The organism is Citrobacter sp. Ct235 (assembly GCF_030332305.1).
GTDB lineage: Bacteria > Pseudomonadota > Gammaproteobacteria > Enterobacterales > Enterobacteriaceae > Citrobacter_A > Citrobacter_A telavivensis.
On the sequence record NZ_JAOWIC010000028.1, the window covers coordinates 115197 to 172867 of the forward strand.

Consider the following 57671-nt stretch of genomic DNA (forward strand, 5'->3'; position numbering starts at 1 on the left):
GCTTTCTTCGTGACCGGCCAGCATACCGCCGAGCATCACGAAATCTGCGCCGCCGCCGAACGCTTTCGCCACATCGCCAGGCATGGTGCAACCACCATCGCTGACAATCATGCCGCCCAGACCATGCGCCGCATCAGCACATTCGATCACCGCAGACAGTTGCGGATAACCGACACCGGTTTTCACACGGGTGGTGCAGACAGAACCCGGACCAATCCCGACTTTAACGATATCCGCGCCAGACAGAACCAGTTCTTCACACATTTCGCCCGTCACCACATTACCGGCGCAAATGGTTTTGGTCGGCCAGGCTTCACGCGCTTTCGATACGAACTGGACAAAGTGTTCAGAATAGCCGTTTGCAACATCGATGCAGACGAAGTTCAGTGCCGGATTCAGCGCCAGGATCTGTTGGGTCTTTTCGAAGTCCGCATCAGACGTACCGGTAGAGACCATAACGTGCTTGAGCACATTGGCCGACGCCGCGCCAACAAAGGCCGCCCAGTCTTCAACGGTGTAATGCTTATGAACGGCGGTCAGAACGTCGAAAGAGGCGAGGGCCGTTGCCATCGCGAATGTACCGACGGTATCCATGTTTGCCGCAATAATAGGAACGCCGGACCAGGTCTGACCTGAGTGTTTAAAGGTGAATTGACGTTCCAGCTCAACATCGGAACGACTTTTAAGGGTAGAACGCTTAGGGCGGATAAGAACGTCTTTAAAACCTAACTTCAGATCTTCTTCAATACGCATGTGCGGATTCCTGGGGTTAAGGGCTATTAGTATGAGAGCGCAACTCCAGTGACGCTATCATACGCACTAATCAATGCCGCGCAAGACTGCGAAATTCTCTTTTTTTACGCTACAATCCCATAAATTTACCTGGCGAACGGCAGTCGATCTCTGAGTCATCGTCGCCAGTGTACGTTCAACTTTTAACCAATTGATTATCATAGCGAATTCCCGGGAAGCGAGCTTATGAGGTATACAGTAGCCTTAACTGGCGGCATTGGCAGTGGTAAAAGCACTGTTGCGAATGCCTTTGCTGACCTCGGAATTCAGATAATTGATGCAGATATTATTGCCCGTCAGGTCGTCGAACCGGGCAAGCCTGCGCTGGATGCGATTGCAGAACATTTTGGCCCAGAGCTGATTTCCGCAGACGGCACGCTGCATCGTCGTCTGCTTCGCGAGCGGATTTTTGCCCATCCGCAAGAGAAAGCCTGGCTCAATGCCCTGCTTCATCCGCTCATCCAGCAGGAGACCCGACGTCAGTTTCAACAGGCGACGTCTGCGTATGTGCTGTGGGTGGTGCCATTACTGGTTGAAAACGGCCTTTATCGCCAGGCAAATCGCGTGCTCGTGGTAGATGTCTCCCCCGAGACGCAGCTTTCCCGGACGATGCAGCGCGACGACGTTACGCGCGCGCACGTTGAACAGATTCTCGCTGCCCAGGCGTCGCGTGAAGCGCGCCTTGCCGTGGCAGACGATGTTATTGATAATAATGGCGCACCAGATTCCATCATGTCGGATGTCGCCCGCCTGCACGCACGTTATCTCCAGCTTGCGTCGCAGTTTGTCTCACAGGAAAAACCGTAATGCACACCCAGGTCCTTTTTGAACACCCACTCAATGAGAAGATGCGCACATGGTTGCGCATCGAGTTTTTGATTCAACAACTCTCCTCTCGCTTACCGATCGCAGATCATTCCGATGCCCTGCACTTCTTTCGTAATGCCGGAGATTTGTTGGACGTATTCGAACGTGGTGAAGTGCGTACAGAATTACTGAAAGAGCTTGAGCGCCAACAGCGTAAACTTCAGGCATGGATTGAAGTGCCGGGCGTCGACCAGAGCCGTATTGATGCACTGCGCCAGCAGTTAAAAACGGCCGGCAGCATTTTGATTTCCGCGCCACGCATGGGGCAATTTTTGCGTGAGGACCGGCTGATTGCCTTGGTGCGCCAGCGTCTGAGCATTCCTGGTGGCTGCTGTAGCTTTGATTTACCGACGCTGCATATCTGGCTGCATATGCCACAGGCGCAGCGCGATGCTCAGGTCGATAGCTGGCTTGCCAGTCTGAACCCGCTGAATCAGGCGTTGACCCTGATCCTTGATCTCATTCGCAACTCGGCACCGTTTCGTAAACAAACCAGTCTGAACGGATTTTATCAGGACAACGGGGAGGACGCGGATTTACTGCGCCTGCAGTTGCCGCTGGGTTTACAGCTTTATCCGCAGATTTCAGGCCACAAAAGCCGTTTTGCGATCCGTTTTATGCCGCTCGATAGCGACAATGGCGTGGTACCTGAACGCCTCGATTTCGAACTGGCCTGCTGTTAAGGAGTTAAAATGTCAGAGACGATCACCGTAAACTGCCCTACCTGCGGCAAAACGGTTGTATGGGGTGAAGTCAGTCCATTCCGCCCATTTTGTTCCAAGCGTTGCCAGTTGATCGATTTAGGTGAGTGGGCCGCTGAAGAGAAACGCATCGCCAGCAGTGGCGATCTGTCCGATAGCGACGACTGGAGTGAAACGAAAGAGTAAGCACAGACGGTATGGGGGACACTACGCCCCCGCCGTGATTTGCCGGAGTCCGGCATCGCCTTATCAGGCCTGTGCGGTTTGAACTAACTTCATGATGACCGGTTCATTCGCCGGAGGGAAATCCTCCGCCTGCAACGTCCCGGCGGCAATCCATTTTCCGGGCTGCCCCTCTTTTCCCCACGGCTCGCCTTTCCAGCTTTCGACCAGCCAGAACCACAGCGTGATATGCCTGTCCGGAAACTGATACTCCAGTTTCTCAAAAAGCGTGGCGCCTACCGGCGTAATTCCCACCTCTTCCTGTAGCTCGCGGCTCAGCGCCTGTTCCGGTGTCTCTCCGGCTTCAATCTTGCCGCCAGGAAATTCCAGTTTGTTCGCCATGTGCGCATCGGCCGCACGCTGGGTGATAAAGATTTCATTATACGGATTACGGATAATCCCGACGGCGATGTTCAGTTTTTTCATATTGTCGTATCCATAAAAAAGGCGCAGTTTCCTGCGCCTCATCGTTACTATTCAGATCTTAGCTCAGACGGCCGTGGCACTGTTTGTATTTTTTACCGGAACCACACGGACATGGATCGTTACGACCCACTTTACGTTCGCCCGTTTGCGCCGCCAGATCGGCCGCTGCGGCACTGTCGTCATCCTGATGGCTCAGTTGCTGCATCTGCGCCAAGCGTTCCGCTTCTTCACGACGCTGCTGTTCCATCGCTTCGACTTCTTCCGGCATGCGTACCTGAACTTTGCTCAGCGTACTGATCACTTCGTACTTCAGTGTTTCCAGCATGGAGGCAAACATCGAGAAAGATTCGCGCTTATATTCCTGCTTCGGATCTTTCTGCGCATAGCCACGCAGGTGGATACCCTGACGCAGGTAATCCATCGCCGCCAGGTGTTCTTTCCACAGGGAATCAAGCGTTTGCAGCATGACGCCTTTTTCGAAATGACGCATCATTTCTGCGCCAACCACCTCTTCTTTGCGCTGATACACTTCGATGGCCTGCGCCAGGATACGCTCACGCAACGTCTCTTCATGCAGTTCCGGTTCTTTGTCCAGCCATTCAGCGATCGGCATCTCCAGATCGAAGTCATTTTTCAGGCGTTCCTGTAGACCCGGGATATCCCACATTTCTTCCAGAGACTGCGGCGGAATGTAAGCATCAATGGTGGCTTTGAACACGTCTTCACGAATGCTGTTGATCGTTTCGCTAACGTCGCTCACGTCCAGCAGTTCGTTACGCTGGGAATAGATAGCACGACGCTGGTCGTTAGCAACATCATCATATTCCAGCAGCTGCTTACGAATATCGAAGTTGCGGCTTTCCACTTTACGCTGTGCGTTGGCAATCGCTTTGGTGACCCACGGGTGCTCAATAGCTTCGCCCTGTTTCATTCCCAGTTTACGCATCATGCCGGACACGCGGTCAGAGGCAAAAATACGCATCAACGCATCTTCCATCGACAGGTAGAAACGCGAAGAACCCGCATCCCCCTGACGACCGGAACGACCGCGCAGCTGGTTATCGATACGACGAGATTCATGACGCTCAGTACCGATGATGTGCAGACCACCGGACGCCAGAACGGCTTCATGACGAACCTGCCAGTCAGCTTTAATCTGTGCAATCTGCTCAGGCGTTGGGTTTTCCAGCGCGGCCACTTCTGCCTGCCAGCTACCGCCCAGCACGATATCCGTACCACGACCGGCCATGTTAGTGGCGATGGTCACGGCTGCCGGATAGCCCGCTTGCGCGACGATAGCCGCTTCGTTGGCGTGGAATTTGGCGTTCAGAACGTTGTGTTTGATACCGGCTTTAGTCAGTTCGTTAGAAACCACTTCGGATTTCTCGATGGAGATAGTCCCCACCAGCACCGGCTGACCATTGGCGGAACGTTCTTTAATATCTTCAATGATGGCCTGAATTTTTTCCGCTTCGGTCATGTAGACCAGATCCGGCATGTCCTTACGGATCATCGGACGGTTGGTCGGCACCACCACGGTATCCAGTTTGTAGATTGAGCTGAACTCAAACGCTTCAGTATCTGCGGTACCGGTCATACCAGCCAGTTTTTCATACAGACGGAAGTAGTTCTGGAAGGTGATCGAGGCCAGCGTCTGGTTCTCGTTCTGGATTTCCACGCCCTCTTTCGCTTCAACAGCCTGGTGCAGACCATCAGACCAGCGACGGCCCTGCATGGTACGACCGGTATGTTCGTCAACGATGATGACTTCGCCGTCTTTCACGATATAGTCAACGTCGCGAGTGAACAGCGCGTGTGCGCGCAGTGCAGCGGTCACGTGGTGCATCAGCATGATGTTACCCGGCGAGTATAGAGACTCACCCTCATCCATAATGCCTTCTTTCACCAGCAGTTCTTCAATCAGCACCAGACCGCGTTCGGTCAGGTTGACCTGACGCGCTTTTTCATCCACAGAGAAGTGGCCTTCCCCCTGGAAGCTGTCGGAGTCTTCTTTCTCCTGGCGAATCAGATACGGGATGATTTTGTTCACTTTCTTGTACATTTCCGAGCTGTCTTCAGCCGGGCCGGAAATGATCAGCGGAGTACGCGCTTCATCGATCAGGATGGAGTCGACTTCATCCACCAGCGCATAGTGCAGTTTACGCTGTACGCGCTCTTCAGGGCTGAACGCCATGTTGTCACGCAGGTAGTCAAAGCCATATTCGTTGTTGGTGCCGTAAGTGATGTCTGCGGCGTAAGCTTCGCGCTTGGCTGGCGCAGGCATGCCCGGCAGGTTGATGCCAACGGTCATACCGAGGAATTCGAACAGCGGACGGTTGTTTTCGGCGTCACGCTGCGCCAGATAGTCGTTCACGGTAACCACGTGAACGCCTTTGCCGCTCAGTGCGTTCAGGTAAGCGGGCAGGGTTGCGGTCAGGGTTTTACCTTCACCGGTACGCATTTCCGCGATGCAGCGCTCGTTAAGTACCATCCCCCCGAGCAACTGAACGTCGAAGTGACGCATACCAAAGACGCGCTTACTGGCTTCACGTACGACGGCAAACGCTTCCGGGATCAGGCTCTCCACGCTTTCGCCTTTTTCCAGACGCGCGCGGAATTCACTGGTTTTTGCCTTCAGTTCGTCATCGGAGAGTTTTTCCATCTCCGGTTCCATGGCATTGATCGCTGCAACCGCTTTACGCATACGACGCAACGTACGATCGTTACGGCTACCGAATACTTTCGTTAATAATTTGATTAGCATATTGAAATCTCAAACGCCCCGCGATGTGGGGTCATAATAATTAGTTGAAGTTTATTGGTTTTTTTAGCTGAGGCGTTGAGGGCCGGCGCGAATCCCCTGCGCCTGACTGATCCAGGCGGGAACGGTGAATACGGCCTGAGGCGTAAAATGGGCATACGTTACGCGCGGCGCACTTGCCGAAGGCGTACCTTCCTGAGTCAGCATCGCGCTGAGCGTATTCAGTAAGGCTAAATGATGCGCCTGAAGCGGTAACGGCTCTTCCGCAACGGGCAGCGCCTGCGGGGCCATTGCGAAGGAAAGATGACGGATGACCGTGCGAATAGCATGCTGATGCCAGTAGTCGACGGTAAAATTGGGGCGGCGGGTGCTCGTTTCCAGCAGCGCCAGCTGGCTGAAATTGACTTTAACGCGTTGCTCGTGGCTGCTTGCTGCCGCCTTTGCAGGCGTAGTCGGCTCAACGGTGCTTCCGAGCGCAGGCAGGCCAAAACTTGCCGCGACCATCCCTAATAAGAGATGCGGCCAGAAGTAGCGTCTACCTAACTGTCGCCAGCGCGTCAGTATTCCACTCACGTTATTGCCATCCCAATCGTATTATTCAAAACGTTTTTTTGCGCACAAATCTTATCATTAATGCGCAGGCACTACAGCAGTATTGATGAGAAGTTGCAGGTAAAAGTGCTTAAGAAAGCAGCGTTCGCACGGCATCGCGATTCAGCACGCTAAAGAACAATACCGAATGGCGACTTTGACGACAGACAGGGCAAAAAGATGCCAAAAAAAACGACTGGCTCACCTGGCCGGAGAGAGTGCCAGATTAACCAGTCGAATTTATGCGACAACCTGTGTCGTTATGCCAGTACGGTCGAAGGCGCTTTGAAAGCCAGCGGCAGTTCTGCATCGTCCTGGAAGGTCACAAATTCCCAGGCTTCCTGTTTTGCCAGGACAGCCTGCAGCAATTTGTTATTCAGTGCATGACCGGATTTATACGCGGTAAATGCACCGATAATGTTGTGACCACACATGAACAGGTCGCCAATGGCGTCGAGCATTTTGTGACGAACGAATTCATCTTCAAAACGCAGGCCGTCTTCGTTCAGTACGCGATAATCGTCAACAACGATGGCACAATCGAAGCTGCCGCCCAGGCACAGGCCACGGGACTGCAGATATTCGATATCACGCATGAAACCGAAAGTACGCGCGCGGCTAATCTGGCGCATGAACGCGTCAGCAGAGAAGTTCATCGCATAGCGCTGAGTGCTGGAGTCGATCGCCGGATGGTTAAAGTCGATGGTGAAATCCAACGTAAAACCATTGTACGGTCTGAACTCGGCCCACTTGTCACCATCTTCGACCCGAACGGTCTCTTTGATGCGAACAAATTTCTTGGCGCTGTTCAGTTCTTCAATACCGGCGTCAAGCAGCAGGTAGACGAACGGAGCAGCACTGCCATCCATGATCGGGATTTCCGGAGCATCAACTTCGATAACGATGTTATCGATACCCAGACCCGCCAGAGCAGCATTAAGGTGCTCTACGGTTGAAATCCGTACATCATGCTCGTTAACCAGACACGTACAGAGCATGGTATCACGCACAGATTTGGCATCGGCCGGGAAATCTACCGGTGGATTCAAGTCGGTGCGACGATAGATGACCCCGGTGTTGGCCGGCGCAGGGCGTAATGTCAGGGTGACTTTCTTGCCGGTATGCAAACCGACGCCAGTCGCCTGAACGATACGTTTAAGTGTCCTTTGTTTGATCATCGTATAATCTCGCCAAATTACCTATCCAACCGAAGTGTACTATACATTCGGTGGGCCAGTTTAGCACAAAGAGCCTCGAATCCCAAATTCCAGCCTATTCTTAATCGGCTTGCTTACGCAGGAACGCAGGGATATCCAGATAATCCGGCTCTTTCGCGGTTTGCGGCGTATTGTCGTTCACCACTTTTGCGACCGGTTTCTGCTCTTGCGTCAACGGCGCCATGCCGTGCTGCTGGTAACGATCCATCACCGGCTGCTGCACCTGTTTGTTGGTGACCAGAGTGATTTCAGGACGCTTGTCCATACCAATACCGGTTGCTACCACGGTGACACGCAGTTCGTCGTTCATATCCGGGTCCAGGGAAGTACCGATCACCACGGTCGCGTTATCCGATGCAAAAGCACGGATGGTGTTACCCACGGTTTCGAACTCATCCAGACGCAGGTCGAAGCCCGCCGTGATGTTGACCAGCACGCCACGCGCCCCAGACAGATCGATATCTTCCAGCAACGGAGAGGAGATCGCCATTTCAGCGGCTTCTTCCGCGCGGTCTTCACCGCTCGCTACGCCGGAACCCATCATCGCGTAGCCCATTTCGGACATCACGGTGCGCACGTCTGCAAAGTCGACGTTCATCAGACCCGGACGGGTAATCAGTTCGGCGATACCCTGCACCGCGCCTTTCAGCACGTCGTTCGCCGCACCAAACGCGTCAAGCAGTGAGATACCGCGACCCAGCACTTTCAGCAGTTTGTCGTTCGGGATGGTGATCAGCGAGTCCACATGCTTGGACAGCTCAGTGATCCCCTGTTCCGCGAAAGCCATACGCTTTTTGCCTTCAAAATTGAAAGGCTTGGTCACAACCGCAACGGTCAGGATCCCTAAATCTTTAGCCACTTCAGCAACCACTGGCGCTGCACCGGTGCCGGTACCGCCGCCCATGCCTGCTGCGATAAACACCATGTCTGCACCGTCAAGCGCTGCACGCAGAGCTTCACGATCTTCGTCTGCTGCATTGCGACCGACTTCCGGGTTTGCACCCGCCCCCAGACCTTTGGTAATCCCGCTACCGATCTGGATAGTCTGGCCAACCGCCGTCTTTCGCAACGCCTGAGCGTCGGTATTTACCGCGAAGAATTCAACACCCTCAATGCGCTCGCGCACCATGTGTTCAACGGCATTACCGCCGCCGCCACCGACGCCGATGACTTTAATCACCGCGTCGTTGGTCAGTTCCATAGGTTCAAACATAGTTTCTCTCTCCGTTGTGCCTGTCGCCTGAGGCCGTAATTTTCGCCGGCCTCATAAAAAATTAAAACTCTTTTCGCAGCCAGCTGTTAAGACGTTTAATCCAAGAGCCAACTGAAGCCGTAACACGTTTCTCTACTTCAGCTTCGCCACTTAAATGGGACTCTTTCCCGTAGTGAAGCAGCCCCACCGCCGTTGAGTAATACGGCTCCTGAGCGTAATCCGTCAAACCGGTAATATTCAGCGGCGCACCGATACGCACTTGCGTATGGAACACGCGCTGGGCACAGGCGGCAAGACCTTCAATTTGCGCCGCGCCACCGGTCAGTACAATCCCCGCCGCCAGATGATGTTTCACACCCTGCTGGCGAAGTTGTTCCTGTAATTGCAATATCTCTTCGTTGACCAGGTTGAGCAGTTCGGTATAACGCGGCTCAATCACCTCTGCCAACGTCTGTCGTTGCAGACTGCGCGGCGGACGTCCCCCCACGCTTGGCACTTCAACGCTTTCATCTTTCCCGACGATGGATCCCAGCGCGCAGCCATGGCGAACTTTAATCGCTTCGGCATCACTCGGCGGCGTACCGAAGGCATACGCAATGTCGCTGGTGACCACATTCCCTGCATAAGGGATCACTTTGGTGTGGCGCAAAGCCCCGCCAGTATAAACGGCGATGTCCATTGTACCACCACCAATATCGACGACGCAGACGCCCAGTTCACGTTCATCTTCCGTCAATACGGAATAACTGGCCGCCAGTCCGGCAAATATCAGTTGGTCAACTTTCAGGCCACAACGTTCCACGGCTTTAACAATGTTTTTCGCCATATCGTTGTGGCAGGTGATCAAATGCACTTTTGCCTGCATACGAACACCGGAAAGACCGACAGGATTTTTGATGCCTTCCTGGTAGTCAATCGCATATTCCTGCGGGATCACGTGCAGTACACGGTGCTCATCGCGAACGCGCACTGACTTCGCGGTATGCACGACGTTTTCCACGTCTTCCTGCGTCACTTCTTCTTCCGAAATTGGCACCATGCCGATTTCATTCTGACAGCTAATATGTTTGCCCGAAAGCGCCAGATAGACCGAGGAGATTTGGCAATCCGCCATCAGTTCTGCCTGATCAATGGCGCGCTGCACACATTTCACCACGGATTCGAGGTCATTAACCCCGCCTTTATCCATCCCGCGTGACGGGCAACTGCCCACGCCAATGATATTGACCATACCGTCGGGCAGAACTTCCCCTACTAAAGCGGCAACCTTCGCGGTGCCAATCTCCAGTCCAACTACCAGTTTTCTGTCCGTCGCCTTGATCATTGTTGTTCTGCCTGTACCTGATTCTGTTGCTGATTAGATTCCTCAGGAGGTAAGGGAACCCACCCTACTGCCGCTCCTGAGTCATAACGCAAATCAACGTAGCTAATCCGTTTGCCATCGGTTTGCGCCTGCTGCTGTAAAACCGGGTAAAGTTCTACAAAGCGAGCCAAACGTTTCATCGTGTCACCCCGGCCAAGGTTGAGCTTAATATCGTTATTGAGCGTCAACTGCCAGGAGCGACGTGCGGTCATTGCCGCTTCCTTCAGGGTAAACCGGTCCTTCGCCAGCACCTGTGACATGTCACGATACCCCTGCAACACTTCACTCGCGCTGCCTTCCGGGCCAGATAACATGGGTAAAACCTGCTTGCTGGTGCGATCGGCCGGCACGCTGAAGGCATTTCCTTCGGCGTCTACCATATGCTGATCATTCCAACGCGCAATCGGCACATATTCAACCAGATGAATCTTCAATTCATCAGGCCATTGCTTTCTGACGCTGGCCTGCTTAATCCACGGCAAGCGTTCGATCTGACTCTGGATGATATTCACATCCTGAGTCATAAAAGTACCCGGTGCGCCCAACGCCAGAATCGACTGGCGAATATCATCATTCTTCGTGTAATGGCGTTCACCGGTTAACACCAGTTTTGACAACGGCAAACGCTGCGCATCTTCCATCCAGCCCAACACGACCCAGCCGCTGACCAGCACGGTACACAGCACCGTCAGCAGGAAGAAAATACCTGCAAGACGCATTCCATTATTGCGACGTGAGGAAGAAACCTCTTCTTCACTGTTTCGCGTGTTCAGCGCTGCCTGCGACATATCAGTCCGCCAACTCCAGAATTCGTACCACCAACTGCGAGAAATTCATCCCCGCCTGACGCGCCGCCATCGGCACCAGGCTGTGGCTGGTCATACCCGGAGAGGTATTTGCTTCCAGCAGATAAAACTGGCCATCGCTATCCTGCATGACGTCAATACGCCCCCAACCTTTGCAGCCCAGGGTTGTCCACGCTTTCAGCACTAATGCCTGCAAAATGGCTTCTTGTTTACGTTCCAGACCTGCCGGGCAGAAATACTGTGTTTCATCAGACAGATACTTCGCCTCATAATCATAGAAGGTTCCAGCGGGTTGGATACGAATTGCGGGTAAAATTTCTTCACCCAGTATCGCTACCGTAAATTCCGGACCGCTGAGCCATTTCTCGATCAGAACGTCTTCATCATGCTGAAAAGCCAGCGTTAATGCATCCTGTAAAGCGTCATATTCTGACACTTTCGACATTCCCACGCTGGAGCCTTCACAGCTGGGCTTCACAATCAGCGGTAAACCCAGCGCAGAAATTTGTGTAACCTGTTCTTCGTTAAGACCTTTTTCAAACTGAGCACGCTCTAGCGCGACCCACGGCGCAACGGGTAAGCCCGCGCCCTGCCACAGGAACTTGCTGCGCAGTTTATCCATGGAGATCGCCGATGCCATCACGCCGCTGCCGGTATAAGGCAAGCCAACCAGTTCCAGCAACCCCTGTAAGGTTCCATCTTCCCCGCCACGACCATGCAGGGCGATAAAGACTTTCTGAAAGCCCATCGACTTCAACAGCGTAACGTCGACCTCTTTCGGATCGACCGGATGCGCATCCACGCCACCTTCACGTAATCCGGCCAGCACCGCCGTACCGGAATTCAGCGACACGTCACGTTCAGCGGAGGTACCGCCCAGCAGGACCGCGATTTTATCAGCCATGTTGTTCGTCCTCCTGAATTTGCGGCTTCAATTTGATTTCAGCTAAGGAACGCGCGATTTTGCCGATATTTCCCGCGCCCTGCACCAGAATCAAATCGTTGCCGGTCAATACCGGTGCCAGCATTTGCGCAACCTGCGCCGGATCGGAAACCAGAATCGGGTCGATTTTCCCGCGACCGCGAATGGTGCGGCACAGCGAGCGGCTGTCCGCCCCCGGAATCGGCGCTTCGCCCGCCGCGTACACATCCAGCATCAGCAACGCATCAACCTGGGTTAGCACGTTGGCAAAGTCGTCATACAGGTCACGCGTACGCGTGAAACGGTGCGGCTGAAACAGCATCACCAGATTTTTGTCCGGCCAGCCCGCACGTGCAGCTTTAATTGTCGCGTCCACTTCCGTCGGGTGGTGACCGTAATCATCCACCAGCATTGCCGTACCGGCTTTGCCGTTAACCGGCTCAAGCGGGTATTCACCGAGGAAGTCGAAACGACGACCGGTACCCTGGAAGCTTTCCAGCGCGCGCAGGATCGCGTCGTCTGCAATACCTTCTTCTGTTGCCACCGCCACGGCAGCCGCCGCGTTCAGGGCATTATGGCGACCTGGCGCATTCAGCGTTACGCGCAGGTCAGGCATCCCCTGGCGCAGCAGGATGAAGTGCCCCTGCGGGCCCACCTGCTGATAATCTTCGACGCGAACATCAGCATCATCGCTAAAGCCGTACGTCGTGGTCTGACGGCCCACGCGCGGCAGTAGCTCGCGGATCACCGGGTCGTCAACGCACATCACCGCACGACCATAAAACGGCAGGTTATGCAGGAAATTAATAAACGTCTGCTTAAGATTTTCGAAGTCGCCATGGTAGGTATCCATGTGATCGGCTTCGATGTTGGTGACAATCGCCACCATCGGTTGCAGATGCAGGAACGACGCGTCGCTCTCATCCGCTTCCGCAATTAAGTAACGGCTATGCCCCAGACGCGCGTGAACACCTGCCGCTTTCACCAGACCGCCGTTAACGAAGGTCGGATCCAGCCCCGCTTCCGCGTAAATACTGGAGACCATCGCTGTTGTGGTCGTCTTACCGTGCGTCCCGGCAATCGCGATGCCGTGGCGAAAACGCATCAACTCCGCCAGCATCTCCGCACGACGGATCACCGGAATACGCGCTTCGTGCGCCGCCATAATTTCCGGGTTATCGGCAGAGATGGCGCTGGAGACCACAACCACGCTCGCATCACGCACGTTTTCCGGGCGATGGTTGAAATAAATCGTTGCCCCCAGGTTCATCAACTGCTGCGTCACCGGGTTTGGCGCTAAATCGGAACCACTAATCTGATACCCTTCATTGGCCAGAACTTCGGCAATACCGCCCATACCGGCACCACCGATGCCGACAAAGTGAATGTGCCGAACGCGACGCATTTCGGGCACGATGGAACGCAGTTTTGCCAATTGTTGTGTATTCATTCTTTACGCCATTAACTTCAATAAATTCTGCGATGCAAAAGGCACCGCCACAATTACGCCCGGGCAGCCCGGCTCACTTCAGTTGCAACACGCTCGGTGGCATCCGGAATGGATGCAGCGCGGGCACGTTCTGCCATGGTTAACAAGCTTTCTCGCGACCACCCGGACAGGGTGCTGGCGACGGCATCCACAGTAAACTGCGGCTGCTCGAGAATTTTGGCTGCGCCCGCTTTCTCCAGCGGCAACGCATTCCAGTACTGCTGTCGGTCTTTATGTTGAAATGGCACAAACAGCGCAGGTAAACCGGCAGCGGCAATTTCACTCACCGTTAATGCGCCAGAACGGCAAACCACCACGTCGGCCCACGCATAGGCGGCCGCCATGTCATCAATAAATTCCGTCACCTTATGCTGCGGTTGTCCCGCGTCGGCATAGGCTTGTTCTACGGTCTGCTGTGCGCCTTTTCCGCTCTGATGCCAGATAGTCACCGCATCGCCCAGTCTGGCGGCAACCTGCGGCAGGGTCTGATTCAGCACGCGAGCGCCCTGCGATCCCCCAACCACCAACACGCGAATCGGACCTTCACGTCCGACCAGACGCGCCTGCGGCAGCGGCAACGCCAGCACGTCGGTGCGCACCGGGTTCCCGACCACTTCCGCATTCGGGAACGCGCCAGGGAACGCCTGCATGACCTTAGTGGCAATTTTCGCCAGCCATTTGTTGGTTAACCCGGCGATACCGTTTTGCTCATGCAGCACGACCGGAATCCCCAGAGACCACGCGGCCAGACCGCCGGGACCGGAAACATAACCGCCCATCCCCAGCACAACGTCGGGTTTAAAACTTTTCATGATTGCGCGCGCCTGACGCCATGCGTTGAAAATACGCAAAGGGGCAGCCAACAGCGCTTTCACGCCTTTGCCGCGCAGTCCTGAGATGCGGATGAAGTCAATGTCGATGCCATGCTTAGGGACTAAATCCGCTTCCATACGGTCAGCGGTGCCGAGCCAGCGAACTTCCCAGCCCTGGTCCATTAAATGGTGCGCGACCGCCAGCCCCGGGAACACATGTCCACCGGTACCGCCCGCCATCACCATTAACCGCTTCGCTTGACCACTCATCGTGAACCTCGTGTAAACGCCTGTGCTTTTTCCAGACGCGTTTCATAATCAATTCGCAACAAAAACATGATGGCTGTCGACATAATCAGCAAACTCGAGCCACCATAACTGATGAGCGGCAGCGTCAGACCTTTAGTTGGCAGCATGCCTGCCGCCGCGCCGACGTTCACCAGTGCCTGAAAACTAAACCAAATACCGATGGAACAGGCCAAAAATCCGGAAAAACGGTGGTCGATCTCCAGCGCTTTGCGGCCAATCGACATCGCGCGAAAAGCGACGAAGAATACCATTAAAAGCGCCAATACCACACCGATATAACCCAGTTCTTCCCCAATGATGGCGAAGATGAAGTCGGTATGTGCTTCCGGCAGATACTCCAGTTTCTGTACCGAGTTGCCCAGTCCTTGTCCCCACATTTCACCGCGCCCGAACGCCATCAGTGACTGGGTGAGCTGGTATCCGCTACCAAACGGATCCTCCCACGGGTTCCAGAACGAGGTCACGCGGCGAATACGATAAGGCTCGGCGAGGATCAGCAGCACGACCGCTGAAATTCCCATGCCGATAATGGCAATGAACTGCCACAACTTCGCCCCGGCCAAAAACAGCATCGCCAGCGTGGTCACGAATAGCACCACCACCGTACCGAGATCGGGCTGTGCCAGCAGCAGGATCGCCAGCACCAGAATCACGCCCATCGGCTTAAGGAAGCCACGCAGGTTATTACGAACTTCGTCAACCTTGCGCACCAGATAGTTCGCGAGATAGCAGAACAGCGACAGCTTGGTAAATTCCGCAGGCTGAATACGCAGAGGACCTAATGCGATCCAACGCGATGCCCCATTCACCGAACTCCCCACCACCAGGACGATCAACAGCATGATTATCGAGGCGATCAACATCGTGGTGCTGTACTTCTGCCAGAACTCCATGGGCAGACGCAGCGTGATCATCGCCAGACAAAATGCCAGAAAAATATAGAGCGCATCGCGCTTGGCAAACAGGAACGGATCGCCCGCCAGACGTTGTCCTACCGGCATGGATGCCGACGTCACCATGACAAAACCGATCGCCGCGAGGCCTAACGTCAGCCACAGCAGCACACGATCGTACATGATCAGACTGTCGGAATCTTTGTCTCGCGAGCCCATCACCCAGCCCTTAAGCGCCGCAAAGATCCATCCCAGGATGCCAAATCCCGGCAGGCGCGGCAGTCTCAGGCGAGGGAGAGATAAACGCATCAACCCAACTCCTTCGCCAGACGGGTAAAGACATCGCCCCGTTGCTCAAAATTCTTAAACTGGTCGAGGCTGGCACAGGCCGGTGACAACAGCACCATATCGCCTGGTTTCACACGCGGCGCCAACAGACGCATCGCCTCTTCCATGGTCTCAGTTTGCTCTGCTATCTCCGGACGCAGCGCAGCCAGCTGCGCACCATCGCGGCCAAAGCAGTACAAACGCACGCGATCGCCTTCCAGATAGCGACTCAGCGAAGAGAAGTCCGCTGATTTACCATCGCCGCCCAGCAGCAGATGCAGCGTACCGTCAACGTGCAGGCCGTTCAGCGCAGCTTCAGTGCTGCCGACGTTGGTCGCTTTTGAGTCGTTAATCCAGCGCACGCCGTTATGCTCCAGCGCTAACTGAAAACGATGCGCCAGACCGGTGAACGTCGTCAGCGCTTTCAGGCTGCTGGCGCGCGGTAAACCTACCGCATCCGCCAGCGCCAGCGCTGCCAGGGCGTTGGTGTAGTTATGCTGACCGGAAAGCTTCATCTCTTTCACATTCAGCACTTTCTCACCCTTCACCCGCAGCCAGGTTTCACCCTGTTGACGGTTAAGGTGATAATCACCCATGTTGACGCCAAAACTCACGCAGCGCTCATCGGCACCACGGATCGGCATCGTTAACGCATCATCGGCATTGACCACGCAGACTTTCGCATTCTCGTAAACACGCAGTTTTGCCGCGCGATACTGTTGTAAACCAAACGGATACCTGTCCATATGATCTTCGGTGACGTTCAGAATAGTGGCAGCTGCCGCCTGCAGGCTGAACGTGGTCTCTAGCTGGAAGCTGGAGAGCTCAAGGACATACAGTTCGCGTTCCGCATCCAGCAGCATCAGCGCGGGCAGCCCAATGTTGCCGCCAACGCCGACGTTCACACCTGCCGCTTTCGCCATTTCACCCACCAGCGTGGTGACGGTGCTTTTCCCGTTCGAACCGGTGATCGCGACAATCGGTGCCTGCGCTTCACGGCAGAACAGTTCGATATCACCAACGATCTCAACGCCCGCATCAGCCGCAGCGCTCAGAGACGGATGCGCGAGGGCGATACCAGGGCTTGCCACAATCAGATCCGCAGCCAGCAACCAGTCGTCGTTCAGACTGCCGACATGGCGCTCTACGGCTTCCGGTAACTTATCCAGTCCCGGCGGTGTCGCACGGGTATCCATCACTCGAGGGGTTACGCCGCGGGCGAGGAAAAAGTCCACGCAAGAGAGTCCGGTTAACCCCAGACCGATAATGACGACGTTATTACCCTGGTAATCAGCCATGATTAACGTACCTTCAGCGTTGCCAGGCCAATCAGGACCAGCATCAGCGAAATAATCCAGAAGCGCACAATCACGCGCGGTTCCGGCCAGCCTTTCAGTTCATAGTGGTGATGAATCGGTGCCATGCGGAAGATACGTTGACCGCGCAGCTTGAAGGAGCCGACCTGCAATATGACCGACAGGGTCTCCACCACAAACACCCCGCCCATAATCACCAGCAGGAATTCCTGACGCAGCAGCACGGCGATAATGCCGAGCGCGCCGCCCAGCGCCAGCGATCCGACGTCGCCCATGAAGACCTGAGCCGGATAGGTGTTAAACCACAGAAAACCTAAGCCCGCGCCGACAATCGCCGTACAGACGATCACCAGTTCACCGGCATGGCGTAAGTAAGGAATATGCAGATAGCTGGCAAAATTCATGTTCCCGGTCGCCCACGCGACCAGCGCAAAGCCACCCGCGACGAAGACGGTTGGCATAATCGCCAGGCCATCCAGACCGTCGGTCAGGTTCACCGCGTTGCCGGTGCCGACAATCACAAAGTACGCCAGCAGAACGTAGAACAGCCCCAGCTGTGGCATGACGTCTTTGAAGAACGGCACCACCAGTTCCGTCGCTGGCGTATCTTTCCCGGCGAGATACAGTGCGAAGGCGACGCCCAGCGCAATGACCGACATCCAGAAGTATTTCCAGCGTGCGATCAGGCCTTTGGTGTCTTTACGGACCACTTTACGATAGTCATCAACGAAGCCGATGATGCCGTAGCCAATCAACACGACCAACACGCACCAGACGTATGGGTTTGACGGATAGGCCCATAGCAGAACAGAAATGACGATCGCGGTGAGGATCATGATCCCGCCCATCGTCGGCGTGCCCCGTTTGCTGAAGTGAGACTCCGGACCGTCGTTACGCACGACCTGGCCGAAGGAAAGCTTTTGCAGACGGGCGATCATGCGCGGGCCCATCCACAATGAGATGAACAGCGCGGTCAGCAGGCTGACAATGGCGCGAAACGTCAGATAAGAAAAGACGTTAAAGCCGGAATAATATTTGACCAAATGTTCGGCCAGCCAAACTAACATGATCCTTTCTCCTGTAATGCGCGTACGACCTCTTCCATGGCGGCACTACGTGAACCCTTCACTAAAATGGTAATGATCTGTTGCTCTGCAATCAGCGCCTGCAGGCGTGCGATCAGCGCGGGCTTATCCGCAAAATGTTCGCCGACGCCGCTCGCGTCGCTGATAGCCTTGCTCAGTTTCCCTGAACTCAATACGCAGTCGATGCCCGCCGCTTTCGCCGCCTCACCGACCTGCACATGACAGGCTTCGCTCTCTGCGCCCAGCTCGGCCATATCGCCGACAACCAGCACACGGTAACCCGGCATTTCGGACAGTACCTGTACCGCGGCGGTCATTGATCCGACGTTGGCGTTATACGAATCATCGAGCAACAGTTGGTTTTCCGCCAACTGGACAGGGAACAGACGTCCCGGTACCGCTTTTAAATTCGCCAGACCGGTTTTAATCGCATCCAGTGTCGCGCCAACGGCCATCGACAGTGCCGCCGCCGCCAGCGCGTTGGCGATATTGTGACGCCCCGGCAACGGCAGCAGTACATCAATGCTCCCGCCAGGCGTTTGCAGTAAAAACTCGGTGCCGTGTGACGTCACATGCACATTGGTCGCCGTGAAATCGCTGTTGGCGGCATTCGGTGAAAAACGCCAGACTTTACGATCGCCGATGATGCTCTGCCAGTTCAGCCAGTCATTGTTATCGGCATTCATAATGGCAATGCCGTTTTCAGGCAGGCCGGTAAAAATTTCACCTTTCGCTTTCGCCACTCCCGCCAGAGAGCCGAAGCCCTCCAGATGCGCCGCTGCCAGGTTGTTGACCAGCGCCGCTTCCGGACGTGTCAGACCGGCGGTCCAGGCAATTTCGCCCTGATGGTTAGCGCCTAATTCAATCACGGCGTAGTCGTCATCCTGGGTTAAGCGCAGCAGCGTCATCGGCACACCGATGTCGTTATTAAGGTTGCCCGCGGTATAGAGCGTGTTGCCACACTGGCTAAGGATCGCCGCCGTCATCTCTTTCACGGAGGTTTTACCGGACGAACCGGTTAATGCCACCACGCGCGCCGGAACCTGCGCGCGCACCCATGCGGCCAATTCGCCAAAGGCCAGACGGGTGTCTTTCACAATCACCTGCGGCAAATCAATCGCCAGCGGACGGCTAACCAGCAGCGCACCCGCCCCACCCTCTTTTGCCTGAGCAGCAAAATCGTGGGCATCAAAACGCTCACCTTTGAGCGCCACAAACAGGCAGCCTGGCGTCAGCTTACGCGTATCGGTGGTAACGGCATCAAGGGACAGGTCGTTCCCTTTCAGTTCGCCGCCGAGAATACCGGCAAGTTGGCTGAGCGTTACGCGAATCATGCGATGACCCCCAGCAGACGTGCCGCGGTTACACGGTCGGAATAGTCCAGACGCTGAGTCCCGACAATCTGATAATCCTCGTGGCCTTTACCTGCCACCAGCACCACATCGTTATCTTTCGCCTGCATAATGGCGTTGGTCACCGCTTCAGCACGGCCTTCCATCACTTTTGCCCGACCGGCGTCCAGCATGCCTGCCAGAATGTCGTCAATAATGGCGCGTGGCTCTTCAGTACGCGGATTGTCGTCCGTTACGACCACGATATCGGCGAACTCTTCGGCAATCGCCCCCATCAGCGGGCGCTTTCCTTTGTCGCGATCGCCGCCGCAACCAAAGACGCACCAGAGTTGTCCGGTACAGTGCAAACGCGCCGCCTGCAACGCTTTTTCCAGCGCATCAGGAGTATGGGCGTAGTCGACAACGACGGTGGTTTTACCCGGTGCGCTAAAGACCTCCATGCGCCCACAAACCGGCTGCAGACGCGCGGCGGTTTTCAGCAGGTCAGCCAGTGGATAGCCCAACGCCAGCAGCGTGGCCAGCGCCAACAGCAGATTGCTGACGTTAAACGCGCCCATCAGGCGGCTTTCAATCTCACCCTCACCCCAGCTTGAAGCAAAGCGGATGGTCGCGCCGCTGTCGTGATAATTGACCTCAACCGCTTTCAGCCAGCGGCCATGGCAGTTAGGGTTGATATGGTCTTCCATCGAAACGGCCACGGCATCCGGCAGATTCGCCAGCCAACGACGACCAACTTCATCATCCGCGTTGATAATCGCCTGTCCGCAATGGTGCGTGGAGAAAAGCAGCCATTTCGCGGCTTCGTAATGCTCCATATCACCGTGATAATCCAGATGATCGCGGCTTAAATTGGTAAACACCGAGGCGGCAAATTTCAGTGCCGCAACACGATGCTGGACCAGACCGTGGGAAGAGACTTCCATCGCGCATAAGGTCGCGCCCTGATCGACCAGTCCCGCCAGCACCTGCTGGACGTCAACGGCCGAGCCGGTGGTATTTTCCGTTGGGATCACTTTATCGAGCAGACCGTTGCCGACCGTGCCCATCACTGCGCTGGTTTCGCCGAGCAGTTGGCTCCACTGCGCCAGCAATTGAGTCGTGGTGGTTTTACCGTTAGTACCGGTTACGCCGACCAGACGCATATTTTCAGATGGCTCGTGATAAAAGCGGCCCGCCAGTGCAGATAAACGCTCGTTAAGCTGGCTGAGATAGATAACCGGTACGCCGTGCATTTCACGCACTTCACCGTCGGTTGCCTCATCTTTCGCCTCTGCAATAATGGCAGCCACACCTTGCGCTATCGCCTGCGGGATATATCGACGCCCGTCCGCCTGATGACCAACCACTGCCACAAAGAGATCGCCCGACGCAGCCACACGGCTGTCGAGTGTCATCTCTCGCAGTTCTCGCGCAGGTAAACCGGTTACCCACGGAGCAAGAAGGTCGCGCAAATTACGATCTGCCACCTGTTCCCTCGCCTTGATTAATTACGAATTCACTTTTTTCGCCCGTTGCCAGCGCGTCCGGTTCGATGTTCATGGTACGCAGAACGCCGCCCATGATGGCACCAAATACCGGCGCTGAAACGGCGCCGCCGTAGTATTTACCCGCCTGCGGATCGTTGATAACAACAACCAGCGCGAAGCGCGGCTGACTCGCAGGTGCAACGCCTGCGGTATAAGCAATGTATTTGTTGATGTAGCGGCCATCAGGGCCTACTTTTTTCGCCGTACCGGTTTTAATGGCAATACGATAGCCTTTAATCGCCGCCTTCACGCCGCCGCCGCCCGGCAGCGCTACGCTTTCCATCATGTGCACAACGGTACGTACGGTCGATTCCGGGAAAATACGTTCACCGGGAACCGGAGGATCAACTTTGGTAATCGACAGCGGACGATAAACGCCGTAGCTGCCAATCGTTGCGTAGACTCGCGCTAACTGTAACGGCGTTACCATTAGCCCGTAGCCGAAAGAGAAGGTGGCCCTCTCTATGTCAGACCACCGTTGTTTTTGAGGATATAAGCCACTGCGTTCTCCGACCAACCCCAAATTGGTCGCCTTTCCAAGCCCAAAACGTGAGTAAGTATCTACTAACGCTGAGGACGGCATCGCTAACGCCAGCTTAGAAACACCGACGTTACTCGACTTCTGTAAAACCCCGGTCAGGGTCAATTCGCTGTAGCGCGCCACGTCTTTGATTTCGTGGCCGTTAATTCGGTAGGGAACGGTATTGAGCACGCTGTTTTCCCGCACCACGCCACGCTGGAGCGCGGTCATTACCACCATCGGTTTGACGGTAGAACCCGGCTCAAATACGTCGGTGATGGTACGGTTACGCATGACATCTTTCTGCGTACCGCTCAGGTTGTTCGGGTTGTAGGACGGGCTGTTCGCCATTGCCAGCACTTCACCGGTATTCACATCCACCAGCACTGCGCTCCCGGATTCCGCCTTGTTAAATGCCACCGCATTATTCAGTTCGCGATACACCAGCGCCTGTAAGCGTTCGTCAATGCTCAGCGCGAGGTTATGCGCGGCCTGACTGTCGGTGGAAGAGATATCTTCAATGACGCGACCGTAGCGGTCTTTACGCACGATACGCTCACCCGGTTGACCGGTGAGCCATTTGTCAAAACTCTTCTCAACGCCTTCAATCCCCTGGCTATCCACGTTGGTGAAACCAATGAGGTGAGCGGTCACTTCGCCGGAAGGATAGTACCGACGGGATTCTTCGCGCAGATAAATCCCCGGCAGCTTCAGCTTTTTGATGTAATCCGCCATATCCGGGTTTAGCTGACGCGCCAGATAGATAAAGCGCCCTTTCGGGTTGGCGTTGATACGGGCAGCCAGTTGATCAAGCGGGATATTCAGCGCGGTAGAGAGCGCTCTCCAGCGATCGCCAACGCTAACGCCTCCGGCGGCATGGACTTCTTTCGGATCGGCCCAGATAGCCTTCACCGGTACGCTGACGGCCAGCGGACGCCCCGAACGGTCGGTGATCATACCGCGCGAGGTCGCCACTTCCTGTACACGCAGCGAGCGCATGTCCCCCTGACGTACCAGCATGTCCGGCGCGATAATCTGCAGCCAGGCGACACGACCCAGCAGGAAACCCAGCGCCAGTAAAATGCAGCCGCACAGCAACGCAAAACGCCAACTGATAAAGTTGGCCTGTTCTTCCTGGCGTTTTGGTTTTAGCGTTTTTGCCGCTGCTTTCATGCGTCGCGTTTTTCCTTATTTTTGCACTACGATATTTTCTTGTGAGGGATCAACATGCTGCATTTGCAGCTTCTCCGTTGCGATCCGTTCCACCCGGCTATGATCGCCGAGCGCGTTCTCCTCAAGGATCAGGTTGCGCCATTCGATATCCAGCGCATCACGCTCCAGAACCAGTTGTTCACGTTGCGCGGTCAGTAACCGTGTATGGTGTGCGGTCGTTACCACCGTCACCGCCGTAACAATGATGCAAATGAACAGGCAGAGTGGCAGCTTCCCAAATCGCAAAAGATCGTCACCGATCACGCCAGGCAAGGCATGGCGCTCGTTGCTTCCAATCGATCCCTTAACTTTGCTGAGGGCTTCTGTCACTCTGCTGATCATGCGTTCGTCCTCTCTGCAATGCGCAGAACTGAACTACGGGCACGAGGATTCTCTGCAACCTCTTCTTCACCCGGCATCAACTTGCCTAGTGCTCTTAACTCACGGCCGCCCAGTTTTTTGAGCTGCTCTTCCGTCATCGGTAATCCGGCCGGAACCTGCGGACCGCGGCTTTGCTCACGCATAAAGCGTTTCACAATGCGGTCTTCCAGCGAGTGGAAACTGATGATGGAAAGCCGCCCCCCCGGGGCCAGCACGCTGAGCGAGCTTTTTAGCGCCTGCTCTATCTCCTCCAGTTCACTGTTCACCCAGATGCGCACCGCCTGGAAGGTACGGGTCGCGGGATGTTTGAATTTGTCTTTCACCGGCGTTGCCGCCGCGACCACTTCCGCCAGTTCTTTGGTGCGGGTCATGGGCTGTTCACGGTTGCGCTCAACGATGGCGCGGGCAATACGTTTCGCAAAACGCTCTTCGCCAAAGGTCTTCAGCACCCAGGCAATATCGGCTTCTTCTGCAGTTTGCAGCCACTCGGCAGCCGACTGGCCGCGAGTGGGGTCCATGCGCATATCCAACGGACCATCGCGCATGAAAGAGAAACCGCGCTCAGCGTCGTCGAGCTGCGGTGAAGAAACGCCAAGATCGAGAAGAATCCCGTCGATCTTGCCGGTCAGTTTGCGCTCGCCGACATAATCAGCCAGCGCAGAGAAAGGTCCATGAATGATGGAGAAGCGGGGATCATCGATGGTCTGGGCGACGGCGATCGCCTGCGGATCGCGATCGATGGCCAGCAGACGTCCCTCTTCGCCAAGCTGCGAGAGAATGAGACGCGAGTGACCACCGCGACCAAATGTTCCATCAATGTAGATGCCGTCAGGGCGAATATTCAGGCCGTTTACGGCCTCGTCCAGCAGCACCGTGGTGTGTTTAAAATTTTCCATCATCATTATAGAGACAAGTCCTGCAGGCGCTCCGACAACGTCCCGGTCGCACTCTGCTCAGCGTCGATATCTTCCTTGACCTGTTGATACCAGGTCGTTTCATCCCACAGTTCAAACTTGTTGAACTGTCCAACCAGCATCACTTCTTTTGTCAGCCCGGCATGTTGCCGAAGGACAGGCGCAACCAGCAATCGCCCGGCGCTGTCCATCTGACATTCACTGGCATGCCCCAACAGTAAACGCTGCACGCGGCGCTCTACCGGGTTCATGCTCGACAGACGCGATAATTTTTGCTCGATAATTTCCCATTCAGGCAGGGGGTAAAGCAGCAGGCACGGGTGATGGATGTCAATGGTACAAACCATTTGACCGGTAGCACTCTCGATCAGTTGATCCCGGTAACGGGTAGGCACAGATAAGCGCCCTTTACTGTCGAGATTGACTAACGTTGCACCCCGGAACATGCCAGTCTCCCCCCTCATTACCACTTTGCCCCACAAATTCCCACTCAAAGGAGTTTACGGAGCGGAGGAAAAGCTTGTCAAGCGAGTCACAACGCTTACCTGAGTAAAAAACCCAATGTTTACGGCTAATATCAGCGTTGATTAAATTCTGTCCAACGAACGAAGCAAATTAACGTCATGAATATTTGTAAGAAAAAAATCTCAAAACTCATCACCGTTTTAAAACGAACAATTATTCTCAGGAGGGAATATAAAGTGTCAGTTTGCGACGCGAGCGGCATTTTAGGACATATTGCATCATGAATACAGTCCCTGTTTATGCCAGCTAACACCGCGCACCGACAAGCCCGCCGGGACATTCGTGCTGCGGCGACAAAAAGTGTTTGTTAATTCGGCAATTCACGACAAGCATGTAACAAAATAATACAAATCTAACCTACCGTTACGTCTCAATAACCTGAAACCGACTCTGTTTCGTTTAAATACGGATTATTTCGGTAAAGTTGAGAAAATTCTAAGGAATAATCTTAATTATGATGAGGGTATTGTGGAGAGGAACTCGTTAAGCTGCGTCAGAAAAATTGTCTTCTGACGCAGAATTCAGAAATTGACTAGCTGCGGCTCAATACGCCACGACGATAGAGATTACGTTTAATACGCGTTAAACCCGGTTTTGGTTTACGCGGTTCATCCAGGCTCGCCAGGACAATTTCCAGCACGCGCTCAGCGACATCACGATGGCGCTGCGCCACCGCCAGGACCGGACACTGCAGGAAATCCAGCAGTTCGTTGTCACCAAAGGTCGCAATCGCCAGATCGGAAGGCAGTTTACCGTCGCGACGCAGCGTTACGTCCATCACCCCCTGTAACAGGGCGAATGAGGTGGTGAACAGCGCCTGCGGCATCGGATGCGTTTCCAGCCATTTTTCAAATAGCTGCGCCGCCGCTTCGCGCTCATAGCTGTTGGCATACAGGAAATTCACTTCACGCGGATCGTCTTTCCAGGCGGCACGGAAGCCCTGCTCGCGAAGGAAGCTGACGGACAACTCCGGCAGTGCGCCCAGATAGAGCACGGTGTCAGCCGGAAACTTACGCAATTCTCCGGCCAGCATTTCGGCATCCTCCTGATCGGCACCCACGACGCTGGTAAAATGCTCACGATCTAAGGCGCGATCCAGCGCCACAATTGGGAAGGAGTCATTGGCCCAGCGCTGATAGAACGGGTGTTCCGGCGGCAACGAGGTGGAGACAATGATCGCATCAACCTGACGCTGTAAAAGATGTTCAATGCAGCGCATTTCGTTATCGGGCTGATCTTCCGAACAGGCAATCAGCAGTTGATAACCACGCTGGCGCGCCTGGCGCTCAAGATAATTTGCAATACGGGTATAGCTCGTGTTCTCCAGATCCGGGATCACCAGACCAATAGAACGTGTGCGTCCAGCACGTAGCCCGGCAGCCACAGCATTCGGGTGGTAATTATGCTCACGCACCACCGCCATGACTTTTTCGACAGTCTTGTCGCTCACGCGGTATTGCTTTGCTTTTCCGTTAATTACGTAGCTTGCAGTCGTTCGCGATACACCAGCCAGCCGAGCGATTTCATCCAGTTTCACAATTGCCCCTTGCGTAAAATGTACAAACCATAACCATTGTAACGGCATGGGTTAAAATCGGTAACATCTAAGCGCAGAATAGTCACTGCGGCAACCGCTTTTATTCCGGGTTACCACTGATTTCGCAAAAAAATGCCCAACGGAAGACGTTGGGCATGTGAATTAACGAAAAGAGAAGGATTAGCGCATTATTTTGTCACCACGGGATAACCCCACCACGCCGGAACGGGCGACCTCAACGATTTTCGCGACTTCGCGCAACGTTGCCAGAAAAGCGTCCAGCTTATCGCTGGTCCCTGCCAGTTGAACGGTATAGAGATTTGGCGTGACATCAATAATCTGCCCACGAAAGATCTCCGTGTTGCGTTTCACCTCTTCCCGACCATAGCCGCTGGCCTGAATCTTCACCAACATGATTTCGCGTTCGACGTGCGCACCGTGCCCAAGTTCGCTGACCCGCAACACATCCACCAGTTTGTGCAGTTGCTTTTCAATTTGCTCCAGCACTTTTTCGTCGCCCACCGTCTGAATGGTCATGCGAGAGAGCGTCGGATCGTCCGTCGGCGCGACGGTCAGGCTCTCAATGTTGTAACCCCGCTGCGCGAAAAGGCCGATCACGCGCGACAGCGCACCGGATTCGTTCTCCAGCAGTACTGATAATATCCGGCGCATAATCAGGTCCTCTCCGTTTTACTTAACCACATTTCATCCATCCCACCGCCGCGAATCTGCATCGGGTAGACGTGTTCGCTGCCATCAACGGTGACATCGACAAACACCAGATGACCGTTTTTCACCTGCGCCAGCGCTTCACTTAATTGACTTTCCAGCTCATCAGGACGGGAAATCTGAATGCCGACATGTCCGTAGGCTTCCGCCAGGCGAACAAAATCAGGCAGCGACTGCATATACGATTGAGAATGACGACCCGAGTAGATCATGTCCTGCCACTGCTTCACCATCCCCAGATAACGGTTGTTCAGGTTTAGCACCAGCACCGGCAGTTTATACTGCAGCGCGGTCGACAACTCCTGAATATTCATCTGAATGCTACCGTCACCTGTCACACAAACCACCGTTTCCTCGGGCAGCGCCATTTTCACTCCCAGGGCTGCAGGCAGGCCAAAGCCCATCGTGCCAAGACCGCCAGAGTTGATCCAACGGCGCGGTTTATCGAAGGGGTAATAAAGAGCGGCAAACATCTGATGCTGCCCCACATCGGAGGTCACGTAAGCATCGCCGTGGGTCAGACGCCAGATAGCCTCTATGACCGCCTGCGGTTTGATACTCTCACTGTGCGTGTCATATTTCAGGCACTGACGAGCGCGCCAGCGTTCAATCTGTTGCCACCAGTCACGAATATCATCCAGCGGTTGGTGGGCGGATTCCTGCGGCAATAACTCCAGTAACTGTTCCAGCACCTGACGCGCATCACCAACAATAGGGATATCCGCCGTCACCGTTTTAGAGATTGAAGTCGGGTCGATATCAATGTGCAGCACCGTCGCATTCGGGCAATACTTGGCCAGATTATTCGTCGTGCGATCGTCGAAACGTACCCCGACGGCAAAAATCACGTCGGCGTTATGCATCGTCATGTTGGCTTCATAAGTACCATGCATGCCCAGCATCCCGAGCGACTGACGGTGCGTAGCGGGAAATGCCCCTAGCCCCATCAGCGAAGAGACCACCGGCAGGTTGAGCGTTTCGATGGTCTGGCGCAGTTGTTCATGACAACCTGCCGTCACGGCCCCGCCGCCAACATAGACAACCGGTTTTTTGGCCGTCACCAGCGTTTGCAGGGCGCGCTTAATCTGCCCTTTATGACCCGCAGTGGTCGGGTTATACGATCGCATGCTGACCGACTCAGGCCAGGAATAAGGCAGTTTTTTGCCGGGATTGAGAATATCCTTCGGCAAATCCACGACCACGGGTCCCGGACGGCCGCTCGCCGCCAGCCAGAAGGCTTTTTTTAGCACCTGCGGAATATCTTCCGTCTGCTTAACCAGAAAACTGTGTTTCACGACCGGGCGGGATATTCCCACCATGTCGCACTCCTGAAAGGCGTCATAGCCAATCAGCGAGGTCGCGACCTGACCGGAAAGAATCACTAACGGAATAGAATCCATATACGCCGTCGCGATCCCTGTAATCGCATTGGTGGCCCCAGGACCCGAAGTCACCAGTACCACACCAACTTCCCCCGTTGCCCGCGCCAGGCCATCGGCCATATGCACGGCCGCCTGTTCATGACGAACGAGCACGTGATCGATTCCACCGACCGTATGCAACGCATCATAAATATCGAGGACTGCGCCCCCGGGATAACCGAATACCTGCTTAACGCCCTGATCAATAAGCGATCGGACGACCATTTCGGCTCCAGACAACATCTCCATGGCTTGCCTCACTGAATGACGATTAATGATGTGTAAAACACCTTAACCGCTCCCCAGGATGCAGGCAATTCAGAGAAAGGGGCAAAGACGCCGTGAAATAAGCATAAATGAGAGGAAAATGACGAATAACCGGCGAATAAAACTAAATTTAACTCAGGTATTGATAATTAATCGGCTGAAAATGGACACATGCAGCGAATCATCAATTTTTTCGCGGACAGAAAAAAGAATGACCAACAAAATTCAGGATAAAATGCCAGTTAATGAAACAGAGGCAGGACAAACCGGATGTTTACACCCGGTTTATCTCATTCGCGTCTAACGCTTGCAGACAGAAGCTAACAACTCTTCCATCCATTGATGTCCTTTGTCCCGACCGGCAGCTTCATGCCATGAAAGATAACAGGTTCTGCTATTCAGTTTTAAAGGTAGCGGTAATATCTGTAGATCTAAAGAGGCGGTGAACTCTTCCGCTAACCAACGTGGGGCAATAGCCACCAGATGCGTTTGCGAAACAACATTAAGAACACTGATTAATGCCATCCCCTGATAGGCCACACACGCTTGTGCGTCAACCGTGTCGTACCAGGGTTGACTAAACGAGTCAAAACGATCCAGTGAAACAACAGCATGTTGTTCATTATAGATATCGCTTTCCAACAGGGGTCCGTTAATGCGCGGATGTTTACGGCTGGAGACCAGCACCATTTCGTCATTAAACAACGGAATACTCGTAAATTCAGGACGACGAAATTCTTCATAGCTAATAACGAACTCAGTTTCCTGATAACGTAATTGGTGTTCAGTATCCTTATTTAAGGATGACTTAAATACAACATGAATATTAGGCGCAATTTTTTCAACACGATTATAAATTAATGATGTCAGGATATTATCCAGCGGACTGCAAACGCAAAGGTGAAAAATGCGTTCACTGCTGCCAGGTTCAAAGCCGGATCCGGGCAATTCGTTCTGCACTAATTGCAGAGCCTGGCGGACGGAACCAAAAAGCTGGAAAGCCCGCGCGGTAGGTTGGATCCCACGACCGTAGCGCACAAAAAGCTCATCATTGAACATCACTTTAAGACGCGCCACGGCGTTACTTACGGCTGGCTGCGACATCCCGAGGGCATGCGCGGCACGGGTAATATTCTGCTCCTGCATTACCGCATCAAATACAGTCAATAGATTAAGATCAACCATACGAAGTTGCGGTTTATCCATCTCTAAATGATGGGGATTGGGTTTATCAACGGTTACTTCTGGCATAGTTAACTCCACTGTCACGCTTAACTCCCTTTTCTTGCCGGAATGCAGAGAAATAATCTCGGAAAATATGATTTACCATGCATATAAAATAAGAAAAAGAGTAAAGATTGAAATTAGGAAAACATAAAGGCACCGGAAAAATGCGGAAGAAATGGGTGCCTGCGTGATGTGGTATTATTCACAGCACGATAAATCATAAATTTTTAATGACGAATGCAATATAAGCATAAGAAACACCAACAAACAATCATGCGTTTAATGAATAAAAGCGTAAGTTTTAATTGACTATTTATATTACTCACGCATTAACGCCTAACATTTGCTTATCAATAATATTCTTCAAGCAGATATCAATTGATTAACAATATCAATAAAACCATTAAAATCATGTGGATAAAAAATAAATCATAGTGCTCTGCGGACTCGCTTTCGTTATGTTAATTGAAAAAAATCATGCTCAATTATGTCAAACGATGAAAAGTGTGAATACGCTCCCATTTTTTAATAGGGAGTAATGGAAAAAGTTCAGCACAATTAGCTAAAGTTCTCTGTCCGTTCCCTTCTTCCCTTGAGGGTGTTTTCGCGCAGCGGGGTTGACATCAGCCATCGTATCCAGTACCACTAAAAGCATATCGCATTCGCCTGGAGTTGATTTAATGATTCGTATCGCTCGCTTTAACGGTCTACTACTACTAAACGCATCTTCGTTGCGCGGTAGACTGGTGAGCGGCATACAGCATTAAGTCGTATCCAGTAAGATAAAAAACCCGCGCCGTTGCGCGGGTTTTTTTATGCTCGAAGCAAGGCGCCCTAAAGACTAAGGACCTAAAACATGAGCCAGCAAGTCATTATTTTCGATACCACTTTACGCGACGGTGAACAGGCGTTACAGGCAAGCCTGAGTGTGAAAGAGAAGCTGCAGATTGCGCTGGCCCTTGAGCGTATGGGTGTTGACGTCATGGAAGTCGGTTTCCCGGTCTCGTCTCCCGGCGACTTCGAATCCGTACAAACCATCGCCCGCCAGGTCAAGAACAGTCGGGTTTGTGCATTAGCCCGCTGCGTGGAAAAAGATATCGACGTCGCGGCTGAGTCGCTGAAGGTCGCCGAAGCTTTCCGTATTCATACCTTTATTGCCACCTCACCGATGCATATCGCCACCAAACTGCGCAGCACGCTGGATGAAGTGATTGAGCGTGCTGTCTATATGGTGAAACGCGCACGTAATTATACTGACGACGTCGAATTCTCGTGTGAGGATGCTGGCCGTACGCCTATTGCCGATCTGGCTCGCGTCGTGGAAGCCGCCATCAATGCTGGCGCAAAAACGATCAATATTCCTGACACCGTCGGCTACACCATGCCCTTCGAGTTCGCCGGTATTATCTCCGGCCTGTATGAACGCGTGCCAAACATCGATAAAGCGATCATCTCTGTCCATACCCATGACGACTTAGGTCTGGGTGTCGGCAACGCTCTGGCTGCGGTCCACGCGGGTGCGCGTCAGGTTGAAGGCGCGATGAACGGGATTGGTGAGCGTGCGGGCAACTGCTCGCTGGAAGAGGTGATCATGGCGATTAAAGTTCGTCAGGACATCCTGAACGTCAACACCCGCATTAACCATCAGGAGATCTGGCGTACCAGCCAGTTAGTCAGCCAGATCTGCAACATGCCGATCCCGGCGAACAAAGCCATTGTCGGTAGCGGCGCGTTTGCCCACTCCTCCGGGATCCACCAGGATGGCGTGCTGAAGAACCGAGAAAACTACGAAATCATGACGCCGGAATCCATCGGTCTGAATCAGGTGCAACTGAACCTGACCTCCCGTTCCGGGCGCGCGGCGGTGAAACACCGTATGGATGAGATGGGCTATAAAGAGAGTGAATACAGCCTGGACAATCTGTACGACGCCTTCCTGAAGCTGGCCGATAAGAAAGGTCAGGTGTTCGATTACGATCTGGAAGCGCTGGCGTTTATTGGCAAGCAACAGGAAGAACCCGAGCACTTCCGCCTGGATTATTTCAGCGTCCAGTCCGGTTCTAACGATATTGCCACCGCCTCCGTCAGGCTGGCCTGCGGCAGTGACGTAAAAGCCGAAGCGGCTAACGGTAACGGTCCAGTCGATGCGATTTACCAGGCGATCAACCGTATTACCGATTACGACATTGAGCTGGTGAAATACAGCCTGTCCGCCAAAGGACACGGTAAAGACGCTCTGGGTCAGGTGGATATCGTCGCGAACTATAACGGACGTCGCTTCCACGGCGTCGGTCTGGCGACAGACATTGTTGAATCTTCCGCGAAAGCGATGGTGCACGTGCTGAACAACATCTGGCGTGCGGCAGAAGTCGAAAAAGAGTTGCAACGTAAAGCTCAGAACAACGAGAACAACAAGGAAACCGTGTGATGTCGAAGAATTACCATATTGCTGTTTTGCCGGGCGACGGTATTGGTCCGGAAGTGATGGCGCAAGCCCTGAAAGTCCTGGAAGCGGTTCGCCATCGATTTGAGATGCGCATTACCACCAGTCGTTATGACGTCGGCGGCGCGGCGATCGACAACCACGGTCAACCGCTGCCGAAGGCGACGGTGGAAGGGTGCGAACAGGCCGACGCCGTTCTGTTTGGCTCCGTAGGCGGCCCGAAATGGGAACATCTGCCGCCTGACAGTCAGCCGGAGCGCGGCGCGCTGCTGCCGCTGCGTAAACACTTCAAACTGTTCAGCAACCTGCGTCCGGCAAAACTGTATCAGGGGCTGGAAGCCTTCTGCCCACTGCGCGCCGACATCGCCGCAAATGGCTTCGACATTCTGTGCGTCCGCGAACTGACCGGTGGCATCTACTTCGGTCAACCAAAAGGTCGCGAAGGCAGCGGCCAGCATGAAAAAGCGTTTGATTCCGAAGTCTATCACCGCTTTGAAATTGAACGTATCGCGCGCATCGCGTTTGAATCCGCGCGTAAACGCCGCCGTAAGGTGACTTCTATCGACAAAGCGAACGTTCTGCAAACCTCTATTTTGTGGCGTGAAATCGTCAATGAAATCGCCAAAGAGTATCCGGACGTTGAGCTGGCGCATATGTATATCGACAACGCCACCATGCAGTTGATTAAAGACCCGTCACAGTTCGATGTGCTGTTGTGCTCTAACCTGTTTGGCGACATTTTGTCTGACGAATGCGCAATGATCACCGGCTCAATGGGCATGTTGCCCTCCGCCAGTCTGAACGAGCAGGGCTTTGGTTTGTATGAACCCGCGGGCGGCTCCGCGCCGGATATTGCCGGCAAGAATATCGCCAATCCGATTGCGCAAATTTTGTCGCTGGCGCTGCTGCTGCGCTACAGCCTTGATGCCGATGACGCAGCATCCGCCATTGAACGTGCGGTTAACCGCGCATTAGAAGAAGGTATCCGCACCGGTGATTTAGCCCGTGGCGCGGCGGCCGTCGGTACTGATGAGATGGGCGACATCATTGCTCGCTACGTCGCACAAGGGGTGTAATCATGGCTAAAACGTTATACGAAAAATTGTTTGATGCGCACGTAGTCTATGAAGCGCACAACGAAACCCCGCTGCTGTATATCGACCGACATCTGGTGCATGAAGTGACCTCTCCGCAGGCGTTCGACGGTCTGCGTGCACATGGTCGTCCGGTTCGTCAGCCGGGCAAAACCTTTGCCACGATGGATCACAACGTCTCTACGCAGACCAAAGATATCAATGCGTCCGGTGAAATGGCGCGTATCCAGATGCAGGAGTTGATTAAAAACTGCAACGAGTTTGGCGTTGAATTGTACGATCTGAACCACCCGTATCAGGGTATCGTTCACGTGATGGGGCCGGAACAAGGCGTGACCCTGCCGGGAATGACCATCGTTTGTGGCGACTCGCATACCGCAACCCACGGTGCCTTCGGTGCACTGGCGTTCGGTATTGGCACCTCCGAAGTGGAGCACGTCCTGGCGACCCAGACCCTGAAACAGGGCCGCGCCAAAACCATGAAGATTGAAGTCAACGGCACCGCCGCGCCGGGGATCACTGCGAAAGATATCGTGCTGGCGATTATCGGTAAAACCGGTAGCGCCGGTGGGACCGGTCACGTCGTTGAGTTTTGCGGCGATGCCATCCGTGCCCTGAGCATGGAAGGCCGAATGACCCTGTGTAACATGGCTATCGAAATGGGTGCCAAAGCCGGATTAGTTGCCCCGGATGAAACCACCTTCAATTACGTCAAAGGTCGCCTGCACGCGCCGAAAGGCAACGATTTTGATGACGCAGTCGCGTACTGGAAAACGCTGCAAACCGACGCTGATGCAAGCTTTGATACGGTTGTGACCTTACAGGCAGAAGAGATTGCCCCGCAGGTAACCTGGGGAACCAACCCGGGCCAGGTCATCGCCGTTACCGACAACATTCCCGATCCGGCGTCCTTTACCGATCCGGTTGAACGCGCCAGTGCCGAGAAAGCGCTGGCCTATATGGGCCTGAAGTCGGGCGTACCGTTAACGGAAGTGGCGATTGATAAAGTGTTCATCGGCTCGTGCACCAACTCGCGTATTGAAGATTTGCGCGCCGCCGCGGAAGTCGCCAGAGGCCGTAAAGTCGCGCCGGGCGTCCAGGCTCTGGTGGTTCCAGGCTCCGGTCCGGTGAAGGCGCAGGCAGAAGCAGAAGGGCTGGATAAGATCTTTATCGAAGCCGGTTTCGAGTGGCGTCTGCCGGGTTGCTCCATGTGTCTGGCAATGAACAATGACCGCCTGAATCCAGGTGAGCGCTGCGCGTCGACCAGCAACCGTAACTTTGAAGGTCGTCAGGGTCGCGGTGGGCGTACCCATCTGGTCAGCCCGGCGATGGCCGCTGCCGCTGCCGTTACCGGTCATTTTGCCGATATTCGCAGCATCAAATAAGGAGACTCCCATGGCAGAGAAATTTACCCAACATCAAGGCCTGGTTGTCCCACTGGATGCCGCCAACGTCGATACCGACGCCATCATTCCTAAGCAGTTTTTGCAGAAGGTTACCCGCACCGGTTTTGGCGCGCACCTGTTCAATGACTGGCGTTTTCTGGATGAGAACGGCCAACAGCCGAATCCGGAGTTCGTCCTGAATTTCCCGGAGTATCAAGGGGCCTCGATTCTGTTGGCGCGTGAGAACTTCGGCTGCGGCTCTTCCCGTGAGCACGCGCCGTGGGCGCTGACGGACTATGGCTTCAAAGTAGTGATTGCACCGAGCTTCGCGGACATCTTCTATGGCAACAGCTTTAACAATCAGCTGTTGCCTGTGAAGCTGAGCGACGATGAGGTGGATGAGCTGTTCAACCTGGTCAAAGCCAATCCGGGGATTACATTTGAAGTGGACCTGGTCGCGCAGGTAGTGAAAGCAGGCGATAAGTCTTACAGCTTTAAGATCGACGACTTCCGCCGCCACTGCATGTTGAACGGTCTGGACAGCATCGGGTTGACGCTGCAGCACGAAGATGCGATCGCCACCTACGAAGAGAAACAGCCCGCGTTTATGCGCTAAGCCCGCCATGCCGGATGCGCTGCGCTTATCCGGCCTACGAATTTCTGTAGGTCGGATAAGGCGTTAGCCGCCATCCGGCAATCCATAAATCAAACGTCTTTCACCCGCCCGGTCATCACCAGCGTCACCAGCGAAATCGCCGCAATCACCCAGTACACCGCGAAGTGACCGTAGCTCTGCGCGACAGCCCCCTGGATAACTCCTGCCAGAATGACGCCAGTCGAAATGCTGTTGGTAAATAACGTTGTCGCCGATCCGGCCCTGCCCGGCATCAGATCCTGAAACCAGAGCATTCCAATACCGGCAATAATGCCGATAAACACGGCATTGAACAGCTGCAGGATAAGCAGCGCCCGATGGCTATGGAAGAAAATCAGCCCGAGATAAAACAGCACCCCCGCCGCCACGGCGGTAACCATCATCCGTCGCTTGCCGAAGCGTTTGACGTAAAAGCCAGCAAGGATCATCGCCGGGATTTCCAGCCCTGCAGCGGTCCCCATCAGGATCCCGGCAAGCTTATCCGGCAGCCCAAGCTCTGCGCTAATCCATAGCGGCATATCGATGATGTACATGGTGTTGCAGGTCCACATCAGCGTGGAGGCAATAAACAGCATGCGGACGTTCTTATCCTGCCAGCCACCGGCCTGGCTGACCGGCACATCCGTAGGTTGTTCAACGCGGGCGACGGATGGCAGCATAAAGGCAATCAGGATGAAACTGAGCGCAAAAATCGTGGCGGCAATCGAAAACATCATCATGAAGCCATAATTCAGCGCCAACATAAATGCCAGCGGCGGGCCAATCACCCACGCCAGTGAAAGCTGTGCACGCATCACCGAACTGAACATCACCACTTCACGCGCCGAGCTGTCGGCATATTCCCGTGCCAGGGCGAACAGTTGCGGCATCGCGGTATTTGCCAGCGACGCCAGCAGTACACCGCAGGTAATCAACGTCAGATAGTGACGATTAAAGGCAAACAACAGCGCATTACCGACTGCCATCAGACAACAGAACAGAATCAGCTTGCGGCGGTCTCCCTGGCTGTCGGAGCGTTTTGCCAGCGCAAGACTCACGCCAATCCCGGCGATGGCGTTAACGGTATAGAACAGCCCCACCCAGAACGGCTGCGCCCCGACCTCGCGACTGAGAAACAGGCTCAGCGTCGGGGCCTGTAGCGCCCCTGCCACGCCCATCATAAATGCGACCAGCATAAACGCCGCGTACACACCGTTGAGACGTCGTCCCATCGTGATCAACCAGAGCATATTTATCCCTTAATACACACATCATCCTTCAGGCTGCCTCTGCGTTAATTACGCGCGCTCACCCCCAGTCACATACTTCTGGGGATTCACTCACTTGCCGTCTGGCCTGAATGATTTCGTATATAAACGAAGTCAAAACGAAAAAAGCCAGCAGATAATACCTGCTGGCGCGGTGATTAACACCAATACTCAGTCACACATGATGTCTGCTACTCCAGGGTCAGGCTGTCACCTCCCACTGCATCAGTTCTTCCAGCATCTTTAAGCGCTGCGGCGCGCTCAGGCAAGCCAACCAGGACAACCCTTCTGTCGCGGCAAAGTACTTCTGATAAAACTGGCGCATAGATGACCCCTTCATAGTGCTTCATCGGAATGTATTATTGGCCTAATATAGGGATAATAAAATTGCTGAGTTTTCCGCAGGAGTTCCCCTTTTATGTCTTCTGGCCGTCTGCAACAACAGTTCATCCGCTTGTGGCAATGCTGCGACGGCAAAACGCAGGACACCATGCTTAACGAACTGGCGGATCTCCTGAGCTGCTCCCGTCGCCATATGCGTACGCTGCTCAATACTATGCAGGAACGCGGTTGGCTGACGTGGGAAGCAGAGGTTGGACGCGGAAAACGTTCACGCTTAACTTTCCTGTATACCGGACTGGCGCTCCAGCAGCAGCGCGCGGAAGATTTACTGGAGCAGGATCGCATCGATCAACTGGTGCAACTGGTGGGTGACAAAACGGCCGTACGGCAGATGCTGGTTTCCCATCTGGGCCGCAGTTTCCGTCAGGGCCGTCATATTCTTCGTGTTCTTTACTACCGCCCGATGCAAAATCTACTGCCGGGCAGCGCGCTGCGACGCTCAGAAACCCATATTGCCCGCCAAATCTTCAGCGCCCTGACCCGCGTAAATGAGGAAAATGGGGAACTGGAAGCGGATATCGCCCACCACTGGCAACAAATTTCTCCCCTGCACTGGCGCTTTTTTCTGCGTCCGGGGATCCATTTTCATCACGGTCGTGAACTGGAAATGGACGATGTGGTGTCGTCCCTGACGCGCATTAACGTCTTACCGCTCTATTCCCATATCAGCGAGATCGTCTCGCCAACATCCTGGACGCTGGACATTCACCTGTCTCAGCCCGATCGCTGGCTGCCGTGGTTGCTGGGCCAGGTCCCGGCGATGATCCTGCCACGCGAATGGGAAACCCTGAGCAATTTCTCCAGCCATCCGATTGGCACCGGCCCTTACGCCGTGATACGAAATACACGTAATCAGCTGAAAATCCACGCCTTTGACGATTTCTTCGGTTTTCGGGCACTGATTGATGAAGTGAACGTCTGGGTACTGCCGGATATTGGTGACGAGCCGAACGGCGGTCTGACGTTGAAAGGTCCCACAGAAGATGAGAAGGCCATCGAAAGCCGCCTGGAAGAAGGGTGCTATTACCTGCTGTTCGACGCCCGTACCCATCGCGGCGCCAATCAGGAGGTCAGAGAGTGGGTCAGTCGCGTACTGTCACCGAGCAACCTGCTTTACTATGCCGATGAACAGTATCAGCGCCACTGGTTCCCGGCCTACGGTTTGCTGCCCCGCTGGCATCACGCTCGACCGGGCCACGGCGAGAAACCCGCCGGGCTGGAAACGCTCACGCTGACCTATTATCACGAACACATCGAACACCAAGTGATTGCGCAGATCATGAGTCAGCTGCTGGCTGAACATCAGGTGACGCTGGAAATTCAGGAGATCGACTACGATCAGTGGCATGCCGGGGAAATTGAGAGCGACATCTGGCTTAACAGCGCCAACTTCACCCTGCCGCTCGACTTCTCTTTGTTCGCGCATCTGTGCGAAGTCCCGCTGTTGCAGCACTGCATTCCGCTGGACTGGGAAGCCGACGCCGCACGCTGGCGCACCGGCGAGATGAATCTGGCCGCGTGGTGCCAGCAACTGCTCGCCAGCAAAGCGATTGTCCCGCTTATTCACCACTGGCTGATTATTCAGGGGCAGCGCAGTATGCGTGGCTTGCGCATGAACACCCTCGGCTGGTTCGACTTTAAATCCGCGTGGTTTGCCCCGCCAGATCCTTAGTCCTTTTGATCTCTTCACGTAATCATTACAATGTGGCGTTCTCAACGGGGTGCTGCGCCAGAGGCGTGGGCTGAGAAAATACCCGTCGAACCTGATCCGGATAACGCCGGCGAAGGGATTTGAGGCTACCGCTCAAAATCCTTTGCCACTCTTCTATTGAGGTGCAAAGTGTTAAAAAAATGTCTTCCTTTACTGGTGCTGTGCGCAGCGCCTGCCTTCGCAAAACCGGTCCTGACCGTCTATACCTACGACTCGTTCGCCGCTGACTGGGGCCCTGGCCCGGCGGTGAAAAAAGCCTTTGAAGCCGACTGCAACTGTGAGCTGAAACTGGTGGCGCTGGAAGATGGCGTTTCACTCCTCAACCGTCTGCGGATGGAAGGGAAAAACAGTAAAGCCGACGTGGTGCTTGGGCTGGATAACAACCTGCTGGAAGCGGCGACGCAAACCCAGTTGTTCGCGAAAAGCGGTGTCGCCAGCGAGGCGGTCAATGTCCCTGGCGGCTGGAAGAATGACACCTTCGTTCCGTTTGATTACGGCTACTTCGCTTTCGTGTATGACAAAAACAAACTCAAAAACCCACCGAAGAGCCTGAAGGAACTGGTCGAGAGCGATCAGAAATGGCGAGTGATTTATCAGGATCCGCGCACCAGTACGCCAGGACTTGGGCTGATGCTGTGGATGCAGAAAGTGTATGGCGATAAAACACCGCAGGCATGGCAGAAATTGGCGGCAAAAACTGTCACCGTCACCAAAGGCTGGAGCGAAGCCTATGGCCTGTTCCTGAAAGGGGAAAGCGATCTGGTGCTGAGCTATACCACCTCTCCGGCGTATCACATCATCGAAGAGAAAAAAGAGAACTACGCGGCGGCCAACTTTAGCGAGGGCCATTACCTGCAGGTGGAAGTTGCCGCGCGTACCGCGGCCAGTAAGCAACCTGAACTGGCGGAAAAGTTTCTCAAATTCATGGTCTCGCCCGCGTTTCAGACTGCAATCCCGACCGGCAACTGGATGTATCCGGTGGTGAATGTCCCCCTGCCCGCCGGGTTCGAACAACTGACTAAACCCTCGACCACGCTGGAGTTCACGCCCGCAGAAGTGGCAGCACAACGTCAGGCATGGATTAGCGAATGGCAACGCGCCGTCAGCCGTTAATTGCTGGCTGGCTGGCTCCCGGCCTTTCCGCCGCCACGCTGATGGTGGCGGTGGCGCTGGCCGCCTTTCTGGCACTGTGGTTCAACGCGCCGCAGGCGGCGTGGTCCTCGCTCTGGCAGGACAGCTACCTGTGGCACGTGGTGCGCTTTTCCTTCTGGCAGGCTTTCCTGTCGGCGGTGCTTTCTGTCGTTCCGGCCATCTTCCTTGCTCGTGCGCTGTACCGACGCCGCTTTCCGGGGCGTCTGGCCCTGCTGCGCCTGTGCGCCATGACGCTAATCCTCCCGGTGCTGGTCGCAGTATTTGGTATTCTCAGCGTCTATGGACGCCAGGGGTGGTTAGCCACGCTCTGGCACATGCTCGGGATGGAGTGGACCTTCTCGCCTTACGGATTGCAGGGCATTCTGCTGGCCCACGTCTTTTTTAATATGCCGATGGCAAGCCGCCTGCTGTTGCAGTCGCTGGAAAATATCCCCGGTGAACAGCGTCAGTTGGCCGCACAATTGGGTATTCGCGGCTGGCAGTTCTTCCGTTTTGTTGAGTGGCCGTGGCTGCGCCGCCAGATACCACCGGTCGCCGCGTTGATTTTTATGCTCTGTTTTGCCAGCTTCGCTACCGTCCTGTCGCTGGGCGGCGGGCCGCAGGCGACGACCATCGAACTGGCGATTTATCAGGCGCTGAATTTCGACTACGATCCCGCCCGCGCCGCCATGCTGGCGCTGATCCAGATGGTGTGCTGTCTGGGGCTGATGCTCCTCAGTCAACGATTGAGTAAAGCTATCGCGCCAGGCACCACGCTGGTTCAGGGTTGGCGCGATCCGGACGATCGACTGTACAGCCGTTTAACCGATGCCTTGCTGATCGGTATCGCGCTTCTGCTGTTGCTCCCCCCCCTGCTGGCCGTGATGGTCGATGGGGTGAATCGCCATCTGCTGGACGTGCTTGCGCAGCCCATTTTGTGGCAGGCGGTGTGGACCTCGCTGCGCATTGCGCTGGCTGCGGGTCTGCTGTGCGTGATCCTGACAATGATGCTGCTGTGGAGCAGTCGCGAACTGCGCGCCCGTCAGCAACTACTGGCAGGACAAGCGCTGGAGCTAAGCGGTATGCTTATTCTCGCGATGCCGGGCATTGTGCTGGCCACCGGTTTCTTCCTGTTGCTCAACAACAGCATCGGCCTGCCGGAGTCCGCTGACGGTATCGTGATTTTCACCAATGCGCTGATGGCCATTCCCTACGCCCTGAAAGTGCTGGAAAACCCGATGCGCGATATTACCGCCCGCTACACGATGCTGTGTCAGTCGCTAGGGGTTGAAGGCTGGCGGCGGTTAAAAGTCGTAGAACTGCGGGCACTGAAACGCCCGCTGGCGCAGGCGCTGGCCTTTGCCTGCGTACTGTCTATCGGTGATTTTGGCGTGGTGGCGCTGTTCGGCAACGATGACTTCCGCACCCTGCCGTTTTATCTGTATCAGCAAATTGGCTCTTATCGCAGTCAGGACGGCGCCGTCACTGCGCTCTTACTGCTGATCCTGTGCTTTATTTTATTTACCGTTATTGAGACGTTACCGGGGCGAAATGTTAAAACTGACTGATATCACCTGGCTTTATCACCACCTGCCCATGCGCTTTACGCTGTCCGTGGCACGCGGTGAACAGGTGGCAATTCTGGGGCCGAGTGGCGCTGGGAAAAGTACATTGCTGAGTCTGATCGCTGGTTTTCTCACGCCTGCCCGCGGCACCCTGCTGATCGAAGGGGAAGACCACACCACCACGCCGCCGTCACGCCGCCCGGTTTCGATGCTGTTTCAGGAAAATAATCTGTTCAGCCATTTAAACGTTGAGCAAAACATCGGGCTGGGGCTGGATCCCGGACTGAAATTAAGCGCCGAACAGAAAGAGAAGCGCCGGCATATCGCGCAACAAATGGGGATCGAGACGTTGATGGCTCGCCTGCCCGGCGAGCTTTCCGGCGGCCAGCGCCAGCGTGTGGCGCTGGCACGTTGTCTGGTGCGTGAACAGCCGGTTCTGCTGCTGGACGAACCGTTTTCAGCTCTTGACCCCGCCCTGCGCCAGGAGATGCTGACCCTGGTGAGCGATATCTGCCACGCCCGCCAACTGACGCTACTGATGGTTTCACACAGCGTCGAAGATGCGGCGCGCATCGCCCCGCGCTCAGTCGTCGTGGCCGACGGTCGCATCGCGTGGCAGGGCAAAACCAATGAATTGCTGAGCGGTAGAGCCAGCGCCTCAGCGCTGTTGGGGATTAAGGCTAACTGAAAGGTGTTGCTGAAAAGTGTTGCTGAACGGTGTTGCCGGATGGCGCTGACGCTTATCCGGCCTACGAGATACACGCCATCCGCCAGGAATATCACCTATGAGATACACGCCATCCGCCAGGAATATCAGTATCCCACTACTTTTTGCAGAATATCGATATACACCGGCATCAGCGGGTGGCGGATCAACGTCACCAGCGCGACAATCCCCATCCCCAGCACCATTGGCGCCAGCCAGAGCAGACGTCCTTTTGGCAGGTAGTGCGTTAAACGGTCCGTCGCGGCTTTTCCGCTGCGCCACAGGCGCCAGCACAGCCAGCCGCCAAGCCATAGCAGAACGGCTGTCGCCAGCAGCAGCCACTTAAACTCGCCGCTTTGCATTCCCGCCGGAATATCAATTGCCGCACCGGCCAGAATCCCCGGCAGAAAGTAAAACGGCGGCCAGAGTACGCAACCAATAATATTTGGCGTGATGAATTTCGCCACCGGCAGATCCAGCATCCCGGCGACCATCGGCACCAGCGGGCGCGTCGGTCCGACAAAACGCCCCACAAGAATCGTGAACATACTGTGCTGATGCAGCGCGTGCTCGGTTTTATCCAACAGCGCCTTGTTCTTTTTCATGAACGACCAGCGATGCAGCGGTTTTTTGAAGCGCCAGCCCAGCCAGAACGAGATCCAGTCGCCAAGCAGACAGCCGATAATTCCCGCCAGCCAGGCATGCCAGAAGTTAAGCTCCCCGCTGCCGATCAGGGCACCCAGCCCGGCCATCATTACCGTTCCCGGTAAAATCAACCCCACCAGCGCCAGCGATTCCAGGAAAGCCACCAGCGCCACAGCAATCAAAGAGTACATGGCGGACTGGAGAATGAAATGTTCCAGCAATGCTTGCATAATGCGTCCGTCAGATTTACGAAGCAGGGATTCTGCTAACCCATCCCTGCTTCGTCAAGCCATCAATTGTCTGAATCGTTACAGGTTATGACATCTTTACGGGCACATCATTCACTTTTTCTTCACAACCCGCGCGGAACTCGCTTGGGCTGGCACCGGTACATTTTTTAAAGACGCGGGAGAAATAGAGCTGATCGTCGAACCCGACATTGCGTCCGACGGTGGCAATCGGCATACGTGTCGTACTGAGCAGCAGTTTCGCCTGGCTAATGCGCTGATCCTCACGCCAGCTCAGCACGCTAATGCCCAACTGTTGACGGAACAGGTGCGACAGGCGCGACGGCGACAGGCAGACGTGCTGAGCTACGCTTGCAATATCAAAATGGCTGTCCGCCAGATGATCGCTGATGTACTGACAGGCATCGCGCACGCGGTTATCCATCGGCGGGTGCAGCGACGCATTGATCGCTTCCATACGCCGCAGCAGTAGCTGCTCCAGTAGGTTGATCGCCAGCAGCTCGCAGTAGCGACCTTCCCCCTGTCCGGCGCTGATAATCTGGCCGAACAGTTCATTAAAGTGCGGCTGGTGCACCTCGTCCGGGCGAAAAAAACCGGTCTGCGCAAAGATGGACGGCCAGGTCAACCACTCCTGCCAGTAAGCGCGAGGACGAAAGTAAACCCACTGGTGATACCACTCGCTGGCATCCGGGTGGCGCCCGTAGTGATGAATTTCGCCCGGCGGAAACAGCAAAATATCGCCCGGTCGGCAGACAAACTCTCTGCCATGATTTTTAATCACCCCTTCCCCCCGAATCGTGAGGTTAAGGATATAGCCTTTCATCCCCAACGGCCTGTCGATAAAAAAATCCAGATATCCGTTGGCATCTATCGGCGTTAAACCAGCAACCAGATGCGCGTTAAACGAGTACCCCGGCAGGAGAGGGTCATTTTGCGGTTCAGCCATAATTTCACGACTCCCGAGGTTCAGTGAGGAAACAAATTGTCCATATTACGCAAGGCGGCATTGTTTGCGCCCTGCCTCGCCGCCGCAATGTCACTGGCAGACCATCAATCCCGCGTGTGAAAAGCATTATGTAACAACTCTGCGCGGTGACTGCGACAAAAACGGGTAACAAAAGTGTCTATAACTAGAGCAGAAATGTCCACATTGATTATTTGCACGGCGTCACACTTTGCGATGCCATAGCATTTTAATCCATAAGATTAGCGGATCCTACCTGACGGTTTTTATCCCCACTCACTACTGTTTCTCCATACCCGTATTTCTGGATGGAGTAAGAGGATGGCAATTGCAATTGGCCTCGATTTTGGCAGTGATTCTGTGCGCGCGCTGGCAGTGGAATGCGCCACCGGCGAAGAGATCGCCACCAGCGTTGAGTGGTACCCGAGCTGGCAGGAAGGGCGTTACTGTGACGCGCCGAACAACCGGTTCCGCCACCATCCGCGCGACTACATGGAGTCGATGGAAGCAGCGCTGAAAAGCGTACTGGCTGAACTGAGCGCGGCGCAGCGCGCGGAGGTCGTTGGGATTGGCGTCGACAGTACGGGCTCAACGCCAGCGCCGATTGACGCCGATGGTAACGTGCTGGCGCTCCGGGAAGAGTTCGCGGAAAACCCGAATGCGATGTTCGTCCTGTGGAAAGATCACACCTCGGTGGAAGAAGCCGAAGCGATTACCCGTCTGTGCCATACGCCGGGCAAGGTCGATTACTCCCGCTACATCGGCGGCATTTACTCCAGCGAATGGTTTTGGGCAAAGATCCTTCATGTTACCCGCGAAGACAGCGCGGTCGCCGAGGCCGCTGTCTCCTGGATTGAACTGTGCGACTGGGTGCCTGCCCTGCTTTCTGGCACCACGCGTCCACAGGATCTCCGCCGGGGTCGCTGTAGCGCCGGGCATAAATCACTGTGGCATGAAAGCTGGGGCGGTCTGCCGCCCGCCAGCTTCTTCGACGAACTCGACCCACTGATTAACCAGCATTTGCAGTATCCCCTGTTCACAGACACGTTCACCGCCGATCTGCCGGTTGGGACATTGTGCGCCGAGTGGGCGCAGCGCCTCGGTCTGCCGGAAAATGTCGTCATCTCCGGTGGCGCGTTCGACTGCCACATGGGTGCCGTCGGCGCGGGTGCGCAGCCCAACGCGCTGGTGAAAGTGATTGGTACCTCAACCTGCGACATCCTGATTGCGGATAAACAAAGCGTCGGCGAGCGCGCCGTGAAAGGCATTTGCGGGCAAGTCGACGGCAGCGTGGTGCCCGGTTTCATCGGTCTGGAGGCGGGGCAATCTGCCTTTGGCGATATCTATGCATGGTTTGGCCGCATTCTCGGCTGGCCGCTGGAGCAACTTGCCGCGCAGCACCCGGAACTGAAAGCGCAGATTAACGCCAGTCAGAAGCAACTGCTGCCGGCATTAACCGAAGCCTGGGCGAAGAACCCGTCGCTGGATCACCTGCCGGTGGTGCTTGACTGGTTTAACGGTCGCCGTACGCCGAACGCAAACCAGCGTCTGAAAGGGGTGATGACCGATCTGAATCTGGCCACAGACGCCCCGGCGATGTTTGGCGGGCTGATCGCGGCGACCGCCTTTGGCGCGCGGGCCATTATGGAATGCTTTACCGAACAAGGCATTGCGGTCAACAACGTGATGGCGCTGGGCGGCATCGCCCGGAAAAACAAAGTCATCATGCAGGCCTGCTGCGATGTGCTGAACCGTCCGCTACAAATCGTCGCCTCCGATCAGTGCTGTGCACTCGGTGCAGCCATCTTCGCCGCCGTGGCGGCCAACGTGTATGCCGATATTCCTGCGGCCCAGCGGAAAATGGCCAGCGCAGTGGAAAACACGCTGCAACCTCGCCCCGAACAGGCGCAACGTTTCGAACAGCTCTATCGTCGCTACCAGCAGTGGGCGGTAAGCGCTGAACAACATTATCTTCCGACTGCCACCCCGGTAAATACTGCGCCGGCTGACCAGGCAACCCTGACTCACTAAGGACACGACAATGACTATTTTTGATAACTATGAAGTGTGGTTTGTAATTGGCAGCCAGCACTTGTACGGCCCTGAGACGCTGCGTCAGGTAACTCAGCACGCTGAGCACGTCGTCAAGGCGCTGAATACCGAAGCCAAACTGCCCTGCAAGCTGGTGTTAAAACCGCTGGGGACCACACCGGATGAGATCACCGCCATTTGCCGTGACGCTAACTATGACGAACGCTGTGCGGGTCTGGTGGTCTGGTTGCATACCTTCTCTCCGGCCAAAATGTGGATCAACGGCCTGACGACGCTCAACAAGCCACTGCTGCAATTCCACACCCAGTTCAATGCCGCCCTGCCGTGGGACAGCATCGATATGGACTTTATGAACCTGAACCAGACCGCGCACGGCGGTCGTGAGTTCGGTTTCATTGGCGCACGTATGCGTCAACAGCACGCGGTCGTAACCGGTCACTGGCAGGACCCACAGGCGCAGCAACGCATCGGTTCCTGGATGCGCCATGCGGTATCGAAACAGGATACCCGTCATCTGAAAGTGTGCCGCTTTGGCGATAACATGCGTGAAGTGGCGGTCACCGATGGCGATAAAGTCGCCGCGCAGATCAAGTTCGGCTTCTCGGTTAACACCTGGGCGGTCGGCGATCTGGTGCAGGTGGTCAATTCCATCAGCGATGGTGACATCAACGCCCTGATTGATGAATACGAAAGCAGCTATACCCTGACCGCCGCCACTCAGGTTCACGGCGAAAAACGCCAGAACGTGCTGGAGGCAGCGCGGATCGAGTTGGGTATGAAGCGCTTTCTGGAACAGGGTGGCTTCCACGCGTTCACCACCACCTTTGAAGATTTACACGGTCTGAAACAGCTTCCGGGTCTGGCCGTACAGCGTCTGATGCAGCAAGGCTATGGCTTTGCCGGCGAAGGCGACTGGAAAACTGCCGCTCTGCTTCGCATCATGAAAGTGATGTCAACCGGTCTGCAGGGCGGCACCTCTTTTATGGAGGATTACACCTATCACTTCGAAAAAGGCAACGATCTGGTACTCGGCTCCCATATGCTGGAAGTCTGCCCGACCATCGCCGTGGAAGACAAACCGATCCTCGACGTCCAGCATCTCGGCATTGGCGGTAAAGATGCCCCTGCCCGCCTGATCTTCAACACCCAAACCGGTCCGGCGATCGTTGCCAGCCTGATCGACCTCGGCGATCGCTACCGTCTGCTGGTCAACGGCATCGACACCGTGAAGACCCCGCACGCGCTGCCAAAATTGCCCGTCGCGAACGCACTGTGGAAAGCGCAGCCGGATCTACCGACCGCGTCTGAAGCGTGGATCCTGGCCGGCGGCGCGCACCATACCGTCTTCAGTCATGCGCTGGATCTGAACGACATGCGTCAGTTCGCCGAAATGCACGATATCGAAATCACCGTGATTGATAACGATACGCGCCTGCCCGCCTTCAAGGACGCGCTGCGCTGGAACGAAGTGTATTACGGCTTTAAACGTTAAGCGAATGGTTGCCTGATGGCGCTTTGCTTATCAGGCCTACCTCTCTGCGTAGGCCTGAAAAGGCGTTTACGCCGTCATCAGGCAGGGAGAAAAACATGCTAGAAAATCTCAAACGTCAGGTGCTGGAAGCGAATCTGGCGCTGCCAACGCACAACCTGGTCACCCTCACCTGGGGGAACGTCAGCGCGGTCGATCGCGAGCGCGGCGTCTTTGTGATCAAACCTTCCGGCGTCGATTACAGCGTAATGACCGCAGAAGATATGGTGGTTGTCAGCATCGCGACAGGGGAAGTGGTTGAAGGTAAGAAAAAGCCGTCGTCCGATACGCCGACGCACCGTCTGTTGTACCAGGCTTTTCCCACTATTGGCGGTATTGTGCATACCCATTCGCGCCATGCGACCATCTGGGCGCAGGCCGGACAGCCCATTCCGGCAACGGGGACTACGCACGCCGACTATTTCTATGGCGCGATTCCCTGCACCCGCAAAATGACCGACAGCGAAATCAACGGCGAGTATGAGTGGGAAACCGGCAACGTGATTGTCGAAACCTTTGCAAAACAGGGCATCGACGCCGCGCAGATGCCAGGGGTGCTGGTGCATTCACACGGACCCTTCGCGTGGGGGAAAAATGCCGAAGACGCCTTGCATAACGCCATCGTCTTAGAAGAGGTCGCCTATATGGGCATTTTCTGCCGCCAGCTCGCGCCACAGTTACCGGATATGCAGCAAACGCTGCTGGACAAGCATTATCTGCGCAAACACGGGGCTAAAGCCTATTACGGGCAGTAACATGCAATAAGCGCTCGTCAGACCGTTGCGCTTTCCCTTATTATCAGGCTCCATACCCAATGGATTTCGAGTCGCATTGCGATGGCTTTTCCATGAATCCCCAGAAGCATAGATAATATGATGTGACTGGGGTGAACAGAAGAAGCCAACAAAAATGCGGCTTGAACGACGAAGGGAATCTATTCCGCGAATGCGCTTAGCACTCCCCTCACTGGAGCTGGGATATTCAACACATCGTCAGAGTCGTCACATTCCTCATCGTCGTTATCGCTGCCGTGTTTACCTGGAACGCGGTCGTTATTTATCAGTTCAGTCTGGAAGATGAGACGCGACCTGCGGACTGCGCAATTGTTGCAGGCGCTGGCGTCGATGGAGGGCGACCGTCACCGGTCTTTGAAGCCAGACTGAATCACGCCATTTGGCTTTATCAGCAGGGTCTGGTACGCGCGCTGGTGCTAACCGGAGGTTACAGCGCCGGGGCATCCGCTTCCGATGCGGCGATTGCCCGACAATATGTGCTGGGAAAAGGCGTTCCTGCCAGGGCGATTTTTATTGAAGAGCACTCTACGATCACTCGCGAAAATATCCGCTATGCGAAGCAAATCCTGCTGCGCCAGCGGTGGCATACCGCGCTATTGGTGAGCGATCCACTGCATATGCGGCGCCTGAAAACGCTCGCCGAAGATGATGGCATTGAGAGTTGGTCATCCCCCACCTCATCAACCCGTTACCAAACCTGGCTGGCGCAAGCGCGTTTTTTACTTCGTGAATCCTTTTACTACAGTGGATACCTCATCCTGCGGCACACGCCTGTACAAAATAACAGTATCCCTGAGTAAACTAGGCTATAATCATGCCTGGTTTTTTTGATGGATACACAGCGTGGCGCAGTCAGGTTTTATCTTAACCCGGCACTGGCGGGATACGTCGCAGGGAACAGAAGTCACCTTCTGGCTGGCAACAGACAGCGGGCCTTTGCAGGTTACGCTTGCGCCACAGGAATCCGTTGCGTTTATCCCCACCGCACATACCGCCCGCGTCACGTCGTTATTGAGTGCTGAAAATGGCTACCGCCTGACGCCGCTTAACCTTAAAGATTTTCATCGTCAGCCGGTTTCGGGTCTTTACTGTCGCTCGCATCGCCAGTTGATGCGTCTGGAAAAGCTGTTGCGTGAGAACGGCGTGACGGTTTATGAAGGCGATGTCCGCCCGCCGGAACGCTATCTGATGGAACGCTTTATCACCTCGCCGGTGTGGGTCGAAGGTGAGACACGCAACGGTGCCATCATTAATGCGCGATTAAAACCCCATCCCGACTATCGTCCGCCGCTCAAGTGGCTTTCTCTGGATATTGAGACCACCCGCCACGGCGAGTTGTACTGCATTGGACTGGAAGGCTGCGGACAGCGCGTTGTCTATATGCTCGGCCCCGAAAATGGCGAGGCGTCGACGCTCGACTTCCAGCTTGAGTACGTCAACAGTCGCCCGCAACTGCTGGAAAAGCTGAACGAGTGGATTGCCCGCCACGATCCCGACCTCATCATTGGCTGGAATCTGGTGCAGTTCGACCTGCGCGTGTTGCAAAAACATGCTGAGCGCTACCGTATCCCGCTGCGTTTTGGCCGCGATAACAGCGAACTCGAATGGCGTGAACACGGTTTTAAAAATGGCGTTTTTTTTGCTCAGGCCAAAGGTCGGCTGATTATTGACGGCATTGAGGCGCTGAAGTCTGCCTTCTGGAATTTCTCGTCGTTTTCGCTGGAGACCGTTTCGCAGGAGCTGCTTGGGGAAGGCAAATCGATCGATAATCCGTGGGATCGCATGGATGAAATCGACAGGCGTTTTGCCGAGGATAAACCCGCGCTTGCCATGTATAACCTGAAAGATTGTGAACTGGTAACGCGAGTCTTTCATAAAACCGAGATCGTACCGTTCCTGTTAGAGCGTTCCACGGTCAACGGATTACCTGTCGATCGCCACGGTGGTTCGGTCGCCGCCTTCGGCCATCTCTATTTTCCGCGTATGCACCGCGCCGGGTACGTCGCGCCGAACCTCGGTGAAATTCCGCCTCACGCCAGCCCCGGCGGTTACGTGATGGATTCACGTCCCGGTTTGTATGATTCCGTGCTGGTGCTGGATTATAAAAGCCTGTACCCCTCGATCATTCGCACCTTTTTGATAGATCCCGTCGGTCTGGTGGAAGGGATGGCGCACCCGGATCCCGAACACAGCACCGAAGGGTTCCTCGACGCCTGGTTCTCGCGGGAAAAACACTGCTTGCCGGAGATCGTGACGAATATCTGGCACGGTCGCGACGACGCCAAGCGGCACGGCAACAAACCGCTTTCTCAGGCGCTGAAGATCATCATGAATGCCTTTTACGGTGTGCTCGGCACGACGGCCTGCCGCTTCTTCGATCCCCGCCTGGCCTCGTCGATCACCATGCGCGGTCACGCGATCATGCGCCAGACCAAAGCGCTCATTGAAGCCCAGGGGTATGACGTGATTTATGGTGATACCGACTCCACCTTCGTCTGGCTGAAACGCGCCCACACGGAAGAGGAAGCGGCGAAAATTGGCCGTGCGCTGGTGGAACACGTCAACGCCTGGTGGACGCAGTCGCTACAAGAGAAAAATCTCACCAGCGCGCTGGAACTGGAATATGAAACGCATTTCTGCCGCTTTCTGATGCCCACCATCCGCGGGGCGGATACCGGCAGCAAAAAACGCTATGCGGGCCTGATTCAGGAAGGAGAGCGCCAGCGGATGGTGTTTAAAGGTCTGGAAACCGTGCGCACCGACTGGACGCCGCTGGCGCAACAGTTCCAGCAGGAGTTGTATTTGCGTATTTTTCGTAATGAACCGTATCAGGATTACGTTCGCGACACCATTGATCGACTGATGGCAGGTGAACTGGACGATCGCCTGGTCTATCGCAAGCGCCTGCGTCGACCGTTGAGCGAGTACCAGCGCAACGTCCCGCCGCACGTGCGCGCCGCCAGACTGGCTGACGAAGAAAACCTGAAGCGGGGACGTCCGGCGCAGTACCAGAACCGCGGCACTATCCAGTATGTCTGGACCCTGAACGGCCCGGAGCCAAAGGATTATCAACACTCGCCGCTGGATTATGAACACTATCTGACGCGTCAGCTTCAGCCCGTCGCGGAAGGAATTCTTCCCTTCATTGATGATAACTTTGCTACACTACTGACAGGCCAATTAGGGTTATTTTGACGCGTGACGAATCCATCGCCATCCATTACCATAGCGCCCTTTCCATTCCTGGACCCAATTTACCGTTCTGCCATAGCATCTCCCTGGCAGAGGGTGATTATTGCCTGCAATTAAAGAAATAGAGCCGAACAAATATGCCTTTTACACTTGGTCAACGCTGGATCAGCGATACAGAAAGCGAACTGGGACTTGGAACCGTCGTCGCAATGGATGCGCGCACCGTCACTTTACTTTTCCCCTCCACTGGTGAAAACCGTCTGTATGCGCGTAGCGACTCCCCCGTGACCCGCGTGATGTTCAACCCTGGCGATACCATTACCAGCCATGAAGGCTGGCAACTGCAAATCGATGAAGTAAAAGAAGAAAGCGGTTTGCTTGCCTACATTGGTACCCGTCTTGATACCGAAGAAACCGGCGTGACGCTGCGTGAAGTTCTGCTCGACAGTAAACTGGCGTTCAGTAAACCGCAGGATCGTCTGTTTGCCGGTCAGATTGACCGCATGGACCGGTTTGCGCTGCGCTATCGCGCGCGTAAATTTCAGAGCGAACAGTACCGTATGCCGTGGAGCGGTCTGCGCGGACAGCGCACCAGTCTGATCCCTCACCAGTTAAACATCGCCCACGATGTGGGGCGTCGTCATGCGCCGCGCGTGCTGTTGGCGGATGAAGTGGGTCTGGGGAAAACCATTGAAGCCGGGATGATCCTGCACCAACAACTGCTGTCCTGCGCGGCAGAACGCGTGCTGGTCATTGTGCCGGAGACTTTACAACATCAGTGGCTGGTCGAAATGCTGCGCCGTTTTAACCTGCGTTTCGCCCTGTTTGACGACGAACGCTACGCCGAAGCACAGCACGATGCGCTGAACCCGTTTGAAACCGAACAGTTGGTTATCTGTTCACTGGATTTCGCCCGCCGCAACAAACAGCGGCTGGAACATCTGTGTGATGCCGAGTGGGATCTGCTGGTTGTCGATGAAGCCCACCACCTTGTCTGGAGCGAAGAGGCACCGAGCCGCGAGTATCTGGCGATAGAACAACTGGCGGAACGTGTGCCAGGCGTACTCTTGCTGACCGCCACCCCGGAACAACTGGGTATGGAAAGCCACTTTGCGCGTCTGCGCCTGCTGGATCCCAACCGCTTCCACGATTTCGAACAATTTGTTGAAGAGCAGAAAAACTATCGTCCGGTGGCCGACGCCGTCGCTATGCTGCTGGCTGGTAACAAACTCAGCAATGAAGAGCTCAACATGCTGGGTGAACTGATCGGCGAGCAGGATATAGAGCCGCTGCTGCAAACCGCCAATAGTGACCGTGACGGTGCGCAGAACGCGCGTCAGGAACTGGTCTCCATGCTGATGGACCGCCACGGCACCAGCCGCGTGCTGTTCCGTAACACCCGTAACGGCGTGAAAGGCTTCCCGAAACGCGAACTGCACACCATTAAGCTGCCGCTGCCGACGCAGTATCAGACTGCTATTAAAGTGTCCGGCATCATGGGGGCCCGCAAAAACGCCGAGGACAGAGCGCGCGATATGCTCTATCCGGAACAGATTTATCAGGAATTTGAAGGCGATACCGGCACCTGGTGGAACTTCGACCCGCGCGTTGAGTGGCTGATGGGCTACCTGACCAGCCATCGCTCGCAGAAAGTGCTGGTGATCTGCGCGAAGGCAACAACCGCCCTGCAACTGGAACAAGTGCTGCGCGAACGTGAAGGTATCCGCGCCGCCGTCTTCCACGAAGGCATGTCAATTATCGAACGCGACCGTGCCGCCGCCTGGTTTGGCGAAGAGGACAGCGGCGCGCAGGTGCTGTTGTGCTCAGAAATCGGCTCAGAAGGACGTAACTTCCAGTTTGCAAGCAACCTGGTGATGTTCGACCTGCCGTTTAACCCGGACCTGCTGGAGCAGCGTATTGGCCGCCTCGACCGTATCGGCCAGGCGCACGATATCCAAATCCATGTCCCATACTTAGAGAAAACCGCCCAGTCGGTGCTGGTTCGCTGGTATCACGAAGGTCTGGACGCGTTCGAACACACCTGCCCGACCGGTCGCGCCATCTATGACATGGTCTACAGCAACCTGATCAACTATCTGGCGGCACCCGAAGAGACCGACGGCTTTGATGAACTGATCAAAACCTGTCGCGAACAGCATGAAGCGCTGAAGTTACAACTGGAGCAGGGCCGTGACCGCCTGCTGGAGATCCATTCCAACGGCGGCGAAAAGGCGCAACAACTGGCTGAAAGCATCGAAGAGCAGGATGATGACACTAACCTTATCGCCTTTGCCATGAACCTGTTTGATATCGTGGGGATTAATCAGGACGATCGCGGTGAAAACCTGATTGTGCTGACCCCGTCCGATCACATGCTGGTCCCGGATTTTCCGGGCCTGCCGGAAGACGGCTGCACCATTACCTTTGAGCGTGACGTGGCGCTGTCGCGTGAAGATGCCCAGTTTATTACCTGGGAACACCCGCTGATTCGTAACGGTCTGGACCTCATCCTCTCCGGCGATACCGGCAGTAGCACCATTTCGTTGCTGAAGAACAAAAGCTTGCCGGTTGGAACGCTGCTGCTGGAACTGGTCTATGTCGTTGAGGCGCAGGCGCCGAAACAGCTTCAGCTTAACCGCTTCCTGCCGCCGACGCCGGTACGCATGCTGCTGGATAAAAACGGCAATAACCTCGCCGCACAGGTAGAGTTTGAAACCTTCAACCGCCAGCTGAGCGCCGTTAACCGCCACACCGGCAGCAAGCTGGTCAACGCGGTGCAGCAGGATGTACATGCGATTCTGCAACTGGGTGAGGCGCAGGTTGAGAAGTCTGCCCGCGCCCTGATTGACGCCGCGCGTAATGAAGCGGATGAAAAACTGTCTGGCGAACTGTCGCGCCTGGAAGCGCTGCGCGCCGTCAACCCGAACATACGTGATGACGAACTTGCGGCAATTGAAAGCAACCGTCAGCAGGTGCTGGAAAGCCTCGATCAGGCGGGATGGCGTCTGGATTCACTGCGTCTCATCGTCGTCACGCATCAGTAACGGAGCCAAAAATGGGGATGGAAAACTACAATCCGCCACAGGATCCCTGGCTGGTGATCCTGTATCAGGATGAGCACATAATGGTAGTCAACAAGCCGAGCGGCTTGTTATCTGTGCCGGGGCGTCTTGAGGAACATAAAGACAGCGTGATGACGCGTATTCAACGCGACTATCCGCAGGCAGAATCTGTGCATCGTCTGGATATGGCGACCAGCGGCGTGATTGTAGTAGCCCTCACCAAAGCGGCAGAGCGGGAGTTGAAGCGTCAGTTTCGCGAGCGTGAGCCGAAAAAACAGTATGTGGCGCGGGTATGGGGACATCCCGCGCCCGCAGAGGGACTGGTGGATTTACCGCTGATCTGCGACTGGCCGAATCGCCCGAAGCAGAAAGTGTGTTATGAAACCGGCAAAGCGGCGCAGACCGAATATGAAGTGGTGGAGTTTGCGGCAGATAACACTGCGCGAGTCGTGTTGAAGCCCATCACCGGACGTTCGCATCAACTGCGCGTCCATATGCTGGCGCTAGGTCATCCGATTCTCGGTGACCGCTTTTATGCGCCACCCGACGCGCTGGCGATGGCCCCCCGACTGCAACTGCATGCCGAGATGCTGACCATCACCCACCCCGCGTACGGCAATAGCATGACGTTTAAAGCGCCGGCGGATTTTTAACAATAATGCCTGATGGCGCTACGCTTATCAGGCCTACGTTCGGGCGTTGTAGGCCGGATAAGACGCGTTGCGTCGCCATCCGGCAAAACCATTATTTAAAGCCTTTCTGTTCTTTGATCAGCTCGTAAGCCTTCTGAATTTCCTGCGCTTTTTGCTTCGCCATCTCCATCATTTCGGGCGGCAGACCTTTCGCCACCAGCTTATCCGGATGGTGCTCGCTCATCTGCTTACGGTAAGCGCGTTTGATGGTGGTCGCATCGTCAGTGGGTTTAACCCCCAGTACGTTGCAGGCATCCTCCAGCGTCGGGCCACGCTGCGCCTGCTGCCAGCCACCGCCGCCGGACTGCTGCTGATAGCCGCCGCCAAAATGCGCGCCACCCTGCATCATACGCAGGAACTGATCGAACTGAGTACGGGAAATGCCCAGCTCTTCGGCAATCACATACAGCACTTCACGCTCGTTGGGATGCAGCGATCCGTCGGCAAACGCCGCCTGAATCTGAATTTCGAGAAACATGCGAATCAGATCGAAACGGCCAAAACAGACGCTACGAAACTGGCGCATTTTTTCACGTAACGGGTAATTATCTGATTTTCCGATGCGGAACGCATTTTGCGCAGCCGATCGCGATTCACCGTGCAAATTCATCCGATCCATCAGTACATTAGCGACATGAATATCTGCTTCAGTGACGCGCCCTTTCGATTTGGTTAAGTGCCCCATCACCTCAAAGGTGGTGGCAAAAAACAGCGCCTGACGCTCACGCTGGTTGGCAAACCACGCCATTTTTCGGCTGCGGGCCTTATCGAACATGTGGCCGATCAACAGCCCCAGAACCACGCCCCAAAAGCCGCCGCCCATGAGCAGAGCCATGGCCACGCCAATTATTTTTCCCCAGTACTGCATAGACTCCCCAATTTGTCTCACTCCCGGTGAGGCCAGGTCCCACAAAACAAGCGGCTTTTTACGATCTTCCGGCTACGGTCAATTGTGGGACATCGCCTATAATTTGCATTATCATACCTGTCATTCACAGCCGTGACTAACACCACAGACGCTATAGCGGCAGGATTAACACTAGCGCTACGAACATGAGTAAGTTAGGCTGTGGCGGTTTGTCACGCGCGACGCTACTGATGATGGAACAATAAAATACAACGTATGAAAAAACGTATTCCCACCCTCCTGGCCACCATGATTGCCACAGCCCTTTACAGTCAACAGGGTCTGGCAGCCAGTCTCGCCTCACAGTGTATGTTAGGCGTGCCAAGCTATGACCGTCCTCTGGTGCAGGGCGAGACAAATGAACTCCCCGTCACAATTAATGCCGATCACGCGAAAGGGAATTATCCCGATGACGCGGTGTTTACCGGCAATGTGGACATCATGCAGGGCAACAGTCGACTGCAGGCCGATGAGGTACAGCTTCATCAGAAAGAGGCTCAGGGTCAGCCTGAGCCCGTGCGTACCGTCGATGCGCTCGGCAACGTCCATTACGATGACAACCAGGTTATCCTGAAAGGACCGAAGGGTTGGGCGAACCTGAACACCAAAGATACCAACGTCTGGGAAGGTGACTACCAGATGGTGGGCCGTCAGGGGCGTGGTAAAGCCGACCTGATGAAACAGCGCGGCGAGAACCGCTATACCATTCTTGAGAACGGGACCTTCACCTCCTGTCTGCCGGGTTCTGATACCTGGAGCGTCGTCGGTAGCGAAGTGATTCACGACCGCGAAGAGCAGGTCGCGGAAATCTGGAACGCCCGCTTTAAGCTGGGTCCGGTTCCTGTTTTTTACAGTCCGTATTTGCAGTTGCCGGTGGGGGATAAACGCCGCTCCGGTTTCCTGATCCCCAACGCCAAGTATTCGTCGAAGAACTATTTTGAGTTCTATCTGCCGTATTACTGGAACATCGCGCCAAACATGGATGCGACCCTGACGCCGCACTATATGCACCGTCGTGGCGGGGTGATGTGGGAGAACGAATTCCGTTACCTGAGTCAGGCGGGCGCTGGCCTGATGGAGTTCGACTATCTCAATTCCGACCGCGTCTACAGCGATGAGCATCCGAAAGATGACAACTCGCGCCGCTGGTTATTCTACTGGCAACACTCGGGTGTCATGGATCAGGTGTGGCGTTTCAACGTCAACTACACCAAGGTGAGCGACCCTAGCTACTTTAACGATTTCGATAACAAGTACGGTTCCAGTACCGACGGTTACGCCACGCAGAAATTCAGCGTGGGCTACGCGGTGCAGAACTTTGATGCGACGGTCTCTACCAAGCAGTTCCAGGTGTTCGATACGGCAAACAGCAAAAGCTATTCCGCGCAGCCGCAGTTAGACGTCAACTTCTATCAGAACGATCTGGGTCCGTTTGATACCCGTATTTACGGTCAGGCCGTGCATTTTGTGAATACCAATGACAACATGCCGGAAGCGACGCGTCTGCACCTGGAGCCGACCATCA

The 57671-nt window shown here is 55.0% G+C and carries 49 protein-coding genes and 1 riboswitch (2 of these 50 cut by a window edge); of the genes, 20 read left to right on the forward strand and 29 right to left on the reverse strand.

Going from position 1 to position 57671, the window contains the following annotated elements; genetic code table 11:
• Positions 1-753, reverse strand: partial view of a GMP reductase gene (locus tag OGY35_RS01630; protein WP_152405864.1) — the 5' portion only. The gene continues 291 nt to the left of window position 1, outside the view; only the first 753 of its 1044 coding nucleotides appear in the window; its start codon is at positions 751-753; its stop codon lies off the left edge, out of view.
• 225 nt (positions 754-978) lie between these two features.
• On the opposite strand from OGY35_RS01630, the gene coaE reads away from it, so the two are divergent.
• From coaE to yacG, 3 genes are read left to right on the forward strand one after another with little or no spacing between them, the layout of a single operon-like run.
• Positions 979-1599, forward strand: coding sequence for a dephospho-CoA kinase (gene coaE / locus OGY35_RS01635; protein WP_178828335.1), 621 nt, complete (start codon positions 979-981; stop codon positions 1597-1599).
• Positions 1599-2342: a cell division protein ZapD gene (gene zapD / locus OGY35_RS01640; RefSeq protein WP_152405866.1), complete on the forward strand. Its 744-nt coding sequence runs from the start codon at positions 1599-1601 to the stop codon at positions 2340-2342. Before coaE ends, zapD begins: the two co-directional genes overlap by 1 nt.
• 9 nt (positions 2343-2351) lie before the next feature.
• A complete protein-coding gene (gene yacG, locus OGY35_RS01645; protein ID WP_042323837.1) occupies positions 2352-2546 on the forward strand; it encodes a DNA gyrase inhibitor YacG in 195 nt (64 codons plus the stop codon).
• 63 nt (positions 2547-2609) lie between these two features.
• Here yacG and mutT read toward each other — a convergent pair whose 3' ends face one another.
• From mutT to leuO, 23 genes are all read right to left on the reverse strand, one after another.
• Positions 2610-3008 carry an 8-oxo-dGTP diphosphatase MutT gene (mutT, locus tag OGY35_RS01650; RefSeq protein ID WP_152405867.1) on the reverse strand — a complete coding sequence of 133 codons (399 nt, stop codon included), beginning with the start codon at positions 3006-3008 and terminating at the stop codon, positions 2610-2612.
• A gap of 58 nt (positions 3009-3066) precedes the next feature.
• Positions 3067-5772: a preprotein translocase subunit SecA gene (gene secA / locus OGY35_RS01655; protein ID WP_152405868.1), complete on the reverse strand. Its 2706-nt coding sequence runs from the start codon at positions 5770-5772 to the stop codon at positions 3067-3069.
• Positions 5773-5835: 63 nt separating this feature from the next.
• Entirely contained in the window at positions 5836-6342 is a 507-nt protein-coding gene (gene secM, locus OGY35_RS01660) for a secA translation cis-regulator SecM (protein WP_286631256.1), read from the reverse strand.
• Between the two features lie 278 nt (positions 6343-6620).
• Entirely contained in the window at positions 6621-7538 is a 918-nt protein-coding gene (lpxC, locus tag OGY35_RS01665) for a UDP-3-O-acyl-N-acetylglucosamine deacetylase (RefSeq protein WP_046475491.1), read from the reverse strand.
• Between the two features lie 100 nt (positions 7539-7638).
• On the reverse strand, positions 7639-8790 hold the full coding sequence (gene ftsZ, locus OGY35_RS01670; protein ID WP_004857884.1) for a cell division protein FtsZ: 1152 nt from the start codon (positions 8788-8790) through the stop codon (positions 7639-7641).
• 61 nt (positions 8791-8851) lie between these two features.
• Positions 8852-10114 (reverse strand): cell division protein FtsA, encoded by a 1263-nt coding sequence (gene ftsA, locus OGY35_RS01675; RefSeq protein ID WP_003018755.1) that lies wholly within the window; start codon positions 10112-10114, stop codon positions 8852-8854.
• Positions 10111-10941, reverse strand: a complete 831-nt coding sequence (ftsQ, locus tag OGY35_RS01680; protein ID WP_046475466.1) for a cell division protein FtsQ — start codon at positions 10939-10941, stop codon at positions 10111-10113. The genes ftsA and ftsQ overlap by 4 nt, the downstream gene beginning before the upstream one ends.
• Position 10942: 1 nt before the next feature.
• A complete protein-coding gene (locus tag OGY35_RS01685) occupies positions 10943-11863 on the reverse strand; it encodes a D-alanine--D-alanine ligase (RefSeq protein WP_286631257.1) in 921 nt (306 codons plus the stop codon).
• Positions 11856-13331, reverse strand: a complete 1476-nt coding sequence (gene murC, locus OGY35_RS01690; RefSeq protein ID WP_152405871.1) for a UDP-N-acetylmuramate--L-alanine ligase — start codon at positions 13329-13331, stop codon at positions 11856-11858. The genes OGY35_RS01685 and murC overlap by 8 nt, the downstream gene beginning before the upstream one ends.
• 53 nt (positions 13332-13384) lie before the next feature.
• Positions 13385-14452 carry an undecaprenyldiphospho-muramoylpentapeptide beta-N-acetylglucosaminyltransferase gene (gene murG, locus OGY35_RS01695; RefSeq protein WP_152405872.1) on the reverse strand — a complete coding sequence of 356 codons (1068 nt, stop codon included), beginning with the start codon at positions 14450-14452 and terminating at the stop codon, positions 13385-13387.
• Positions 14449-15693 carry a cell division protein FtsW gene (gene ftsW, locus OGY35_RS01700; RefSeq protein WP_152405873.1) on the reverse strand — a complete coding sequence of 415 codons (1245 nt, stop codon included), beginning with the start codon at positions 15691-15693 and terminating at the stop codon, positions 14449-14451. Before ftsW ends, murG begins: the two co-directional genes overlap by 4 nt.
• Positions 15693-17009, reverse strand: coding sequence for a UDP-N-acetylmuramoyl-L-alanine--D-glutamate ligase (gene murD / locus OGY35_RS01705; protein ID WP_286631258.1), 1317 nt, complete (start codon positions 17007-17009; stop codon positions 15693-15695). The genes ftsW and murD overlap by 1 nt, the downstream gene beginning before the upstream one ends.
• A 2-nt stretch (positions 17010-17011) precedes the next feature.
• Positions 17012-18094: a phospho-N-acetylmuramoyl-pentapeptide-transferase gene (gene mraY, locus OGY35_RS01710; RefSeq protein WP_042323857.1), complete on the reverse strand. Its 1083-nt coding sequence runs from the start codon at positions 18092-18094 to the stop codon at positions 17012-17014.
• Entirely contained in the window at positions 18088-19446 is a 1359-nt protein-coding gene (gene murF, locus OGY35_RS01715) for a UDP-N-acetylmuramoyl-tripeptide--D-alanyl-D-alanine ligase (RefSeq protein WP_286631259.1), read from the reverse strand. The genes mraY and murF overlap by 7 nt, the downstream gene beginning before the upstream one ends.
• Positions 19443-20930 carry a UDP-N-acetylmuramoyl-L-alanyl-D-glutamate--2,6-diaminopimelate ligase gene (gene murE / locus OGY35_RS01720; RefSeq protein ID WP_152405876.1) on the reverse strand — a complete coding sequence of 496 codons (1488 nt, stop codon included), beginning with the start codon at positions 20928-20930 and terminating at the stop codon, positions 19443-19445. The genes murF and murE overlap by 4 nt, the downstream gene beginning before the upstream one ends.
• Positions 20917-22683 carry a peptidoglycan glycosyltransferase FtsI gene (gene ftsI / locus OGY35_RS01725; RefSeq protein WP_152405877.1) on the reverse strand — a complete coding sequence of 589 codons (1767 nt, stop codon included), beginning with the start codon at positions 22681-22683 and terminating at the stop codon, positions 20917-20919. The genes murE and ftsI overlap by 14 nt, the downstream gene beginning before the upstream one ends.
• Positions 22684-22698: 15 nt before the next feature.
• Positions 22699-23064 (reverse strand): cell division protein FtsL, encoded by a 366-nt coding sequence (gene ftsL / locus OGY35_RS01730; protein WP_012904474.1) that lies wholly within the window; start codon positions 23062-23064, stop codon positions 22699-22701.
• Positions 23061-24002 carry a 16S rRNA (cytosine(1402)-N(4))-methyltransferase RsmH gene (gene rsmH / locus OGY35_RS01735; protein ID WP_286631279.1) on the reverse strand — a complete coding sequence of 314 codons (942 nt, stop codon included), beginning with the start codon at positions 24000-24002 and terminating at the stop codon, positions 23061-23063. Before rsmH ends, ftsL begins: the two co-directional genes overlap by 4 nt.
• A 2-nt stretch (positions 24003-24004) precedes the next feature.
• Positions 24005-24463 carry a division/cell wall cluster transcriptional repressor MraZ gene (mraZ, locus tag OGY35_RS01740; protein WP_044255498.1) on the reverse strand — a complete coding sequence of 153 codons (459 nt, stop codon included), beginning with the start codon at positions 24461-24463 and terminating at the stop codon, positions 24005-24007.
• Between the two features lie 611 nt (positions 24464-25074).
• Complete coding sequence (cra, locus tag OGY35_RS01745; protein WP_178824795.1) at positions 25075-26079, reverse strand: catabolite repressor/activator; 1005 nt, start codon at positions 26077-26079, stop codon at positions 25075-25077.
• A gap of 180 nt (positions 26080-26259) precedes the next feature.
• Positions 26260-26751: an acetolactate synthase small subunit gene (gene ilvN, locus OGY35_RS01750; RefSeq protein WP_042997945.1), complete on the reverse strand. Its 492-nt coding sequence runs from the start codon at positions 26749-26751 to the stop codon at positions 26260-26262.
• A 2-nt stretch (positions 26752-26753) separates the two neighbouring features.
• Complete coding sequence (gene ilvI / locus OGY35_RS01755; protein WP_286631260.1) at positions 26754-28478, reverse strand: acetolactate synthase 3 large subunit; 1725 nt, start codon at positions 28476-28478, stop codon at positions 26754-26756.
• A gap of 318 nt (positions 28479-28796) precedes the next feature.
• The gene (gene leuO, locus OGY35_RS01760; protein WP_152405881.1) at positions 28797-29747 is read right to left on the reverse strand and encodes a transcriptional regulator LeuO; all 951 of its coding nucleotides are present in this window, start codon (positions 29745-29747) and stop codon (positions 28797-28799) included.
• Between the two features lie 656 nt (positions 29748-30403).
• Between leuO and leuL the strand changes: the two genes are divergently transcribed.
• The 5 genes from leuL (at position 30404) to leuD (ending at position 35261) form a co-directional block, all read left to right on the forward strand.
• A complete protein-coding gene (gene leuL, locus OGY35_RS01765) occupies positions 30404-30490 on the forward strand; it encodes a leu operon leader peptide (RefSeq protein WP_042323878.1) in 87 nt (28 codons plus the stop codon).
• Between the two features lie 89 nt (positions 30491-30579).
• A complete protein-coding gene (leuA, locus tag OGY35_RS01770) occupies positions 30580-32151 on the forward strand; it encodes a 2-isopropylmalate synthase (protein ID WP_152405882.1) in 1572 nt (523 codons plus the stop codon).
• The gene (gene leuB / locus OGY35_RS01775) at positions 32151-33242 is read left to right on the forward strand and encodes a 3-isopropylmalate dehydrogenase (protein WP_286631261.1); all 1092 of its coding nucleotides are present in this window, start codon (positions 32151-32153) and stop codon (positions 33240-33242) included. The genes leuA and leuB overlap by 1 nt, the downstream gene beginning before the upstream one ends.
• A 2-nt stretch (positions 33243-33244) precedes the next feature.
• Positions 33245-34645 carry a 3-isopropylmalate dehydratase large subunit gene (gene leuC, locus OGY35_RS01780; RefSeq protein WP_152405884.1) on the forward strand — a complete coding sequence of 467 codons (1401 nt, stop codon included), beginning with the start codon at positions 33245-33247 and terminating at the stop codon, positions 34643-34645.
• Between the two features lie 10 nt (positions 34646-34655).
• Positions 34656-35261 carry a 3-isopropylmalate dehydratase small subunit gene (gene leuD, locus OGY35_RS01785; protein WP_152405885.1) on the forward strand — a complete coding sequence of 202 codons (606 nt, stop codon included), beginning with the start codon at positions 34656-34658 and terminating at the stop codon, positions 35259-35261.
• 89 nt (positions 35262-35350) lie between these two features.
• On the opposite strand, the gene OGY35_RS01790 is transcribed toward leuD, so the two are convergent.
• Positions 35351-36529, reverse strand: coding sequence for a sugar efflux transporter (locus OGY35_RS01790; RefSeq protein ID WP_286631262.1), 1179 nt, complete (start codon positions 36527-36529; stop codon positions 35351-35353).
• Positions 36530-36749: 220 nt separating this feature from the next.
• A complete protein-coding gene (sgrT, locus tag OGY35_RS01795) occupies positions 36750-36872 on the reverse strand; it encodes a glucose uptake inhibitor SgrT (protein WP_042323887.1) in 123 nt (40 codons plus the stop codon).
• Positions 36873-36965: 93 nt separating this feature from the next.
• Here sgrT and sgrR point away from each other — a divergent pair, with 93 nt between their 5' ends.
• The 4 genes from sgrR to thiQ all read left to right on the forward strand — a co-directional run bounded on the left by sgrR (position 36966) and on the right by thiQ (position 42044).
• A complete protein-coding gene (gene sgrR, locus OGY35_RS01800; RefSeq protein WP_286631263.1) occupies positions 36966-38621 on the forward strand; it encodes an HTH-type transcriptional regulator SgrR in 1656 nt (551 codons plus the stop codon).
• 35 nt (positions 38622-38656) lie between these two features.
• Positions 38657-38757: riboswitch (TPP riboswitch) on the forward strand.
• A gap of 32 nt (positions 38758-38789) precedes the next feature.
• The gene (gene thiB, locus OGY35_RS01805; RefSeq protein WP_286631264.1) at positions 38790-39773 is read left to right on the forward strand and encodes a thiamine ABC transporter substrate binding subunit; all 984 of its coding nucleotides are present in this window, start codon (positions 38790-38792) and stop codon (positions 39771-39773) included.
• Positions 39749-41359, forward strand: coding sequence for a thiamine/thiamine pyrophosphate ABC transporter permease ThiP (gene thiP, locus OGY35_RS01810; RefSeq protein ID WP_286631265.1), 1611 nt, complete (start codon positions 39749-39751; stop codon positions 41357-41359). The genes thiB and thiP overlap by 25 nt, the downstream gene beginning before the upstream one ends.
• Positions 41343-42044 (forward strand): thiamine ABC transporter ATP-binding protein ThiQ, encoded by a 702-nt coding sequence (thiQ, locus tag OGY35_RS01815; RefSeq protein WP_152405890.1) that lies wholly within the window; start codon positions 41343-41345, stop codon positions 42042-42044. The genes thiP and thiQ overlap by 17 nt, the downstream gene beginning before the upstream one ends.
• A 125-nt stretch (positions 42045-42169) precedes the next feature.
• Here the strand turns inward: thiQ and OGY35_RS01820 are convergent, their stop codons facing one another.
• Positions 42170-42937 (reverse strand): DedA family protein, encoded by a 768-nt coding sequence (locus tag OGY35_RS01820; protein ID WP_286631266.1) that lies wholly within the window; start codon positions 42935-42937, stop codon positions 42170-42172.
• Between the two features lie 85 nt (positions 42938-43022).
• Positions 43023-43901, reverse strand: coding sequence for an arabinose operon transcriptional regulator AraC (gene araC / locus OGY35_RS01825; protein WP_152405892.1), 879 nt, complete (start codon positions 43899-43901; stop codon positions 43023-43025).
• 339 nt (positions 43902-44240) lie between these two features.
• On the opposite strand from araC, the gene araB reads away from it, so the two are divergent.
• The 7 genes from araB (at position 44241) to rluA (ending at position 55200) form a co-directional block, all read left to right on the forward strand.
• Positions 44241-45950 (forward strand): ribulokinase, encoded by a 1710-nt coding sequence (gene araB, locus OGY35_RS01830; protein WP_286631267.1) that lies wholly within the window; start codon positions 44241-44243, stop codon positions 45948-45950.
• A gap of 10 nt (positions 45951-45960) precedes the next feature.
• On the forward strand, positions 45961-47463 hold the full coding sequence (gene araA, locus OGY35_RS01835) for an L-arabinose isomerase (protein WP_152405894.1): 1503 nt from the start codon (positions 45961-45963) through the stop codon (positions 47461-47463).
• Positions 47464-47558: 95 nt separating this feature from the next.
• Positions 47559-48254 carry an L-ribulose-5-phosphate 4-epimerase gene (araD, locus tag OGY35_RS01840; protein ID WP_286631268.1) on the forward strand — a complete coding sequence of 232 codons (696 nt, stop codon included), beginning with the start codon at positions 47559-47561 and terminating at the stop codon, positions 48252-48254.
• A 224-nt stretch (positions 48255-48478) separates the two neighbouring features.
• On the forward strand, positions 48479-49093 hold the full coding sequence (locus tag OGY35_RS01845) for a YdcF family protein (RefSeq protein WP_353655471.1): 615 nt from the start codon (positions 48479-48481) through the stop codon (positions 49091-49093).
• Positions 49094-49136: 43 nt separating this feature from the next.
• The gene (gene polB / locus OGY35_RS01850; RefSeq protein WP_286631270.1) at positions 49137-51488 is read left to right on the forward strand and encodes a DNA polymerase II; all 2352 of its coding nucleotides are present in this window, start codon (positions 49137-49139) and stop codon (positions 51486-51488) included.
• A gap of 134 nt (positions 51489-51622) precedes the next feature.
• Positions 51623-54529: an RNA polymerase-associated protein RapA gene (gene rapA, locus OGY35_RS01855; protein ID WP_286631271.1), complete on the forward strand. Its 2907-nt coding sequence runs from the start codon at positions 51623-51625 to the stop codon at positions 54527-54529.
• 11 nt (positions 54530-54540) lie between these two features.
• A complete protein-coding gene (gene rluA, locus OGY35_RS01860; RefSeq protein WP_152405899.1) occupies positions 54541-55200 on the forward strand; it encodes a bifunctional tRNA pseudouridine(32) synthase/23S rRNA pseudouridine(746) synthase RluA in 660 nt (219 codons plus the stop codon).
• 91 nt (positions 55201-55291) lie between these two features.
• On the opposite strand, the gene djlA is transcribed toward rluA, so the two are convergent.
• On the reverse strand, positions 55292-56107 hold the full coding sequence (djlA, locus tag OGY35_RS01865) for a co-chaperone DjlA (protein ID WP_286631272.1): 816 nt from the start codon (positions 56105-56107) through the stop codon (positions 55292-55294).
• 255 nt (positions 56108-56362) lie between these two features.
• Between djlA and lptD the strand changes: the two genes are divergently transcribed.
• On the forward strand, positions 56363-57671 hold the 5' portion of the coding sequence (gene lptD, locus OGY35_RS01870; protein WP_286631273.1) for an LPS assembly protein LptD. It continues 1049 nt past the right edge of the window; only the first 1309 of its 2358 coding nucleotides appear in the window; it begins with the start codon at positions 56363-56365; its stop codon lies beyond the right edge, outside the window.

Excerpts from the sequence above, each read along its gene's own strand:
- leuL (WP_042323878.1), top strand. The coding sequence starts at position 30,404 with ATGATTCGTATCGCTCGCTTTAACGGTCTACTACTACTAAACGCATCT.
- sgrT (WP_042323887.1), bottom strand. The coding sequence starts at position 36,872 with ATGCGCCAGTTTTATCAGAAGTACTTTGCCGCGACAGAAGGGTTGTCC.
- murD (WP_286631258.1), bottom strand. The coding sequence starts at position 17,009 with ATGGCTGATTACCAGGGTAATAACGTCGTCATTATCGGTCTGGGGTTA.
- leuO (WP_152405881.1), bottom strand. The coding sequence starts at position 29,747 with ATGCCAGAAGTAACCGTTGATAAACCCAATCCCCATCATTTAGAGATG.
- ftsA (WP_003018755.1), bottom strand. The coding sequence starts at position 10,114 with ATGATCAAGGCGACGGACAGAAAACTGGTAGTTGGACTGGAGATTGGC.
- rluA (WP_152405899.1), top strand. The coding sequence starts at position 54,541 with ATGGGGATGGAAAACTACAATCCGCCACAGGATCCCTGGCTGGTGATC.
- ftsZ (WP_004857884.1), bottom strand. The coding sequence starts at position 8,790 with ATGTTTGAACCTATGGAACTGACCAACGACGCGGTGATTAAAGTCATC.
- thiQ (WP_152405890.1), top strand. The coding sequence starts at position 41,343 with ATGTTAAAACTGACTGATATCACCTGGCTTTATCACCACCTGCCCATG.
- ftsW (WP_152405873.1), bottom strand. The coding sequence starts at position 15,693 with ATGCGTTTATCTCTCCCTCGCCTGAGACTGCCGCGCCTGCCGGGATTT.
- thiP (WP_286631265.1), top strand. The coding sequence starts at position 39,749 with ATGGCAACGCGCCGTCAGCCGTTAATTGCTGGCTGGCTGGCTCCCGGC.
- murC (WP_152405871.1), bottom strand. The coding sequence starts at position 13,331 with ATGAATACACAACAATTGGCAAAACTGCGTTCCATCGTGCCCGAAATG.
- ftsI (WP_152405877.1), bottom strand. The coding sequence starts at position 22,683 with ATGAAAGCAGCGGCAAAAACGCTAAAACCAAAACGCCAGGAAGAACAG.
- OGY35_RS01790 (WP_286631262.1), bottom strand. The coding sequence starts at position 36,529 with ATGCTCTGGTTGATCACGATGGGACGACGTCTCAACGGTGTGTACGCG.
- secA (WP_152405868.1), bottom strand. The coding sequence starts at position 5,772 with ATGCTAATCAAATTATTAACGAAAGTATTCGGTAGCCGTAACGATCGT.
- mraZ (WP_044255498.1), bottom strand. The coding sequence starts at position 24,463 with ATGTTCCGGGGTGCAACGTTAGTCAATCTCGACAGTAAAGGGCGCTTA.
- araC (WP_152405892.1), bottom strand. The coding sequence starts at position 43,901 with ATGGCTGAACCGCAAAATGACCCTCTCCTGCCGGGGTACTCGTTTAAC.
- sgrR (WP_286631263.1), top strand. The coding sequence starts at position 36,966 with ATGTCTTCTGGCCGTCTGCAACAACAGTTCATCCGCTTGTGGCAATGC.
- leuB (WP_286631261.1), top strand. The coding sequence starts at position 32,151 with ATGTCGAAGAATTACCATATTGCTGTTTTGCCGGGCGACGGTATTGGT.
- mutT (WP_152405867.1), bottom strand. The coding sequence starts at position 3,008 with ATGAAAAAACTGAACATCGCCGTCGGGATTATCCGTAATCCGTATAAT.
- ftsL (WP_012904474.1), bottom strand. The coding sequence starts at position 23,064 with ATGATCAGCAGAGTGACAGAAGCCCTCAGCAAAGTTAAGGGATCGATT.
- leuA (WP_152405882.1), top strand. The coding sequence starts at position 30,580 with ATGAGCCAGCAAGTCATTATTTTCGATACCACTTTACGCGACGGTGAA.
- leuC (WP_152405884.1), top strand. The coding sequence starts at position 33,245 with ATGGCTAAAACGTTATACGAAAAATTGTTTGATGCGCACGTAGTCTAT.
- ftsQ (WP_046475466.1), bottom strand. The coding sequence starts at position 10,941 with ATGTCGCAGGCAGCGCTGAACACGCGAAACAGTGAAGAAGAGGTTTCT.
- yacG (WP_042323837.1), top strand. The coding sequence starts at position 2,352 with ATGTCAGAGACGATCACCGTAAACTGCCCTACCTGCGGCAAAACGGTT.
- leuD (WP_152405885.1), top strand. The coding sequence starts at position 34,656 with ATGGCAGAGAAATTTACCCAACATCAAGGCCTGGTTGTCCCACTGGAT.
- zapD (WP_152405866.1), top strand. The coding sequence starts at position 1,599 with ATGCACACCCAGGTCCTTTTTGAACACCCACTCAATGAGAAGATGCGC.
- coaE (WP_178828335.1), top strand. The coding sequence starts at position 979 with ATGAGGTATACAGTAGCCTTAACTGGCGGCATTGGCAGTGGTAAAAGC.
- rapA (WP_286631271.1), top strand. The coding sequence starts at position 51,623 with ATGCCTTTTACACTTGGTCAACGCTGGATCAGCGATACAGAAAGCGAA.
- lpxC (WP_046475491.1), bottom strand. The coding sequence starts at position 7,538 with ATGATCAAACAAAGGACACTTAAACGTATCGTTCAGGCGACTGGCGTC.
- rsmH (WP_286631279.1), bottom strand. The coding sequence starts at position 24,002 with ATGATGGAAAATTTTAAACACACCACGGTGCTGCTGGACGAGGCCGTA.
- mraY (WP_042323857.1), bottom strand. The coding sequence starts at position 18,094 with ATGTTAGTTTGGCTGGCCGAACATTTGGTCAAATATTATTCCGGCTTT.
- OGY35_RS01820 (WP_286631266.1), bottom strand. The coding sequence starts at position 42,937 with ATGCAAGCATTGCTGGAACATTTCATTCTCCAGTCCGCCATGTACTCT.
- murG (WP_152405872.1), bottom strand. The coding sequence starts at position 14,452 with ATGAGTGGTCAAGCGAAGCGGTTAATGGTGATGGCGGGCGGTACCGGT.
- murF (WP_286631259.1), bottom strand. The coding sequence starts at position 19,446 with ATGATTCGCGTAACGCTCAGCCAACTTGCCGGTATTCTCGGCGGCGAA.
- araA (WP_152405894.1), top strand. The coding sequence starts at position 45,961 with ATGACTATTTTTGATAACTATGAAGTGTGGTTTGTAATTGGCAGCCAG.
- araB (WP_286631267.1), top strand. The coding sequence starts at position 44,241 with ATGGCAATTGCAATTGGCCTCGATTTTGGCAGTGATTCTGTGCGCGCG.
- araD (WP_286631268.1), top strand. The coding sequence starts at position 47,559 with ATGCTAGAAAATCTCAAACGTCAGGTGCTGGAAGCGAATCTGGCGCTG.
- ilvN (WP_042997945.1), bottom strand. The coding sequence starts at position 26,751 with ATGCGCCGGATATTATCAGTACTGCTGGAGAACGAATCCGGTGCGCTG.
- djlA (WP_286631272.1), bottom strand. The coding sequence starts at position 56,107 with ATGCAGTACTGGGGAAAAATAATTGGCGTGGCCATGGCTCTGCTCATG.
- OGY35_RS01685 (WP_286631257.1), bottom strand. The coding sequence starts at position 11,863 with ATGGCTGATAAAATCGCGGTCCTGCTGGGCGGTACCTCCGCTGAACGT.
- ilvI (WP_286631260.1), bottom strand. The coding sequence starts at position 28,478 with ATGGAGATGTTGTCTGGAGCCGAAATGGTCGTCCGATCGCTTATTGAT.